This window comes from Octadecabacter algicola (assembly GCF_021532625.1).
Lineage (GTDB): Bacteria > Pseudomonadota > Alphaproteobacteria > Rhodobacterales > Rhodobacteraceae > Octadecabacter > Octadecabacter algicola.
On sequence record NZ_JAKGAR010000001.1, the window covers coordinates 513,423 to 571,093 of the forward strand.

General features: G+C 53.9%; 54 protein-coding genes and 2 tRNA genes (2 of these 56 cut by a window edge). 27 read left to right on the plus strand and 29 right to left on the minus strand.

Going from position 1 to position 57,671, the window contains the following annotated elements; translation table 11 throughout:
* Positions 1–75, minus strand: partial view of a pyridoxal phosphate-dependent aminotransferase gene (locus tag L0666_RS02465; RefSeq protein WP_235257991.1) — the start only. 1,098 nt of this gene lie to the left of the window's left edge; the window shows 75 of its 1,173 coding nt (coding positions 1–75); its start codon is at positions 73–75; its stop codon lies off the left edge, out of view.
* 42 nt (positions 76–117) lie between these two features.
* Positions 118–549, minus strand: a complete 432-nt coding sequence (gene soxR / locus L0666_RS02470; RefSeq protein WP_235257993.1) for a redox-sensitive transcriptional activator SoxR — start codon at positions 547–549, stop codon at positions 118–120.
* A gap of 75 nt (positions 550–624) precedes the next feature.
* On the opposite strand from soxR, the gene L0666_RS02475 reads away from it, so the two are divergent.
* Both L0666_RS02475 and L0666_RS02480 read left to right on the plus strand, forming a co-directional pair.
* Entirely contained in the window at positions 625–768 is a 144-nt protein-coding gene (locus tag L0666_RS02475; protein ID WP_235257995.1) for a hypothetical protein, read from the plus strand.
* Position 769: 1 nt separating this feature from the next.
* Positions 770–1,153, plus strand: a complete 384-nt coding sequence (locus tag L0666_RS02480) for a VOC family protein (RefSeq protein WP_235257997.1) — start codon at positions 770–772, stop codon at positions 1,151–1,153.
* Here L0666_RS02480 and L0666_RS02485 read toward each other — a convergent pair.
* A complete protein-coding gene (locus L0666_RS02485) occupies positions 1,150–1,815 on the minus strand; it encodes an alpha/beta fold hydrolase (protein ID WP_235257999.1) in 666 nt (221 codons plus the stop codon). The genes L0666_RS02480 and L0666_RS02485 overlap by 4 nt on opposite strands.
* On the minus strand, positions 1,812–2,159 hold the full coding sequence (locus L0666_RS02490; protein ID WP_235258007.1) for an MmcQ/YjbR family DNA-binding protein: 348 nt from the start codon (positions 2,157–2,159) through the stop codon (positions 1,812–1,814). Before L0666_RS02490 ends, L0666_RS02485 begins: the two co-directional genes overlap by 4 nt.
* Before the next feature lie 243 nt (positions 2,160–2,402).
* Here L0666_RS02490 and cysS point away from each other — a divergent pair, with 243 nt between their 5' ends.
* Genes cysS through L0666_RS02505 form a run of 3 tightly spaced genes read left to right on the plus strand, consistent with a single transcriptional unit; the run spans position 2,403 to position 6,216 of the window.
* On the plus strand, positions 2,403–3,857 hold the full coding sequence (gene cysS / locus L0666_RS02495) for a cysteine--tRNA ligase (RefSeq protein WP_235258009.1): 1,455 nt from the start codon (positions 2,403–2,405) through the stop codon (positions 3,855–3,857).
* The gene (cimA, locus tag L0666_RS02500; protein ID WP_235258018.1) at positions 3,854–5,470 is read left to right on the plus strand and encodes a citramalate synthase; all 1,617 of its coding nucleotides are present in this window, start codon (positions 3,854–3,856) and stop codon (positions 5,468–5,470) included. The genes cysS and cimA overlap by 4 nt, the downstream gene beginning before the upstream one ends.
* Entirely contained in the window at positions 5,467–6,216 is a 750-nt protein-coding gene (locus L0666_RS02505) for a squalene/phytoene synthase family protein (RefSeq protein ID WP_235258020.1), read from the plus strand. The genes cimA and L0666_RS02505 overlap by 4 nt, the downstream gene beginning before the upstream one ends.
* Here the strand turns inward: L0666_RS02505 and L0666_RS02510 are convergent.
* The 3 genes from L0666_RS02510 to cobA are packed head-to-tail and all read right to left on the minus strand — an operon-like array spanning position 6,213 to position 9,642.
* Positions 6,213–7,469, minus strand: coding sequence for an MFS transporter (locus L0666_RS02510; RefSeq protein ID WP_235258022.1), 1,257 nt, complete (start codon positions 7,467–7,469; stop codon positions 6,213–6,215). The genes L0666_RS02505 and L0666_RS02510 overlap by 4 nt on opposite strands.
* Positions 7,470–7,521: 52 nt before the next feature.
* Positions 7,522–8,784, minus strand: a complete 1,263-nt coding sequence (locus L0666_RS02515) for a cobyrinate a,c-diamide synthase (RefSeq protein WP_235258024.1) — start codon at positions 8,782–8,784, stop codon at positions 7,522–7,524.
* A complete protein-coding gene (gene cobA, locus L0666_RS02520) occupies positions 8,785–9,642 on the minus strand; it encodes a uroporphyrinogen-III C-methyltransferase (protein ID WP_235258026.1) in 858 nt (285 codons plus the stop codon). It lies immediately after the preceding gene.
* Positions 9,643–9,751: 109 nt separating this feature from the next.
* Here cobA and L0666_RS02525 point away from each other — a divergent pair, with 109 nt between their 5' ends.
* The 6 genes from L0666_RS02525 to L0666_RS02550 all read left to right on the plus strand — a co-directional run bounded on the left by L0666_RS02525 (position 9,752) and on the right by L0666_RS02550 (position 15,753).
* A complete protein-coding gene (locus L0666_RS02525) occupies positions 9,752–10,813 on the plus strand; it encodes a cobalt-precorrin-5B (C(1))-methyltransferase (RefSeq protein WP_235258028.1) in 1,062 nt (353 codons plus the stop codon).
* A complete protein-coding gene (locus L0666_RS02530; RefSeq protein WP_235258030.1) occupies positions 10,810–11,550 on the plus strand; it encodes a cobalt-precorrin-6A reductase in 741 nt (246 codons plus the stop codon). The genes L0666_RS02525 and L0666_RS02530 overlap by 4 nt, the downstream gene beginning before the upstream one ends.
* On the plus strand, positions 11,547–12,176 hold the full coding sequence (locus tag L0666_RS02535; RefSeq protein WP_235258032.1) for a DNA-3-methyladenine glycosylase family protein: 630 nt from the start codon (positions 11,547–11,549) through the stop codon (positions 12,174–12,176). Before L0666_RS02530 ends, L0666_RS02535 begins: the two co-directional genes overlap by 4 nt.
* Positions 12,173–12,841: an alpha/beta hydrolase gene (locus tag L0666_RS02540; RefSeq protein WP_235258041.1), complete on the plus strand. Its 669-nt coding sequence runs from the start codon at positions 12,173–12,175 to the stop codon at positions 12,839–12,841. The genes L0666_RS02535 and L0666_RS02540 overlap by 4 nt, the downstream gene beginning before the upstream one ends.
* A 316-nt stretch (positions 12,842–13,157) precedes the next feature.
* Positions 13,158–13,748: an HNH endonuclease gene (locus L0666_RS02545; protein ID WP_235258043.1), complete on the plus strand. Its 591-nt coding sequence runs from the start codon at positions 13,158–13,160 to the stop codon at positions 13,746–13,748.
* A 490-nt stretch (positions 13,749–14,238) separates the two neighbouring features.
* The gene (locus L0666_RS02550; protein WP_235258045.1) at positions 14,239–15,753 is read left to right on the plus strand and encodes a DUF4153 domain-containing protein; all 1,515 of its coding nucleotides are present in this window, start codon (positions 14,239–14,241) and stop codon (positions 15,751–15,753) included.
* An 85-nt stretch (positions 15,754–15,838) separates the two neighbouring features.
* On the opposite strand, the gene L0666_RS02555 is transcribed toward L0666_RS02550, so the two are convergent.
* From L0666_RS02555 to L0666_RS17340, 7 genes are all read right to left on the minus strand, one after another.
* Positions 15,839–16,609 carry a hypothetical protein gene (locus L0666_RS02555; RefSeq protein WP_235258053.1) on the minus strand — a complete coding sequence of 257 codons (771 nt, stop codon included), beginning with the start codon at positions 16,607–16,609 and terminating at the stop codon, positions 15,839–15,841.
* A gap of 139 nt (positions 16,610–16,748) precedes the next feature.
* Positions 16,749–17,681, minus strand: a complete 933-nt coding sequence (locus L0666_RS02560) for an RDD family protein (RefSeq protein WP_235258061.1) — start codon at positions 17,679–17,681, stop codon at positions 16,749–16,751.
* Positions 17,678–18,679: a stage II sporulation protein M gene (locus tag L0666_RS02565; protein WP_235258063.1), complete on the minus strand. Its 1,002-nt coding sequence runs from the start codon at positions 18,677–18,679 to the stop codon at positions 17,678–17,680. The genes L0666_RS02560 and L0666_RS02565 overlap by 4 nt, the downstream gene beginning before the upstream one ends.
* Positions 18,679–19,890: a DUF58 domain-containing protein gene (locus L0666_RS02570; RefSeq protein ID WP_235258065.1), complete on the minus strand. Its 1,212-nt coding sequence runs from the start codon at positions 19,888–19,890 to the stop codon at positions 18,679–18,681. The genes L0666_RS02565 and L0666_RS02570 overlap by 1 nt, the downstream gene beginning before the upstream one ends.
* Positions 19,891–19,973: 83 nt before the next feature.
* Entirely contained in the window at positions 19,974–20,930 is a 957-nt protein-coding gene (locus L0666_RS02575) for an AAA family ATPase (protein ID WP_235258067.1), read from the minus strand.
* Entirely contained in the window at positions 20,920–22,230 is a 1,311-nt protein-coding gene (locus L0666_RS02580) for a hypothetical protein (protein WP_235258069.1), read from the minus strand. Before L0666_RS02580 ends, L0666_RS02575 begins: the two co-directional genes overlap by 11 nt.
* On the minus strand, positions 22,227–22,880 hold the full coding sequence (locus tag L0666_RS17340; RefSeq protein ID WP_235258071.1) for a DUF4129 domain-containing protein: 654 nt from the start codon (positions 22,878–22,880) through the stop codon (positions 22,227–22,229). The genes L0666_RS02580 and L0666_RS17340 overlap by 4 nt, the downstream gene beginning before the upstream one ends.
* 564 nt (positions 22,881–23,444) lie before the next feature.
* Here L0666_RS17340 and zwf point away from each other — a divergent pair.
* The 4 genes from zwf (at position 23,445) to L0666_RS02605 (ending at position 29,111) form a co-directional block, all read left to right on the plus strand.
* The gene (zwf, locus tag L0666_RS02590) at positions 23,445–24,899 is read left to right on the plus strand and encodes a glucose-6-phosphate dehydrogenase (RefSeq protein WP_235258073.1); all 1,455 of its coding nucleotides are present in this window, start codon (positions 23,445–23,447) and stop codon (positions 24,897–24,899) included.
* 3 nt (positions 24,900–24,902) lie between these two features.
* On the plus strand, positions 24,903–25,577 hold the full coding sequence (gene pgl, locus L0666_RS02595; protein ID WP_235258082.1) for a 6-phosphogluconolactonase: 675 nt from the start codon (positions 24,903–24,905) through the stop codon (positions 25,575–25,577).
* A 9-nt stretch (positions 25,578–25,586) separates the two neighbouring features.
* Complete coding sequence (gene pgi, locus L0666_RS02600) at positions 25,587–27,203, plus strand: glucose-6-phosphate isomerase (RefSeq protein WP_235258084.1); 1,617 nt, start codon at positions 25,587–25,589, stop codon at positions 27,201–27,203.
* Positions 27,204–27,446: 243 nt separating this feature from the next.
* Positions 27,447–29,111 (plus strand): calcium-binding protein, encoded by a 1,665-nt coding sequence (locus L0666_RS02605; protein ID WP_235258086.1) that lies wholly within the window; start codon positions 27,447–27,449, stop codon positions 29,109–29,111.
* Here L0666_RS02605 and L0666_RS02610 read toward each other — a convergent pair.
* The 7 genes from L0666_RS02610 to L0666_RS02640 form a co-directional block, all read right to left on the minus strand.
* Positions 29,108–29,578 (minus strand): acyl-CoA thioesterase, encoded by a 471-nt coding sequence (locus tag L0666_RS02610; RefSeq protein ID WP_235258094.1) that lies wholly within the window; start codon positions 29,576–29,578, stop codon positions 29,108–29,110. The genes L0666_RS02605 and L0666_RS02610 overlap by 4 nt on opposite strands.
* Positions 29,575–29,925 (minus strand): RidA family protein, encoded by a 351-nt coding sequence (locus tag L0666_RS02615; protein ID WP_235258096.1) that lies wholly within the window; start codon positions 29,923–29,925, stop codon positions 29,575–29,577. The genes L0666_RS02610 and L0666_RS02615 overlap by 4 nt, the downstream gene beginning before the upstream one ends.
* A gap of 27 nt (positions 29,926–29,952) precedes the next feature.
* Positions 29,953–30,026, minus strand: a tRNA-Gly gene (locus L0666_RS02620).
* 68 nt (positions 30,027–30,094) lie between these two features.
* A complete protein-coding gene (locus L0666_RS02625) occupies positions 30,095–30,586 on the minus strand; it encodes a hypothetical protein (protein WP_235258098.1) in 492 nt (163 codons plus the stop codon).
* 22 nt (positions 30,587–30,608) lie between these two features.
* The gene (locus L0666_RS02630) at positions 30,609–32,654 is read right to left on the minus strand and encodes an ASKHA domain-containing protein (RefSeq protein ID WP_235258106.1); all 2,046 of its coding nucleotides are present in this window, start codon (positions 32,652–32,654) and stop codon (positions 30,609–30,611) included.
* A gap of 100 nt (positions 32,655–32,754) precedes the next feature.
* On the minus strand, positions 32,755–33,708 hold the full coding sequence (gene speB / locus L0666_RS02635; RefSeq protein ID WP_235258116.1) for an agmatinase: 954 nt from the start codon (positions 33,706–33,708) through the stop codon (positions 32,755–32,757).
* Between the two features lie 31 nt (positions 33,709–33,739).
* On the minus strand, positions 33,740–34,804 hold the full coding sequence (locus L0666_RS02640; protein ID WP_235258118.1) for a calcium-binding protein: 1,065 nt from the start codon (positions 34,802–34,804) through the stop codon (positions 33,740–33,742).
* Positions 34,805–35,014: 210 nt separating this feature from the next.
* Here L0666_RS02640 and guaB point away from each other — a divergent pair, with 210 nt between their 5' ends.
* The 3 genes from guaB (at position 35,015) to L0666_RS02655 (ending at position 40,109) form a co-directional block, all read left to right on the plus strand.
* Positions 35,015–36,463 carry an IMP dehydrogenase gene (guaB, locus tag L0666_RS02645; RefSeq protein WP_235258129.1) on the plus strand — a complete coding sequence of 483 codons (1,449 nt, stop codon included), beginning with the start codon at positions 35,015–35,017 and terminating at the stop codon, positions 36,461–36,463.
* 12 nt (positions 36,464–36,475) lie between these two features.
* Complete coding sequence (locus L0666_RS02650; protein WP_235258131.1) at positions 36,476–37,636, plus strand: RsmB/NOP family class I SAM-dependent RNA methyltransferase; 1,161 nt, start codon at positions 36,476–36,478, stop codon at positions 37,634–37,636.
* Between the two features lie 241 nt (positions 37,637–37,877).
* On the plus strand, positions 37,878–40,109 hold the full coding sequence (locus tag L0666_RS02655; protein WP_418887975.1) for an ATP-binding protein: 2,232 nt from the start codon (positions 37,878–37,880) through the stop codon (positions 40,107–40,109).
* A 12-nt stretch (positions 40,110–40,121) separates the two neighbouring features.
* On the opposite strand, the gene L0666_RS02660 is transcribed toward L0666_RS02655, so the two are convergent.
* Genes L0666_RS02660 through L0666_RS02670 form a run of 3 tightly spaced genes read right to left on the minus strand, consistent with a single transcriptional unit; the run spans position 40,122 to position 43,480 of the window.
* Positions 40,122–41,102, minus strand: coding sequence for a glucokinase (locus L0666_RS02660; RefSeq protein ID WP_235258133.1), 981 nt, complete (start codon positions 41,100–41,102; stop codon positions 40,122–40,124).
* The gene (locus L0666_RS02665) at positions 41,103–42,425 is read right to left on the minus strand and encodes a GH1 family beta-glucosidase (protein ID WP_235258143.1); all 1,323 of its coding nucleotides are present in this window, start codon (positions 42,423–42,425) and stop codon (positions 41,103–41,105) included.
* A 26-nt stretch (positions 42,426–42,451) separates the two neighbouring features.
* Positions 42,452–43,480, minus strand: a complete 1,029-nt coding sequence (locus L0666_RS02670; protein WP_235258152.1) for a substrate-binding domain-containing protein — start codon at positions 43,478–43,480, stop codon at positions 42,452–42,454.
* Between the two features lie 231 nt (positions 43,481–43,711).
* On the opposite strand from L0666_RS02670, the gene L0666_RS02675 reads away from it, so the two are divergent.
* The 7 genes from L0666_RS02675 (at position 43,712) to glpK (ending at position 52,284) form a co-directional block, all read left to right on the plus strand.
* Positions 43,712–45,007 (plus strand): ABC transporter substrate-binding protein, encoded by a 1,296-nt coding sequence (locus tag L0666_RS02675; RefSeq protein ID WP_235258154.1) that lies wholly within the window; start codon positions 43,712–43,714, stop codon positions 45,005–45,007.
* A 92-nt stretch (positions 45,008–45,099) separates the two neighbouring features.
* Positions 45,100–46,107, plus strand: a complete 1,008-nt coding sequence (locus L0666_RS02680; RefSeq protein WP_235258156.1) for a carbohydrate ABC transporter permease — start codon at positions 45,100–45,102, stop codon at positions 46,105–46,107.
* Positions 46,107–47,264, plus strand: a complete 1,158-nt coding sequence (locus L0666_RS02685; RefSeq protein ID WP_235258158.1) for a carbohydrate ABC transporter permease — start codon at positions 46,107–46,109, stop codon at positions 47,262–47,264. Before L0666_RS02680 ends, L0666_RS02685 begins: the two co-directional genes overlap by 1 nt.
* Before the next feature lie 13 nt (positions 47,265–47,277).
* Positions 47,278–48,936: an alpha-amylase family glycosyl hydrolase gene (locus L0666_RS02690; protein ID WP_235258160.1), complete on the plus strand. Its 1,659-nt coding sequence runs from the start codon at positions 47,278–47,280 to the stop codon at positions 48,934–48,936.
* An 18-nt stretch (positions 48,937–48,954) separates the two neighbouring features.
* Positions 48,955–50,046 (plus strand): ABC transporter ATP-binding protein, encoded by a 1,092-nt coding sequence (locus L0666_RS02695; RefSeq protein ID WP_235258162.1) that lies wholly within the window; start codon positions 48,955–48,957, stop codon positions 50,044–50,046.
* A gap of 20 nt (positions 50,047–50,066) precedes the next feature.
* Positions 50,067–50,810, plus strand: a complete 744-nt coding sequence (locus L0666_RS02700) for an RlmE family RNA methyltransferase (RefSeq protein WP_235258164.1) — start codon at positions 50,067–50,069, stop codon at positions 50,808–50,810.
* Between the two features lie 10 nt (positions 50,811–50,820).
* Positions 50,821–52,284 (plus strand): glycerol kinase GlpK, encoded by a 1,464-nt coding sequence (glpK, locus tag L0666_RS02705; RefSeq protein ID WP_235258179.1) that lies wholly within the window; start codon positions 50,821–50,823, stop codon positions 52,282–52,284.
* Positions 52,285–52,463: 179 nt separating this feature from the next.
* On the opposite strand, the gene L0666_RS02710 is transcribed toward glpK, so the two are convergent.
* The 3 genes from L0666_RS02710 to L0666_RS02720 form a co-directional block, all read right to left on the minus strand.
* Positions 52,464–52,814 carry a DUF5368 domain-containing protein gene (locus L0666_RS02710; protein WP_235258181.1) on the minus strand — a complete coding sequence of 117 codons (351 nt, stop codon included), beginning with the start codon at positions 52,812–52,814 and terminating at the stop codon, positions 52,464–52,466.
* Between the two features lie 12 nt (positions 52,815–52,826).
* Positions 52,827–54,140, minus strand: coding sequence for an NAD(P)/FAD-dependent oxidoreductase (locus L0666_RS02715; RefSeq protein ID WP_235258183.1), 1,314 nt, complete (start codon positions 54,138–54,140; stop codon positions 52,827–52,829).
* 182 nt (positions 54,141–54,322) lie between these two features.
* Positions 54,323–54,412: transfer RNA gene (locus L0666_RS02720), tRNA-Ser, on the minus strand.
* 154 nt (positions 54,413–54,566) lie between these two features.
* Here L0666_RS02720 and L0666_RS02725 point away from each other — a divergent pair.
* Complete coding sequence (locus tag L0666_RS02725) at positions 54,567–55,397, plus strand: hypothetical protein (protein WP_235258185.1); 831 nt, start codon at positions 54,567–54,569, stop codon at positions 55,395–55,397.
* 10 nt (positions 55,398–55,407) lie between these two features.
* Here L0666_RS02725 and L0666_RS02730 read toward each other — a convergent pair whose 3' ends face one another.
* Together L0666_RS02730 and L0666_RS02735 are read right to left on the minus strand one after the other, a co-directional pair.
* Entirely contained in the window at positions 55,408–56,331 is a 924-nt protein-coding gene (locus L0666_RS02730; protein WP_235258187.1) for an acyltransferase family protein, read from the minus strand.
* A gap of 123 nt (positions 56,332–56,454) precedes the next feature.
* Positions 56,455–56,805, minus strand: coding sequence for a hypothetical protein (locus tag L0666_RS02735; protein WP_235258189.1), 351 nt, complete (start codon positions 56,803–56,805; stop codon positions 56,455–56,457).
* A gap of 184 nt (positions 56,806–56,989) precedes the next feature.
* Here L0666_RS02735 and rplU point away from each other — a divergent pair, with 184 nt between their 5' ends.
* A protein-coding gene (gene rplU, locus L0666_RS02740) for a 50S ribosomal protein L21 (protein ID WP_235258191.1) crosses the window boundary here: on the plus strand, positions 56,990–57,671 show its 5' portion. The gene runs 71 nt beyond the window's last position; only the first 682 of its 753 coding nucleotides appear in the window; it begins with the start codon at positions 56,990–56,992; its stop codon lies off the right edge, out of view.

Here is a 57,671-nt window from a genome sequence, read left to right on the forward strand (position 1 = left end):
GCGGGCTTTGTAAAAAACTTCCCAACCGTCAGAGCCAGAGGGGGTGAGATGTGTGATGCGATGTGACAATTTCATTGGGTCACGTGACCAGCGAAGCCCCGCAGTGTCAATCGTAGATCACGGCAAAAGTGCACGTGGTCCAGTCCCTTCATTGGCACGGATGTCATCGGGGTTATACAGTGCGCAGCTGTCCAAGCTTAGGCAACCGCAACCGATACATCCGTCAAGGCGATCACGTAGCAGTTCCAGTTGCGCGATGCGGGCGTCGAGGTCGGTGCGCATTTCAGTTGATATTCGGGACCAGTCAGATTTGCTCGGGGCTTTGTGAATCGGGAGATGGATCATCTGATTGGCGATATCCGTTAACGAAATACCGAGTTTCTGCGCGATCATCGCAAATGACAGTCGCCTCAGATCATGTGCGCCATATCGACGGTGACCACCAGCGTTGCGTACTGGATGAACGATACCGTGGGTTTCATAAAATCGAATGGCCGACACTGCGAGGCCGGTTCGCTTAGCAAGGTCGCCGATGGTCAAACCAGACATGAAAATACTCCTTGATCTAAAGTTGACTTTAGAAATTACAAAGTGAGTCGTCGAGTGATCAGAAGGAGTGACATCATGAGAGACACACACCGCATCCGCAAAGACAGCCTACCGCTGTCTATCATCCGTCATTTGGAGCAACAGGGGCTTGGATGGGGACATGACCTTTACCCTGGTTCGTTTTGGGTCAAGACTGACACGAGAAAGAAAGGGCGCTGAGATGGCTTATTTGGAACATGTGAACGTGACCGTGAAGGACGCAAAGCAAACGGCGGCACTGTTCGTTGACCTGTTTGACTGGCATGTCCGTTGGGAAGGCGCGTCTATTCATGACGGCTATTCTGTACACGTCGGCGGCACGGAGTCTTACGTCGCACTTTATAACAATAAGGGCGGTGATCCGACAGAGAGTGACGTCGTGAGCTACGATCAAAAGGCCGGATTGAACCATATTGCTGTGGTGGTGGATGATCTGGATGCCGTCGAAGAGAAGGTGAAGGCACATAACTTCGAGAGCCATAGCCATGCAGATTATGAACCTGGTCGGCGGTTCTATTTTCACGATGACAATGGATTGGAAATTGAGGTCGTGCAGTACGACTAATCCAACAGTTCCGGCAGGACATGGGCCAATGCACTATAGTGGCCCATGTCTGGTAACCTGTGCAGGGTTGCGTTGGGCAGGTGTTGGCACAAGGCATCCGCCATAGAAATGGGCGCCCATGTATCAGCGGTTCCGTGAAAAATGGTTACGGGGGAGGTGACGTCGCTCAAAAGCGGAGACCAATCCTGTATGTAATCGGTAACAGCCTGCACATAGGCTGCGCGTCCGGTGCCTAAGCTGTGTCCCAGGAGCGTTGTGAGTTGTACTTGTGCGTCCTTGGTGGCGAACAGGGCGAGATCAGCAGGAGCTGCATTAGATAGCAGTACGCAGCGCAATAAGCCCGGCGCGTAACGCGCCATAAGGGACTGACCGAAAGAGACCGGACCAAGCCGCGATCTAGCTGCGGCACGAAAGACGGGCGCACCGTCCATTTGTGGGAGAAAATCCCCGAGCGTTAGCGGAGCGGCTGGGGCAATCAAAGCGATGCCGCGTGCGCCGTTGAGTGCTGCGTATTTCAACGCACGATGCGCACCGAGGGAAAAAGCAATCAGCGTCGCGTCCGGTGATGCCTGTTCTTCTGGCAAAAGCACTTGCGGTGAAACGCCTGCGAGAGTGACCTCATCGTGCCAACCCGGGACGCCGTGAAAATAGACTGGTTTCACTGGGGCCATTGGCCCAAGGCGGCTTGGGCTTTCTTGGTCAAAGACGTCCTTACAATCGAATAGGAGGTTTCAATTCGGTGACGCAGTTCGACCTCGTCAGTGTCCAGAGGCAAGAAAACCCACGAGCGATGAAAATAGGGCGCCTTGGGCCAACCAAACATATCTTCTAAGTGCAGGGCGTCCTCAATCGAGGCGCATTTGACGGCAAGCCCGTCGCCTCGCGCACCGATGCTGGCAAACATTTTACCACCAATTTTCCACGCGTCATGGCCGCCGCCCCATGGGTCGGAGACCTCGGCGGAGGGAAGGATCTGACATATCGCGTTTACGGTTTCACGGGTCATGGGGAATGATGGCGCAAGAGAGGGCAAATATGCAAGCGCGACCGTTCGCTACACTGGGCCTGGCAACTGTTTGGAGGTGTGGCGTTGCTTTGTGCGTTAGGGACCGTTAGACAGTCGCTATGAAGAGCATTTGCATCATTTGCATTATTATTACCTGCTGACTTACGTCGCGGGCCGCTCTTTCACGTTTCCATAAACAGTTGAAGTTGCTAAGCCCGCGGGTGAAATCCGTGTGAGGCCAATATGACGATCCGACTGTATAATACCAAAACCCGTAAGAAGGTGGAATTCGAGCCAATCGATCAAGAGAACGTGCGGATGTATGTCTGTGGGCCGACGGTTTATGACCGCGCGCACCTTGGCAATGCGCGGCCCGTTATCGTGTTTGATACGTTGTTTCGTCTGCTGCGGCACACATATGGCGATGACCACGTCACTTATGTGCGCAATTTCACGGACGTTGATGACAAGATCAACGCGACAGCACTTGCCCGCAAGGAAGCCGGCGCGGCAGGCACGCTTGAGGAACTGATTGCAGAGCGGACCGAAGAAACCATCGGTTGGTATCTGAGCGATATGAGCGAAGTGGGTGCTCTTGAGCCAACTCAGATGCCGCGGGCCACGAATTACATCGCGCAGATGATTGCGATGATCGAGGATTTAATCACCAAGGATCACGCCTATGCCGCCGAAGGCCATGCGCTGTTTCGGGTGCGTTCCTATGAAAACTACGGCGCGCTGTCTGGGCGATCTGTTGATGACATGATTGCAGGGGCGCGGGTGGAAGTGGCCCCATTCAAAGAAGATCCGATGGATTTCGTGCTGTGGAAACCGTCAACTGACGATCAGCCGGGCTGGGACAGCCCGTGGGGCCGGGGCCGTCCTGGGTGGCATATTGAGTGTTCCGCAATGGCCAAGGCGTTGTTGGGGGATACATTTGATATCCACGGCGGCGGATTGGATCTGCAATTCCCGCACCACGAAGATGAGATCGCGCAAAGCTGCTGTGCCAATGAGACCGATGAAATGGCGCGCTACTGGATGCACAACGAGATGTTGCAAGTTGAAGGGAAGAAGATGTCCAAGTCCTTGGGCAACTTCTTTACCGTACGCGACTTGCTGGAACAGGGTGTGCCCGGTGAAGTGATCCGCTTGGTGTTCTTGATGACCCATTACCGCAAGCCAATGGATTGGACAGATGCCAAACGCGGAGAGGCCGAAAAGATGCTGGGTGAATGGATGTCTGTCCTTCAAAAGCACGGCTATTCGCAGAAAACCGTCGATATGCTTAAGGCATCGGGTGATTGGGTTGCTGACGCTGAATTTATTGGCGTGTTGAGCAATGATCTTAACACATCCGGTGCGATTTCTAGGATGCATGTGTTGGCCAAAGCCAAGACCGCTGCTGGCTTGGTGCCTTTGGCACATGCCATGGAAACGCTAGGGTTGGTAAACGATTGGTCGATCCTTGATTTGTCGCCATCTCAAAACGATGACATGCCTGAGTGGGCGGCCACAGTGATTGATCGGTTGATTGTTGAACGCGGAGAAGCGCGTGCCGCCAAGGACTGGGGCGAGGCCGACCGTCTACGCGATCTATTGAACGCGGCTGGGGTTCAGGTCACTGATGTTGCGGGAACCGCAAGCTGGCTTCCAGGGGCGGACTTTGATCTTAGCGTGTTGGAGGCGTTGAAATGACGGAGCGTCTGTACCTTTACGACACCACGTTGCGGGACGGTCAACAAACCCAAGGCGTGCAGTTTTCAACGGATGAAAAACGCGCGGTTGCCGCCGTTTTGGATGAACTTGGTGTGGACTACATAGAAGGTGGCTGGCCCGGTGCGAACCCGACGGATAGTGAGTTCTTTGAAAATGCACCCAAAACCCGCGCCACGGTAACAGCCTTTGGGATGACCAAACGGTCTGGTCATTCCGCAGAGAATGACGATGTGCTGGCGGCGGTCATGAATGCGGGAACGCAGGCGGTGTGTCTGGTGGGTAAGACACATGATTTTCACGTTAAAACAGCGCTTGGCATCAGTTTAGACGAAAACCTTGAGAACATCGCAGGGTCGATCAAGCATATCGTCAACGCAGGCCGAGAGGCGCTGTTTGACGCTGAGCACTTCTTTGACGGTTTCAAATCGAACCCAGAGTATACGATCTCGGCCGCGAAAGCCGCCTATGATGCAGGTGCGCGTTGGGTTGTGCTGTGTGACACCAATGGCGGCGCGTTGCCCCATGACGTGAGGGCCGCAACCAAAGCCTTGATCGAGGCGGGCGTGCCCGGGGATCACATCGGTATCCACACCCACAACGACACCGAAAACGCCGTCGCCAACAGTCTTGTTGCTGTGGCTGCAGGTGCGCGCCAAATCCAAGGAACGCTGAACGGCCTTGGCGAGCGCTGCGGAAATGCAAACCTGACAACGTTGATCCCAACGTTGCTGTTGAAAGAACCGTTCGCCAGCCAGTTTGAAACCGGTGTGACCCTTGATGCGCTCAAGGGGTTACGACAGGCGTCACGTATGTTGGATGAAATCCTCAACCGTGTGCCGCAAAAACAAGCGCCTTATGTGGGTAGTTCGGCGTTTGCCCATAAGGCGGGGTTGCATGCAAGCGCGATTGCCAAAGACCCCAGCACATATGAACATGTTGACCCCGCATTGGTCGGCAACAGCCGCATTGTTCCGATGTCAAACCAAGCTGGCCAATCCAACCTGCGGGAACGCCTTAGCGCCATGGGACTAGACGTCAAAAAAGGTGACCCTGCTTTGGCCCGTATTCTGGACCGCGTTAAAGACCGCGAAGCGGCAGGTTATACCTATGACACCGCACAGGCGAGTTTCGAGATTCTGGCCCGTGAGGAACTGGGGCTGATGCCCGATTTCTTTGAGGTGAAACGCTATCGTGTCACCGTTGAACGCCGCCGCAATAAACGGAATGAAATGGTGTCCTTGTCCGAGGCCGTCGTCGTTGTGAAAGTCGATGGCGAAAAGACCATGTCGGTGAGTGAAAGCATAGGGCCGGACGGGTCCGATCAGGGTCCGGTTAACGCGCTGAGCCGTGCGTTGATGAAGGACCTTGGGCGCTACCGTGATAAGGTGTCCGATCTTGTGTTGACCGACTTTAAGGTGCGTATCACCAATGGCGGCACAGAGGCTGTTACACGTGTCATCATCGACAGCGCTGACGGGCAGGGCCGTGCGTGGTCCACTGTTGGCGTCAGCGCCAACATAGTGGACGCCAGCTTTGATGCCTTGGTCGATGCGATCCGTTGGAAACTGTTGCGTGATGGGGCTGATACGTGAGTTTTGATGCCTGCGCAGCCATCGTTGAAAAAGGCGATCCCCAACGGTTCATGGCGACTATGGCCTGCTCAGTTGACGCGCGCCGCGTTTTGTTTCCTCTTTACGCGTTCAACGTACAAGTGGCACGCGCCCCTTGGGTGACCGAGGAACCAATGATTGCCGAGATGCGGCTTCAATGGTGGCGGGATGCCCTAGAAGAAATCGCCGAAGGTCGCGCGGTGCGCAAACACGAGGTGACGACGGCACTGGCGGACATTTTGGACGTTGATGGTGCAAAGGCGCTTGATCGTTTGGTCGCGTCACGCCGTTGGGACGTCTACAAAGACACCTTTGAGGACGCGGGTCATTTTCAAGAATATCTAGAAGCGACGGCTGGCGAATTGATGTGGCAAGCCGCGCGATCTTTGGGCGCGAATGATGCGTCCCGTGAGGGCGTTATGGCATACGGTTCTGCAACGGGGTTGGCGCGTTACTTGGTGGCCGTTCCAGAGCTTGAGAGCAAAGGGCGCAAGCCTTTGGTTGACGGGCGTTCTGAGGCGATTGCGGAACTGGCACGCGCGGCTTTGGCCAAGCTTGATCCAGCTTTGAAACAAACGCTTCCAAAACGGGCACGAGCAGCATTGGTCGAAAGTTGGGAAACAGTGCCACTGTTGCGCCAGATCGAACGTCAGCCAGAACGCGTGGCACAGGGTGCGGTTGGGCTTAGCCCATTTCGCAGTAAGTTCCGTTTGTTGCGATCGACTTAAGCGGACGACCCTCGAGGCCGCATAGCAAGCCAGATCAATGCACCGCCAGCAAGCATCAGGAACGGTGCCATCGCAAGGTTCACGGCGGTCCAGCCTTCCATCGGGTCGCCACCCGAACAGTTCATCAAGCCGCCCGATGCAAGTGATGCCACCATCACTGACCCAAACACCACCATGTCATTCAGGCCCTGAACAACACCACGCTCATGCGGCAGGTGTGAGGAAGTCAGCATCGTTGTCGCGCCGATAAAGCCAAAGTTCCAGCCGACCCCCAAAAGGATCAAGGCGGCGTAAAAGCTGAACAGTGAGGGCTGATCGGCATCCGCAACATTCACACCGAAGAGGGCTGCCGCGCCCGCGGCGAAGAGGATCACAAGGCCTGTGGCCATGATGGATTTGACACCAAAGCGCGCGATCAAATGGCCGGTGAAAAAGCTTGGGATATACATCGCAAGCACGTGAGCTGAAACGATATTGTTTGCGTTATCAAGCTCATAACCACATCCAACCACGGCGAGTGGCGTTGATGTCATCACTAAGTTCATCAGTGAGTAAGAGACCAAGCCGACGATCATCGCGACCAACAGATTGGGGTCGGACAGCAAGTCACCACGCGAGCGTGGCTTTGGGCCTTCGACTTTGGGCTGGCCACGCGTTCCTTTGGGCAGGTCGAGCGGCATAAAAAGAAACATCCCCACGAGGTTCAGCACGACAACGGCAAGATAAATGCCAAGGAACGGAACTGCGAACGCATCTTCTACGACTTTGTTAAGCTGCGGACCCAGAATAGCTGAGACCAAGCCACCCGCCATGACATAGGAAATGGCCTTGGGCTTAAAGCTGTCAGAGGCCGTATCCGTTGCGGCAAAGCGAAAGAACCCTTGAGCCGACATATAGATGCCGGTGAAATAAGAACCGAGCAACAGCACAGGGAAGCTACCAAGGTATAATCCATAAGCCGCGACCGCAGCGCCAAATGCGCCCGCTAGTGCGCCGACATAAAACCCAAAGCGGCGACCACGATGCTGCATAAGCGGCGAGAGCCATGGTGCCGTCGTCATGGAGCCAAAAATAATCAGAGTGATCGGCAGGGTCGCCCAACAGATATTCGAGGCAAGCTGTTTACCGGCCAAGCCACCTATAACAAAGATCATTGGCATCTGTGCACCAAGGATCGCTTGGGCAAGGACAAGGACGGTGACATTTCGCTTTGCGCGGTTGTCGTCGATTTCTGGGGTCGATGTATCAGTCATAAAAACTGGCTACGCCTGCATGGGGGGCATGGCAATGGGTGAAATGACGCGGCTAGGCGCGATCGATGATATGCGCAAAGGAACCTGACACGCGGCCCTCCGTCAGTCCAATGGGGCCAAGGTCGCGGCCTTCGGCGTCGCTCGCTTCAAAGAGAGGGGTGCCTTGGGCGTTGATCGTAGTTGCGTAGTGAAATTCGTGCGCTGTGTAGGTTTCAGGATGCGCAGGTGTAAGTCCTCGCAAAGTTCTGTATCCTAGGTGGAGCTTACGAGTGGCGAAACTGGTGGTGAGGCCAATAAGACCCGCCATTTTGTGAGAGGTGCCATCTGCATCAATCAAAGCTTCGCCAAGCGCCATGTATCCCCCGCATTCTCCATATATATCAGAGTTTTGCGAAGCAAATCTAAGGCTTTGCATGAAGGTTTGATTGGCTGCGAGTTTTGCCGCATGAAGCTCTGGGTAGCCACCTGGTAAGAAGACTTCGTCTGCTTCTGGTACTGGTTCATCCGCGAGAGGTGAAAAAGGAATGATCTCCGCACCGTTGGCCTGCCAATCGGCGATGTGATGCGGGTAAACGAAAGAAAAGGCCGCGTCCTGTGCTAATGCAATGCGGCGAGGCGGGGTGTTCTGCACGCGGGGTGAGCCAGTTTTGGCCGGACACATCAGGGCCATAAGAGCCGCGAGGTCGATATGCTGCGCGACTTGCGTAGCTGCGGATTCGAGGAACTCGATCAGATCGGGCATTTCACCCGCTTGAACCAATCCGAGGTGCCTTGAGGGTCGTGATAAAGTTTCAGATCGAGGAATTGCACCGAGGACGGGCAGACCGAGTGGCGCGAGGGCTGTGCGCAACATGGTTTCGTGACGCGGCGATCCAACGCGGTTTAGGATCACCCCCGCGATCTGGACGGTTGGATCATGGCTGGCGAACCCGCGTACAAGGGCGCCGATAGAATGGGACATCGCTTTGGCATCGATGATTAGGACGACCGGAAGGTCCAGTGTACGGGCAAGGTCGGCGGTTGACCCTTTACCGGCAGGGGGTGCGCCGTCAAACAAGCCCATTGCACCTTCGATGATCAGCGGGCCTGTACCGTTTGCCAATCCACGGATACGGTCAGGCGTCATAGCCCATGCATCAAGGTTCACACAGGGGCGGCCCGAGGCGGCGGCGTGAAATTGCGGGTCGATGTAGTCGGGGCCTGATTTGGCGGAACGGACATTGTGGCCAGCATTGCGAAGCGCGCGTAGCAGGCCAAGTGTGACTGTGGTCTTTCCGGCACCTGAAGATGGCGCGGCAAGGATCAGCCCCGTCATTTAAGCAGATTCAGCGGGGCGTCCGCGTCCCAATGGATCTAAGTTTTTTGGCGGGATTCCAGCTGCTTGTGCTTGCCAGTTTAATACGTCGCGCATTTGAACTGCACGGCCAACACAGATGATCGCTGGGGGTTCAAATCCGCCTTTAGCGATGTCTTCGGTGATTGTCCCTAGCGTGGTTTCAAGCACCTGTTGATCTGGCGTTGTGGCGGTGGTGACCACGGCCACGGGTTCATCCGCCGTGCGGCCAGCGGCCATGAGAGAGGCAGAAATCTGGGCGATGTGTTTCATTCCCATATAGATCACGATGACTTGGCTGCCTTTGGCGATAGCTTCCCAATCAAGGGACTGTGTTGCATTGCCCGATTGATCGTGGCCGGTGACGAACGTCACGGATTGGTTCACATCACGGTGGGTAACGGGGATACCCGCATAGGCCAACCCTCCAATCCCAGCAGAGATACCGGGAATAATACGAACGGGCACGCCATGTTGCACAAGGGTTTGAGCTTCTTCGCCGCCGCGCCCAAAGACGAACGGATCACCACCCTTTAGGCGCAGTACGCGTTTTCCCGCTTTGGCGAGGTCCACGAGCTGTAGGGAAATGTCGCGCTGCAAAGCACTTGGTTTGCCGCCACGCTTACCAGCATAGATATGTTCGGCCTGAGGGGCCCAGTCGAGGATGGCTTCTTGCACAAGTGCGTCATAGATCACGACGTCGGCTTGGCGCAGTGCGTTCAACGCATGCAGGGTCAGCAAACCGGGGTCACCGGGGCCAGCACCACACAGCCAAACCCAGCCTTTTTCAAGCTCGGGCCACTCAAAGCCTTTCGGCTGGGAAGGGAGTCGTAAATCCATGCCCCGTTATGACGCGATCGTGCGGATAGGAAAAGGTGACAAACGACGTCTCTCTTGGGATTGGCGTCATGGGGGGACGCAGGTAAGGTCGCCTTGAGGGTTGAATGAGATGACACGTAAACCAACAGGGGAATTGCGCCGTGGCTGGACCACGGGCGCTTGTGCCACCGCTGCCTGTAAGGCGGCGCTGTTGGGCTTGTGGGGCGATGCCCCAGCGAAGGTGTCCATTACGCTGCCTAAGGGCGAAGTGCCTGAGTTTGAGGTCGTCGGGTTCAGGCGTGGTGATGGATGGGCCGAAGCTGGCATCGTCAAAGATGCGGGTGACGATCCGGATGTGACCCACGGAGTAACTCTCATTGTACGCGTGGCGCGATCAAACGGTGGCGTGGTGTTTAGGGCCGGTGAGGGCGTTGGAACAGTGACAAAAGCGGGCTTGCCCATCGGCGTTGGCGAAGCTGCAATCAATCCGGTTCCACGATCGATGATGGATGAAGTTGTCGCCGAGGTCGCAAGCGAGTTTGGTGAAAGCCCCGACATTGAAATCACAGTGAGCATCCCAAATGGCCAAGAGATCGCACAAAAAACGTGGAACCCGCGCCTTGGGATCAAGGGCGGCTTGTCGGTCCTTGGGACAACCGGAATTGTGCGTCCGTTTTCGTGTGCGGCGTGGATAGCGAGTATCCATCGGGGCGTTGACGTTGCGCGCGCCGATGGGGTGACACATGTGGCGGGCTGCACTGGAAACATGAGCGAAAAGGCCGTTCAGGCGCTGTTCGGACTTCCGGATCACGCGATGTTGGATATGGGAGATTTCGTGGGAGGTATGGTCAAATATATCCGCCGGCATCCCATAGAACGCCTTACGATCGGCGGTGGGATTGGCAAGCTGACAAAGCTGGCGCAGGGTGCAGTTGATTTGCATTCGGGGCGTTCTCAGGTGGATTTCGACCAGCTTGCTGAATTGGTTGGGAACCCTCGGGTGAAGGCCGCGAACACTGCGCTTGAAGCTTATGAAATTACAGGTAAAATCCTGCCCGAACGTGTTGCAGAACTTGCTGCGCGTAAGGCGATGGCGATGTTCGAAGGTGGCACCGCACCATCGCAATTAGATGTCGTCATCGTGGACCGTGCAGGTCAGGTTATTGCTCAAACGGAGATACGAAACCCATGACGTTGTTGCTGCTTGCTGGCACTGGTGAAGCCAAGCGGATCGCGTGGGGGTTGGCAGATACAGGGCGTAGTGTTGTCGCCTCTTTGGCAGGAGTAACCCGCTCGCCTGATCCTTTACCTATTCCGACGCGGATTGGCGGGTTTGGAGGAGAGGCGGCGTTTCAGCAGTACCTCTCGGATGAGGGGATCACTGCTGTCGTGGACGCAACGCATCCATTTGCCGATCAGATTACGAACCGCACGGCGCGGGTTTGTGGTGCGTTGGGCCTTCCATATTGTCAGGTTTTACGCCCGGAGTGGGTCGCTGAAGAAAAAGATGACTGGACAGAAATCTCCGCGCCGCACGAAGTTGCGGATTTGGTGCCGCCGGATGCGGTGGTCTTTCTCGGGACGGGACGGCAAACATTACCGGAGTTTGCCAATCTTGAGGGACGTCGGGTGTTGGCGCGGATGATTGACGCCCCGATGGTTCCGTTTCCATTCGAAGGTGGTGAATTTGTGATCGGGCGACCGCCTTTCGATGTCAAAAGCGAAGTGGCATTGTTTCGGGCGTTGGGGGTAACGCATTTGGTTGTTAAGAACTCTGGTGGAAAAGGCGGGCGCCCCAAGTTAGATGCGGCGCGTCAATTGGAGTTGCCGGTGTTCTTATTAGATCGCCCCAAAGCACCAAATTTGGGCGAAACCGCCACTCGGGTTGAGACTGTTCAGGGCGCGTTGGAATGGGTTGCGGCACTATGACCGAGCGGATCATCAATACAGACGCGGATATAGAAGAAGGTATGGAAGCCCTGTCGACCATGTGCCCAAAGATGAAAGCCGCTTATGCTGAAACTGGACCTTTGCCGTTGCGTCGAAAGCCGGATGGGTTTGATCAGCTTTTGAACGCGATCATTGGCCAGCAGGTCAGTATTGCCAGTGCGGCCGCGATTTGGGGCCGGATGGAAGCCGCCGGTATGACGACGATGGACGCCTGCGCAGCTGCCAGTGAAGATGAGTTGCGCGGCTTGGGCCTTAGCCGACAAAAAGCGCTTTATGCAGGTGAGTTGGCCCGCGCGGGGATCGATTTCTATGGCCTGCGGGACATGCCAAGTGATGCAGTGATCAAAACGCTCACAGCGGTCAAAGGGATCGGGCCTTGGACGGCGGAGGTTTATGCCATGTTCAGCCTTGGTCGTGCGGATGTGTTTGCTCCTGGTGATTTAGCGCTGCAAGAGGCGGCGAAGGTCCTGTATGACTTGCCCGAACGCCCCAAGGAACGTGCGTTTCGAGTGATGGCCGAAGATTGGGCGCCATGGCGGTCGGTTGCGGCTCGGCTTTTGTGGGCCTACTACCGCGTTGCAAAGAATAGAGAAGGTATCAGATGACACGAGTTTTGAATTCACTACATCGCGCGCCAGTTTCAGGTGAAATGCGGTCGGCGGTTGTGTTTTTGCACGGTTATGGCGCCAATGGTGCGGACCTGATGGGGTTGGCTGATCCTTTGGCTGAACACTTGCCTGATACAGCGTTCTTTGCGCCGGATGCTCCAGAAGACTGTGCTGGTAGCCCGATGGGGTTCCAATGGTTCCCGATCCCTTGGATCGATGGATCATCCGAGGAAGAATCCCGCGCTGGAATGGACCGCGCGGTCGAGGATTTGAACGCTTATCTTGATGGCATTATGGTCGACGAAGACCTATTACCTGAACAGGTGATGGTATTTGGGTTCAGCCAAGGGACGATGATGGCTTTGCATGTGCTGCCACGCCGCGAAGACCCCGTTGCCGGTTTAATCGCGTTTTCGGGTCGTATGTTGGAGCCAGAGGCGCTGGTGGATGAGGTCGTGAGCCGTCCGCCGGTCTTATTGGTCCACGGCGACGAAGATGATGTCGTCCCTGTTGAATCTTTGCCGCAGGCCGCTGAGGCGCTGCAAGGCGCTGGTTGGAAAGAAGTTTACGCCCATATCCAGAAGGGCACAGGTCACGGAATTGCGCCAGACGGATTGCAGGTTGCATTGGCCTTTATGCGTGAACGTTTGGGCGTTGCATAAGGCGCTCTTGTTTTCGAGAACCGATCTTCCGGCTTAGACCAAAAGTCTCGGCCGGAAGGTTCTTTGGCCAAATGGCCGGGTTTTTGGCTATACGATAATTGCCTGTCTCCAGATCGTTTGGTCCTTTGTCGCCAACTCACGCTCTTGCGTCATTTTGATGTTACGTATCCCTCGTAGCGTCCTCCCCATTAGGTTTGACTATATCTGGGGCTTGTCAGGGCAATATCCCAATATATAGTCAACTTACGGCAGGAGCGGGCTCCCGCTCTGGTGCTTTGAGATGGCAAACAGGGTGGGTACGGTTTTGCAAAATGGAATGACCAATACGAGCGAATTTCGAACAGACTTTGTACGCCAACCTGCGGGGCTGAAACAGCATCCCGCTTTGGTATTGAACGCTGACTACCGTCCACTGTCATACTACCCGTTGTCCCTGTGGCCGTGGCAAGAAGCCGTAAAGGCTGCGTGGCTTGAACGGGTTGATATTATTGCTGAATATGATGTGGTCGCGCGGTCTCCGTCGATGGATATTCGGCTCCCATCTGTTGTTGTGCTGAAAGATTTCGTTAAGCCTCAGCAGCGCGTTGCCTTTACGCGGTTCAATCTGTTTCTTCGCGATGAATTTTCATGCCAATACTGTGGGACGTCCGGCGATCTGACCTTTGATCATGTGGTGCCACGTGCTGCGGGAGGGCGGACGTCCTGGGAAAATGTTGTTGCCGCTTGTTCGCCGTGCAATTTGCGTAAGGGATCGATGTCGTTGCGACGCTCGGGCATGTCTCTGCGAAAACCTCCTCGTCAGCCTGCATCTGAACAACTCAGAAACATTGGGCGCAAATTCCCGCCCAACCACTTGCATGAATCTTGGATGGATTTCCTGTATTGGGATGCAGAATTGGACGCTTAGGTTGGGAAGACTTTTTTGTCGGCGATTACCGATGCGGCCTAACAACCACTGATCACGGCGACGACCATAACGCTGGCCGTCATATTTCAGGTGACCTTGCTTACCAAGACTTATGCGATAGCTAGTTTTAATATGGACCTAGATCTTCGGAGTGAGGGCTAAAGCTTGGTGTGGCTCAAGCGAGGCTAATTCAGTCTTTCGTTTGGTATTAGTCGCAGTTCGATAGTGCCCCCGACAAGACAGTCGAGCCGTTGTACATCATAGTGTTGGATCGCCGGCTCCAACTTCGTCATGCATCTTTGAAAGTAGGTATTGACGTATACGCCGTGCATGCGTCCTCACGGGCCATTCGAGTCTAAATCAGGAATTGTGGAGCCGAGCACCTTCATTAGCAGGTCGATGTGATGAATGCTCTTCATCTGCACATTTCGTAAACCTAGGCTGCGCACCGATTACTTATGCCGTTCTTCAAACGGTATAGGAGATTGAAATGACCAAAACTTTGTCGGGGCCGAACGTACCACAGACGGCCACGGAAATTGAAGGGCACGAAACCAACCGCGTTAATCCACCAATCGACACACAAAACCCGTGTAGGAGCAATTTTGACGTCAGTGGTATCTTCGGCTTCGTTCTTCTCGTTGCGTTCGCGGATTTCTTGTTCTGGGGATACAAGCCTGGTGCGACATTGGGGCTTTTCGCGATAGCGGTATTTATGGCCGCCGCTGTCCGTCACGGATCTCTTGATGGTTTGGCGAAACCTGCATTGTTAATGGGCTTCTCCACACTTCCGGTTTTGGAGCACGTTCAGGCGTTGTCGGTTAGCATCCTCCTTATTGGGGGAGTATGTTCTTTGGCGTGGCTGAGTGTCGGTCAAAAAGACGCGCCGGAATGGATCGCTGCGGCAGTGCTAAAGCTGATTGCGTTCATCCCGTTGGCCGGACTGAACGCGAGCATTGCATCGGTCCAAAGGTTGCGTGCTATGTGGAACACAAATGCCCATTCTGCAGCCAGTGGCTCAACCATATTTTGGCGGAATTGGTCGCTACCTCTCGGGGGGACTTTGGTCCTTGGATCGCTTTTGTTAAATGCAAATCCTGTTTTGGAACGGTTTGTCCTGCAACTGTTTCAGTTCGATCTGGACCTTGTAAAAACGATCCAGAGAATACTGTTGTGGAGTGGCGTCGGCCTGGTGGTTTGGCCTTTGTTAAACGCGCCAAAACCGAGTGCGCCAAGGTCTATTGCACTACCGATAACTGGCCATCAATTTGGCCTGAATGGGGGATCGGTTCTGCGCGCGCTGATCGTCTTCAATGGGTTTCTCACGATCCAAACCACGCTGGACTTTTCCATTCTTCTTGGGAACGCGTCGCTTCCTGAAGGGATGAGCTATGCGACCTATGCACATCGTGGTGCGTATCCTTTGATGGTAACCGCCATATTGGCCGGAGGGTTCGCAATCGCGGCGCATCCGTTTCTTAAGGAACATGCAGCACTAAGGCCGCTGTTGATCCTGTGGGTTGGTCAGAATGTGATATTAACGTCTACAGCGGCGATGCGGCTCAATCTCTATATTGCGGAATACGGCCTTACTTATCTGAGGACCTATGCCCTGATCTGGATGGCACTTATCGCAATTGGACTGACTACTGTGTTGTGGCACGTTTTCCGTGAACGGGCCGCAACAGTTTTGGTCCTGAGATTGATGGCGTTAGGGATCGGGGCGCTATACTTTTGCGCCTTTGTTAACTTCGCTGGGATCATTGCAACTGACGCACTGAAACGCGCTGGCAACGCCGAGGGTGCTGTTTCAGTGGATTGGGAATACCTGTGCGACCTTGGTCAAACAGCGGCCAATGCGATCGCGAAAGGATTGGCTGCGAATCCATTGATCGTTGCGCCGACCGATTTGCAATCTTGTCTGGGGCAGGGAGGCGGTCCATCCAATTGGCGCGAACTAGATTTTCGATCTGCGCGCATGCAAGGTGACTTGTGGGATGAGTAGATGACAAGTTTAGCCAAACGTTAATGCGGTAACGCGAATGTGGGTTCTTGGGCAGACCGATTGTAGGGCTGCCCAAGAAAGCTACTTAGTCGAAGACGGACGCGATTTGGTCAACGTCGACACCTTCTTTGATTTCACGCAGACGCGCATAAACCAAGGCGACAACAATGCCACCGAACGCATAGGATAACCCGTTGATCATTGCCAAACCGATGCCCGCAAAAATCGGCCCGCCGATGCTGGCCAAAATCGCAACAACAAATCCTGCAACAAAGGTCAATGCGATCGAAACGACCCCAACCAGAATGAACAAGCCAACGATTGGCCAGCGGTACTCTTTCGTCAGTTCGGCACTGCGGCCCATGGACCCAAAACCGCCTCGCTCAATGACTGCAACGGGTGCCATCACGTAAAAAACGGCATAGACCCAAAGCGCACCGATGATCAGCGCAATAGCCCCGGCCATTGATAGAATACCGATCGCAACGCTAAGAACGACGATTGGAACAATCGCTGGCAAAGCCGAGCTAAAATACTCACCGATACTACTGCTTCGCCCGAGTTTAGCATCATAGGCCAATTGAATAAGCAACGCAGTTACCAGACCATAAACCACCATGTTGATCACAATGGATATGATTGTGGGGAGAACAGACGCGGTCGAGCCGGTTAGATCGGTACCGGTTGCTGCGCCAAAGCCTAAGAACAGGAAGTTGACGATGAAGCCAAGGAATGCCCCAATAAACCCGAGGATGAAGACCTTGAAGAAATTCCCAAACATGATGGAAAAACTGGAAGAAATAATATCTCCAACACCGAGTGGCATATTCGGTGGTTGAGTGCTTGTTTCTGTCATCGCGACCATTCCCTTGTTATTAATATTGCGCGTTCCGTTGGCGTTTTGTTCGCGCCAAGGTTGAGTGTCACTCGACATCAAGGCGAGTTTGGTTTCAAGGCAGTTTCGTCCGAAATATTCGTGTGTGTCTTAACGTCCACTATTCCGGTTCATCCGTGTTTGAAAAATGCTTGTCACTCCGCCGATCCCCAAACAGCTGTCGTTGTTCAAGGTAGGCGCGTTGCGCGTTATAAAAGGCCCGCAAGAATGCCTGATGTTCGGCTTTCGGAATTGCGTCGGCATAGCCGATTTTCTTACGAATACGCTGTACGATCGCAGACAGGGTTTCCTTGTTTCTGCGATGATTTTGCGGCGTTGCTCCTTGTTTTTGGGCGCGCAGAAAGCTCTCGAGGGTTTGGAGTTCAAAGCGCCCATAATGGTCGAGCTGGTGGGACAGGAAAGTGAATTCAGGACGCCCTGCAACCGCTGGTTTTGAACCTTCACGTGCGAGATCTGACAACAAGATTGGTTCTGGTAAATGCACCACATGGGTCCCAGCTAGCATATCCCCCAACCGCATCCTGTATGGATTGGTAAGCGGAATAGTAAATGCCATAACGACCCACAGAAAACTAATCGCCGACGCGATACTCGTATCCTGCTGAAGTGTCAGAACCAAGGTGCCCGGCAAGAAGACTTCGGCTTCTTTCATGATGTTTCGCATCACAAGTGAATGGGTGGTCAGCGGCCCGCCGGTGTGTGAGATGACCTTGATTTTCATCAAGCGTTTGCCAATCGTTTGGCCGTTCCAAGCGATTTCACACAAGATGTAATACGGAATACGGATGATAAAAAATAAGAGAGCTCCTAGAGGCACAAGCGTTGACGGCGCCGTCAAACCGCTAATCCCTAGAAAGACCAAAATCGCAATTGCGAAGCCCAAAGTAATCAAAATATCTGTGATCTGTGCGGTCAGCCGCACGCCAACGCCAGCAATTTCCAAAGACAAAGGCACGCCCTCGGGCGGCATGATGAGTGCTGCGGCCGCGTGACGTTCGGCGCGACGTTTGCGGCGGTTTTCTAGCCTGCTCATATTTTGGTCCGTCCGCCAAGGGTGAACCATGCCAACCACAAAAGCCCGATGCCCCAACCGATAATATAACGAGACGTTCTATCCTGAACCAATTGGCGCGCGAACCCTTCCAGCAGAGCGGCCACGACAAGCATAACCGCAGCCACGATGGCCAGCTTAACGGCATCCTTACCGGCCAAGCGCAGAGCCTCTTTTCGGCTGTTTTGACCGGGGAATAGGACGGCTGTTCCGAGCTGTATTCCGCCGCCACAGGCGATGCAGATCGCAGACAATTCCGTCACACCGTGGATTGATAACCATCCGCCCAAATCCCAGCCCAAGCCGCGTTCCACATGAAGCGCGTAGAACACGCCCATGATCAATCCGTTGTAGAACGTCAAAAGCACAGCCGGCAGGCACGCGAAGACACCAAGACCGAAGACAAAAATAGCAATGCGCGTATTGTGAGAAAACAGGAAGGTCGCAAACCCGCCCAAACCCGAGATGCCTGGATCAATGTTGTATATGACACCCCGAAGATATTCAGTTGAGGCCTCAGGTCCTCGCCCGTCACTTAGTTCCGACGGCATGAAGACGTGAAACCAATCTGCGCTCTCAAAATAGAGCAGATACCCAACCAAGGCGCCCAAACCCATGCACAGAAAACCAAGAGCGATGTAGCCAGCAGAACGACGCATTGCCTGTGGGGCGCTTCGCGCAAAGAATCTTTGGAAGACCCCACCCAATCGTTCTTGCGGGGCGTAAACACACAGATAGGCGCGCGCGGCCAATGCTTCGAGATAGGCCAACAGTGCTTTATCGAGCGAAATTTCACGGGCGATAGCTAAAGATGTGGTTGCTTGGCGGTACAGTGCAGCAAGGTCGCGCGCTTCGGAAAACTCGAGAGATTGTGCCCCGCGTCTCTCGGCCTTGTTGACCAACATCTCAAGCCGTACCCAGTCGGCCTCGCGTTCGTGACGAAACCGTGCAGAGCGGATGAGGGTTGCTGAACTGGTCATCAAATAAGCTCCCGGTCTTTGATGTCGAGATAGGTTGCAACCAAACGCGCCGTCACCTGAGATGGTTTGGCATCGATCACGGTCACGCCAAGTCGATTGAGGCGTTCAAGTACAAGGCGCCGTTCAGAGATCGATTGGTTGGCCGCGACCAATGTCGCAACTTGCGACAAATCATCTGAGGCATTGTCCAGCACACCTTCAACCTCGGGATCGCGGATCGCGATGAAAATGATCAGGTGCCGCTTCGCAAGAATAGCGATGTTTTCGACCATGAGTTCGGCAGAAGTTGTATCAACGAAGTCTGTAAAAATGACGATCAGGCTGCGTTTGGGGGTGCGTGCGTTTAGTTCGGTAAGGGCCAGCGTATGGTTACTCTCGCGGCTGACGTAATCCAATTCAGCCGCCCAACTGCGCAGTCGTACAAACGCGGCGCGCCCGGGTTCAGGTTTAGCAAATGAACGTGGACGGACATCATATGCGAAATGGCCAACCAAATCACCACCCAGCGCAGCCGACCAAGCAAGGGCAAGCGCGGCTGTCACAGCATGGTCAATCTTTGGCAGGCCGCCGATTTCTTCGCGCATCAGAAAGCCGTTGTCGATGGCGAGGATCACGTGGTGATTGCGTTCGGCCCGCAATTCTTTGGCCACAAGCGATCGCTTTCGCGCCGAGCGTTTCCAGTCGATTGATTTGACGTCCATTCCGGGCACGAAATCACGTAGCTGATGGAATTCGGACCCATCCCCAATCGCGCGGTTTTCCTTAGATCCGAACAATGTGCTCAGCACTGTTGTCGTCAGCGCACCCGATTGCACCGCTCGGATATTTGGAACGACGCGAACTTCTGCGCCGAGCTTGAGTTTGGGGACAAATTCGAACATCCCCAATCGCGAAGTCCAAAACAACCAGATGTGACCCAAAGGCCAGATGCCACGGCGCGTTGCCCGCACTGGAACGACAACCTGCGCCTGTCCGGTGGAAATCGGGGCAAATGCAGCTTCGCTCGGGCCATCGAGCCCTTCTGGCCAATCAAACCGCGCTAATTGTCCCGCACGATTGGCATCGTCAGTGATCGTAAGGTCGAATGTGTCGCCAATGAACACTTCTACGGGAATGTGATGGTGCAAAGGAGGGGCCTGACGCGTCGAGATAATCAAATCTACGGCAGCGGCGGCCACAAGAATGACCCAAGGCAACAGGGCCACGTCCATCCATACAGGGCTCAGAGCGGACCCAAGTACTGTGAGGACAAGAAGCCCTAAGGCGATCGCCAAGAATTTGCGGGATGGGCGTATCAGCGGGGAGCCTCAATTTGATTGAGGATATTTTCAAGCACTTTGTCTGAGGACTGCCCTTCGATTTCGGCGGCAGGGCCGAGAACGACGCGGTGGCGCAGGGCAGGGCCGAACAATTTTTTCACATCATCAGGAATTGCAAAGTCACGCCCACTAAGAGCCGCAGTTGCGCGCGTGGCCAGAGCCACCGCATCCGCAGCGCGGGTCGAAGCCCCAAATGCAATATCAGACGTTTCGCGCGTAGCCCGGACCAACCGCAGGATATAGGCTAAGATGTTATCATCCAGAATAATGCCATCAATCACGGCTCGTGCCTCTGCCAAAGCGTCCGCATCCAAAACTGGTACGACATCGTCGGTGACATTTGCTGCATATACCGGTTTGGCCGCGTGTTGCTTTAGAATGGACATCTCGATGTCTTCAGGCGGAAAATCCAAGATTACCTTAAACAAGAACCTGTCCAATTGCGCTTCGGGTAAGGGATACGTGCCTTGTTGTTCGATCGGGTTTTGAGTGGCGAGAACAATGAAATTCTCACCCAAACTGTGATCGACGCCGTCAATAGACACGGTCTGTTCGTTCATCGCCTGCAACAAGGCGGCCTGTGTCTTTGGTGGGGCGCGGTTAATTTCATCTGCCAACAAAACCTCGCTGAACACAGGGCCTTTTGTCAGAATGAAGTCATTGGTCTGGAAATTGAAAATCGACGTGCCCAGAACATCGCCCGGCATCAGGTCCGGAGTGAACTGAACACGACCAAAATCTAGCGACAACGACGCAGCAAAACTGCGCGCCAAAAGTGTTTTAGCAGTGCCGGGCGGCCCTTCCAAAAGCACATGCCCCCGAGCAAACAAGGCGATGATCAACATATCGACCACTTCATCTTGTCCCAAGACCGTTTTGCCGATTTCGGCGCGCAATTTGTCAGCCTGTGCGCGCAATGTTTCAAGTGTCATGGGTGATGTGCTCCAATATGGTGTCAAGGCTTGCGGCGGCCGCCATCGCCTGCGCCGCGGATGCGTTTTGTGGTAAACTGCTGATTGTATTGAGGGCCTCGGTCAAGGCCATTGCATATCTGGGATGGCGTCGTTGGGCGTAGGCCAGAAACGCCTCGGGTTTCGAAATCTGGTTTCCGTGGGCAGCGCCCACCAGCTCGGATGCTGTAGCGGCCAGTCGGGCTTTGCTGTATTCAACAACCAACGCCCCATCGCGCCCCGCTAGCCGCATTAACCGCGCTCGGGCGCCAATGGCTTTCATTTTGCTTGCGCCCAACCTGTCTTTGGTAGGGAGCAGCGGGCCAAAGCGGAGTGCGGCTCGCCACAAGATCAAGACCACTGCAATCAGCAAACCTGCCCACATCAGAGTAAATGGCGGCGAGAAAAACCGTTTTAGATCCGCCCATGTTCTTTCGCGCTGCAGGCCTTCGGAGTCACGCGTTAGCCAATCGTCGCGACTATAATCGATAATGACTTGCTGGGTGCCGACCGTCTGGGCAACAAAATCGCGGATAATAAACGCATTATCCCCCTGTAAGAGGCCGTGATTATTGATCAAGTCGGGATCCGATAGAACAAAGACTTTGGTGCCGTTCATTAATGCACACGACCCAAGGATCATCGCGGAGTGCGTACCAACAATCGGAGCACACCCCTGCGCCGCAAAGGTCTGGGCGGAGTAGATAACGGCTGTTCGAGCGGATTGAGATCCCGTTTCAAACGTGAATTCCGAAAAAGCCTTTGGTGCATAGTCGAGGTGGGCGCCGCCCTCGAACGGGAGGTCATTGAGAGTGTCTTCAACGCGTGTACGGTTAATCAACAAGATTGGATGGGCAAGTCCAGTCAAACGCATCCCGCTTCGCCATTTTGGCAAGATTATCAACGTTGGTACTTCGTTGATCTTTGCCAAGATGGGACCAAGGCGCAAATCGTATTCGTCTTGTTGGGCGATCAGCTCCTCTTCGGAGCGTGGCAATGTCCGTAGATTTGCAAGGTCTGTGTCATAAAAGGGCAGCATTAGCAGTCCGATATCGTCTGCGTTTAACGGCCATCCACCCGTAAAGCTACGTACGGTTTGGTCATCCGATGACAACCAAATCTGAAGCCCATCCAAACCTGTCGGGGAACTGCGTAACCGTTGTTGCTGTTGTGAAGAAACATAAAGCAACGCACCCACGATCATAGCGGCCAATACGCCAAGGATGATCTTATCGGCACCAAATCGTTGCTGCTCACGTTGTGTGTGGTCAAGCTGGCTCATGTCGCATGGCCAGTCCAAAGCGGCCGCAAGCGCGCCACGTGTTCATTGAATTCGTCTTCAGACACGTCCCGACCGCCAAACTGAACCCTCTCGCTCGCGTGAACCAACGCCTGCAGAGCATCCCGGTTCGAAAGGTTTTTCGGAACACGACTGAGTGTGTCCCTGTCCGTCCAGCTGTCTTGGAGCAGAACCCCTTCGGCTGACATTAGCCGCGCCAAAAGACTTTTACATAGGGCTACAAGCGCTAGCCGGCGATCTGCCATGCGCAAAATTGCGTCGATTTGCAGTGGCGCGCGTCCCTTCGCTGGCGTGCCACTTGGTGTCGTGCTTCCCTGTTTGTTGCCCTCTTCTGGATTGCGTGCAAACGACGCGGGCAACCGGCCTCCAAAAACAATAAAAAGATAAACGACACCGAACAAAACCAGCATTGCGGTCAACAGGGCGAATACTCTGCCCCATTGAAAAGTCGTTGCAATGCCTTGGTTATTCACCTCGACCCTTGAATCTTGTTCCACAGTTTGGCGCGTTTCTATCGGCGGGGGAGGCTGAGTTGGATCAAAGAAGACGACGTCGTTCGTGATACGCCGAAACCGTATTTCTTTCGCGTAAGCTTCACCTGAACTTTGCAGTTCTTGTGGATCGAGTTCCACATGCTGTGCAAATGCAGTTTGAGCTTGTCCAAAGACCAGTAAAACACAAAAAATATAAGGTCTTAATAACATATCGTTATGTTAGACAGTGGGTCGAAATCTTGCAACTGGAAGGTGCACGAGTATTCTGAATTAATCTTAGGTTCTTTAACAATAACATTGCCTTGGGGTGAGCGGTGTTACCCCGCCATTTGTGAAAGCGACTAGGATACGTTCTGTTCGCTTTCAGACCGGCCGGGTCAATATAGATCGACAATAAATACCAACGGTGAAAACCGGAAAATGGCAGGGTTGGTAGTCAAGTCCTTTGGTTTATCAGAATATATTCTTTCGAATATTTTGATGTTAATACAGTGGTTCAACGAACTTGGGACGGGTCGCGTATGATTGAGTAAGTTATGCGTCCTGAAGCGGTTCGGTCGACGACATTGCGACAGGCATAGAAGCCTAGCGGAAAATACAAATTTTTCGAGCGTGTTTGCGTGCTAGACTTGCTAAAACTTTGCCGATATTGAAGCGGCGTTAGCGCTAACTGCGCATTGGTTCATAGAAGGGTCCCAAAAAATGGTCTCACGCGTGATTCCGGTCGAAGAATTCGACCTTGTAATTTTTGGCGGTACCGGTGACTTGGCCCGTCGTAAGATTTTACCTGGCCTGTACCGTCGTTTTCTTTCAGGACAAATGCCAGAAGGGTCGCGCATTATTGGTGCGGCGCGGGCGGATATTGACAGTGACGGGTATCGTCAGATGATCCGTGACGCGATCGCGGAATTCGGCGGCGAAGAGAAGTCTGATGCAGATGGCATCGAGAAATTCGTCGCTCAGCTCCACTACATTCCTGTTGATGCTAAGGGTGAGCAGGGCTGGAAAGAGTTACATGACTTGATCCGATTTGAATTGGTCAATGCGTTCTATTTCTCTGTCGCACCAAGCCTGTTTGGCGATCTTGCTGAACGGCTCCACTTGCACAAGATTGCTGATAGCAGCAGCCGCGTGGTTGTTGAAAAACCGTTTGGGCGGGATCTGGAAACAGCGAAGGCGCTTAATTCTACGCTGGCCAAACATTTCGACGAAAAACAGATTTACCGGATCGACCATTATCTGGGCAAAGAAACTGTGCAGAACCTGATGGCCGTGCGGTTTGGCAATATGTTGTTCGAACCCTTGTGGAATAACCACTACGTGGATCACATCCAGATCACCGTCGCCGAAACCGTTGGCGTTGGCGGGCGCGGGGCCTATTACGACACATCGGGCGCGATGCGTGATATGGTACAGAACCACCTGATGCAGCTGTTGTGTTTAATCGCAATGGAAGCCCCCGCCGAGTTTGGCGCGGATGCGGTTCGTGATGAAAAACTGAAGGTTATCCGCGCGTTGCAGGACATCGACCCGCACCACATCGTACGCGGCCAATATGATGCAGATGGTGATGAACCAAGCTACCGTGAAGATGCAGAGAACCTTAAATCCCACACGGAGAGCTTCGTTGCGCTGCGGTGTGAAATCGCCAACTGGCGTTGGGCAGGTGTGCCGTTCTATCTGCGCACCGGCAAAAAACTGAAGGCCCGCACCTCAGAGATTGCAGTGGTGTTCAAAGATATCGGTCATTCGATCTTTCCAGGTGATGAAAAACGTCATCGCAATATTCTGTCCATTCAGCTGCAGCCGAATGAAGGCATTCAGTTGCAAGTGACGATCAAGGAACCCGGCCCAGGTGGGATGCGTTTGATTGATGTTCCATTGGACATGACATTCGCTGAAGCCCTAGGACCAGACGCAGAAGATTCAACTGACGCTTATGAACGCCTGATTATGGATGTCATTCGTGGCAACCAGACGCTGTTTATGCGTGGTGATGAAGTTGAGGCTGCGTGGGAATGGACAGACCCGATCATCAATGGCTGGAAAGCCCGCAATGACGTGCCAAAACACTACGATGCCGGGTCAGCCGGACCGGAAGACGCAATGATGTTGATGCATCGAGAAGGTCGCCGCTGGCGCGAGATTAAGGGGTAAGACATGGAACTCATTGAATATCCCGACGCGGAAATGATGATGATGGACCTCGGCAATAGACTTGCCGGTGAGCTTGAAGGATGCCTCCTGAACCATGACCGCGCGTCTTTTGCGGTCCCCGGTGGCACAACGCCGGGGCCGGTGTTTGATGTGCTTTGTGGCGCCAAACATATCGATTGGGCTCGGGTCGACGTGATGTTGACCGATGAGCGACGTGTACCAGAGGACCACGAACGCTCTAACACGCGTCTTATCAAGAACCGCCTGTTGGTAGAGGCCGCGGCGGCAGCGAATTACGTTAATTACATCCCTGCGGATGATGCCACTAAGGCTGATTTGGCCGAGATGTCAGGCAAAATCGCCACGCATCTTCCCGTGTCTGTGATGTTGCTCGGTATGGGCGCGGACATGCACACGGCAAGCATTTTCCCGAACTCGGCTGATATTGATACGGCCCTTGGGACTGATTTGAATTTGGCGTTTGTGCAACCACCCGATGGGCTTGAACCAAGGGTTACGTTGTCTGGCAAAGTGTTGCGGGACGCGATGTCCTGCCATGTTGTCATTATCGGTGCGGAAAAACGTGCCGCTTTAGAGCAAGCTCGAAAATTGAAACCCGTTGATGCGCCGATTGCCAGTGTTTTAGCGAATGCGACCGTCCACTGGGCTGAAAGCTAGGAGAACACCATGACACCTGAAATGACAGCGGCTTGGGCTGCGCTACATGAGCACCATTCAGGTGTTGCGGATCGCCGGTTTGAAACTTTGTTTGATGTGGCGCGCGCGGATACATTCAGCGCGAGCACCGAAGATTTCGTTTTGGATTATGCTAAAACCAACTTAGACGCCGAGGGGGTGGATTTGTTGTTGGAGTTGGCAAAAGTTTCCAACCTAACTGAGCGCCGTGATGCGATGTTCAGTGGCCAACCGATCAATGAAACCGAAGGGCGCGCAGTATTGCACACGGCATTGCGCAACATTGATGGGGATCCGGTATTGGTTGACGGTCAAGACGTCATGCCAGAGGTACGCACGACGCTGGCGGCAATGGAGAAATTCTCCAACGCTGTGCGGGACGGGTCATTTCAGGGGCAGGGTGGCAAGATCACGGATGTCGTTAATATCGGCATTGGCGGGTCTGACCTTGGCCCCGCAATGGCTGTTCTCGCGCTGGCGCCGTATCACGAGGGCCCGACCTGCCATTTCGTATCTAACGTGGACCCAGAAGACATCCGTCAGGTACTTGGCAAATGTGATCCAGCTACCACGCTGGTGATTGTCGCCTCTAAGACATTTACGACCATCGAAACGATGACCAATGCGCGCACCGCCAAAGCGTGGATGAGCGAAAGTGTTAGCGATCCGGCAGCGCAGTTTGCGGCCCTTAGTACGTCTGACGAAAAGACCGCGGCTTTTGGTATCGCCGCCGAACGGGTGTTCGGATTTGAAGATTGGGTTGGCGGGCGCTACTCCATGTGGGGACCGATCGGGTTGTCCGTGATGATAGCGATCGGCGTTCAGGGTTTCCGTGCATTCTTGAATGGTGGCGCACAGATGGATCGCCATTTTCAAGCTGCTGAAGGCGCACAGAACGTGCCGCTGATGTTGGCGTTGGTTGGCATTTGGCACAACCAGATTTGTGGATACACCACGCGTGCTGTTCTTCCTTATGATAATAATCTCAGCCGCTTACCGGCCTATCTTCAACAATTAGAGATGGAGAGTAACGGCAAGGGCGTGTCCATGGACGGCGAGGATCTGACGATCAATTCTGGCCCCGTGGTTTGGGGCGAACCCGGAACCAATGGGCAGCACGCGTTTTATCAGCTGATCCACCAAGGCACGCGGGTCATTCCATGTGAATTCTTAGTTGCGGCGACGGGGCACTCCGAAGAGCTACATCATCAGCACCAACTTCTTGTGGCCAATTGCCTCGCGCAATCCGAAGCCCTGATGAAAGGCCGTGACCTTGAAGAGGCTCGCGGCAAAGTTGCCGACAAGTTTGAAGGCGCTGAACTTGAACGCCAAGCGAAACATCGTGTGTTCCCCGGTAATCGTCCGTCTGTGACGCTTGCCTATCCCAAACTGACACCGTTCAAACTGGGCCAGATTATCGCGCTTTATGAACACCGTGTGTTCGTCGAAGGCGTGATCCTCGGCATCAACTCCTACGATCAATGGGGTGTGGAACTTGGCAAAGAGCTTGCCACCGCTTTGCAGCCCATTGTTGAAGGCGCGGATGCGTCCGGCAAAGATGGGTCGACTGCGGCTTTGGTTGGATACCTACGGCGACAAGGTCTCTAACTTCCCTCGGACATTGGTACATTTCTTTGCAACGCATTCGATCTTGCGCTGCGAATGGGTGTGCCTGCGTCGCATATTATGTCACACATCTTAGGACTCTAGATTTGCAGGTCACTCGATTTGGAGTGCTGCACCACTTTCTTGAGTGTAACGGGACTTGCTTTATGGGCCCGTCTGCGTGATCCTTCGCCAAAAAAAGATGAACGCCATATGGTGTCGCATATAAATTGAGGAACCGATAACATGACCACCTACTTCGTAACCACAGATGTCACTACCACCTTCATAGACCTTGAGTTAAGCGATCAGCTCATGATCACGTCGAGCGGATCGATAGTAACGCAGAACGATATCGGCGTTTTTACCGATGAAATGGTGTACGATCTAAGCATTACGGTTTTGGGAGATATCTTTTCTCAGAATAATGCGATCCTTCTTGGCGGGACTGTCGGGGGCTCATATATAACGACGTCTCAAGCGAGTAACACCGTTCTCATTGGCGAGGATGCGACGATCGCGTCCGCCAATGATTTCGATGAAGCCGTAAGCTTTTATGGACTATCAAATACCATTACAAACCATGGGTCCATTTACTCAAATATCGAGGGTATTACGTTTCAAGGAAGCGGTTCCGTGGTCAAAAACACGGGTTTGATTAGCGGTGTTGAAGGTGCTGGAATCTCATTTTCATTACAGACGGACGTTGGCCTGTTCTCGAACGAAGTTACCAATTCAGGGACGATTACTGGAGAGGAAGGCATTGTAGGGTTCGATAATTTTGGATCGGATATCTTTAATGACGGAAGCATCATCGGTCACGATGGGTATGGAATCCGGCTTAATGCGAGTGGCTCGTCCTCAGAAGAGGTTATTATCGAAAACACGGGCCTAATCCGGGGCACCTCTGGTGCGATCTATAGCGCCGGCGATGCGACTATGGTTTCCAACTCTGGGGATATTCTCGGGACTGTCTTCCTCTCTAACCAAAACGATGCCGTGACGAATAGCGGGAGCATTGTAGGTAATGTCCTTTTGAGCACTGGTGACGATACATATGTTCAACTGGCCGGGACCCTAGAAGGCGATATTTATGCTGGGTCCGGAAGCGACAAGATCGTTATTCGTGGCGGCGGATTTGACGGCTTTATCGATGGCGGGAACGATGACGACACTTTTGTCGTGCATGTTGCTGATGTCGAGGTAGACGGTGGTTCTGGCTACGATCAGATTTTCGCTTCGGCTGACGTGGTGGCGCTGGCTGACGTTGAATATATCGGCCTTATGGGCGCGTCAGACGCTTCGGCTACAGGCGATAGCGGCGACAACACAATCGTTGGCAGCTTAGGCGGAAACGTTATCCAAGGTCTTGAAGGCGAAGATTTGATACTCGGGAATGGCGGCAACGATGAAATTTACGCTGGCGCCGATATTGACCGTGTACGCGGTGGTGAAGGTGATGACGTGATCAACGGCGGCGCGGGCAACGACGTCCTACTAAGTGATGGCGGCGATGATGCGCTCTTTGGTGATGCCGGAAACGATATCATGCGTGGTGGCAGTGGCGACGATTATTTGACTGGCGGACAAGGAGCTGACGTCATGGACGGCGGTACCGGTGCTGACGTGTTCGTTTTTGACGATATGAGCGAAGTCGGCATAAACACGACGACAGCGGATCGGATCAAAGGGTTCACAGCGGGCGAGGACAGGATCGATGTGTCTGCCATTGAATTTTCATTCCGAGGCACAAGCGCGTTCACGTCAAGCGGCAATGCTGAGATCCGCTATTTCGTTAACGCCGCCGGACATGCAGTGATTAACCTTGATGACAACGGAGACGGCTCAACGGATGGCTACATCCTTGCGCTGAACACATCAGCACTGACGGCGGATGATTTCCTGCTTTAAGCCTGAACCGCACCATCGCGGGTCATAAGAGCATCTCTAAGCGCGTCCGGAAGGGCGCGCTTGGTGTTGTCAAAATTCAAGAGCACGGCCACGCAGGTGCCTGTGGTGGTGATCTGACCTTCCACAAATGTAGCGTATTCCATTGTAAAACTCGTGTTTCGCAGTGCCACGGTCCGGGTCACGTTGATGTAGCTGGCACCGCGTTTTACTTCAGCTTTGTAATCTAACCCTACTGATTTTACGACAAATTTCGGCTTGTCGCCCGCGAGGTTATAGATGTCATAGTGATCAAGATAATGAACACGTAGGGTTTCATACCAACGCAGGTAGGCCACGTTATTAACGTGGTTTAATGCATCGATTTCGCCAAACCTTACGCGGTCGGCCATACCAAAGGCCCACGGCGCAGGGACACCTGCATCGCGGAGTTCAGTCGGACCGAGCGGCGTAAGGTAAGGTGTCGTCATACGGCAGCTGTCACGATGATTTCGACGCGATATCCTGGGGTTGCGAGCTTGGCTTCACCAGTCCAACGGGCGGGCGCGCAGCCTTCGGCAACCCATGCATCCCATACAGCGTTCATGTCAGCAAATTCCGTGGCCATGTCAGCGCACCAGATTTGGGCGGTGATCAATTTGGTTTTGTCGGTACCTGCCTTGGCAAGCAACACGTCAATCTTTTCGAGGATTGCAGTGGTTTGTTCAGCCACTGTGCCGCCTTCAGCGCCGACCTGGCCGGCAAGATAGGCAATGCCGTTGTGAATAACGGCTTGGCTCATGCGAGGGCCGGAATCGATACGTGTGAGGTTTGTCATGTGTGGTCTCCGTTGGTGCTGAGAAACTGGAGCGGGTAACGGGAATTGAACCCGTAACTAAAGCTTGGGAAGCTGCCGTGATACCTTTTCACCATACCCGCTGCGGGGATTTGGATACGCGGGCCGTGGTGCCGCGTCAATCTGGAACGCGGCACCACGGCGAAAATTTTCAGCGTCTTTGCAAGATCACGTCGAGCGCTGTCAGCGTCGATGAGCGGGTGAATATAACTTGCGCACCAATGTTGTTGGATCCGTTGGTAAAGATGACGACGTTACCGTCGCTTCCGGCGTCACGATAACCCGCGTCGGCCAGAACGGAGCGAAGAGCGGCTGTCGCGTCAGTTCCGTTGGGCGCAAGGTTCCAAGTCATTCGGCAGCGCCCATTGGCGTCGTTTACTGTAAGGAACAGGTTGGCCGCATCATAGGTGTCGCGGCCCAACGTGGATCGTGGCCCCGTAAATCCGGCCTGTGCAAGGATGTTTGTGTCGAGCGAACCGCCTTGGGCGTATGGTATACAGGCCCGCACGCCGGGTTTGATCTGTTGTTGCACAACACGAGCCGCGCTTTCCCCATCGACCGCTGGGGCCGTCGCGGACGGTGGAAGATTACAGCCAGCTAAGGCAAAGAGGCAGGCAGCCAAAAGGGGCGTTGTCTTAAACATAATTAAATCTTCTCTGTTTTGGTTACGTGGCGCGTCGACGTCGTCTACGACCGCCATCTTCGCCGCTACCTTGCGTGTTGAACAGGGCATCTGGCAAAGGCGCGATAGAGCGCAGAATGGTGAACGGATCCGTTGCATGCGGGATCGCGTTGGCGTTGACAAAGTGTTCTTGGAACTTCGGTTCAATAGCGGTTTCGACCTTGGTAATTTCGCGGACAGTTTTTTCGATTGAGGCGCGGGCTTCAACCGAGCAAAGCGCCATGCGGGCACCCGTGCCAGCGGCGTTTCCTGCGGACGTGACTTTGTCGAGCGCTACATCTGGGATCATACCCAGCACCATCGCGTGCTTAGGTGAGATATGCGCGCCAAATGCCCCTGCGAGCACAACACGTTCAACCGTGTCGGTTCCCATTTCGTCCATCAAAAGCCGCGCGCCAGCATAAAGCGCGGATTTTGCAAGTTGGATCGCACGGATATCGGTCTGAGTGACAGTAATGAGAGGGCCACCATCGGCTGTGCCGTCATAAATCACGTAGGAATGGGTGCGCCCTTCGGTGATGCAGCGCGGGGTGCCTGTTTGTTCGGGAGATCCGATCAATCCCTTGGCGTCCAGCAGTCCCGCCATGCGCATTTCGGCAACGGCTTCGATGATGCCGGACCCACAGATACCGGTGACGCCGGTTGTCGCGATAGCGGCGTCAAACCCGTCCTCGTCAGACCATGTGTCAGAGCCGATGACCTGAAAACGAGGGTCTTTTGTCGCTGGATCAATCTCGATGCGTTCGATGGCACCGGGGGCGGCGCGTTGACCACTTGAGATTTGCGCGCCCTCAAAGGCGGGGCCGGTGGGTGAGGAGCAGGCCAACGTTTGAGTTGTATTGCCCAGCAGGATTTCGGCGTTGGTCCCAACGTCCACAACAAGGGTGAGTTCCTCTTGCTCACCGGGGGCCTCGGATAAGGCGACTGCGGCGGCATCTGCGCCAACGTGGCCCGCGATACACGGTAGGATAAACACGCGCGCGGCGGGGTTCATACAAGTGAGGTCAAGATCGGCCACGTGAAGGGACAGCGACTTGCTGGTAGCCAGTGCGAAAGGTGCTTGGCCGAGCTCAACAGGATCAATGCCAAGCAGCAGATGGTGCATCACAGGGTTGCACACAAACACGGCTTCCATGATCTGGCTGGGCTGAATTTCAGCTTCCGCAGACAATGTGTCGGTCAATGCGTTGAGCGCTGTGCGGACAGCGGTGGTCATTTCCACATCACCACCGGGGTTCATCATGGAATAGCTAACCCGTGACATCAGGTCTTCGCCAAAACGGATTTGCGGATTCATGATGCCGCTGGACGCCACCACAGTGCCATTGCGCAAATCGGTCAAGTGGGCAGCAATGGTGGTTGAGCCGAGGTCGATCGCAAGCCCGTAAAGGCGGGTTTCGTCATAGCCGGGATAGATGTCTAGGATACGGTGTTCACTGTCTTGGTGGCCCTTGTGCAATACAACCGTCACTGCCCATTTGCCTTTGCGCAGGGTGGGTTGCAGTTTGCGAAGAACGGACATGCCTGCGGTGACATTTTCGATGTCCCATTGGTCCTTTAGTGCAGTCGCGAGGCGTTCAAGATCACCCGTGGGTGTGTGCATGTCGGGCTCATCAACCTCGACGTAGTAGGGGCGCACTGCGGGATCCATGATCATTTCGCGCGCGCTGGCGGCTTTGCGGACCACTTGGCGGTGTACTTGAGATTCTGGTGGTACATCGATGACGATATCGCCTTGCACGGTCGCTTGGCAGCCAAGGCGACGGCCATCAATCAATCCGCGTTTGTCTTTGTAGCGTTGTTCAACCGAATTCCATTCAGACAACGCGTCATCTGATGACGTCAGCCCGTGTTTTGGAAATTCGCCAAAGCTGGGTTGGATTTGGCATTTTGAACAAATCCCTCGCCCGCCGCAGACTGAATCCAGATCAACGCCCAGTTGGCGGGCGGCTGTTAGGATTGGTGTGCCTGTCGGGAAGTGTCCGCGTTTGCCCGATGGAGTAAAGACGACGAGGGGATCGGTGCTCATGAAAGGTAGTCCTGCCTTGTTTTGAGTATCTTATCTAGCGTGCGGTTAAGATACAGCCACTTCGCGCCGTCTTATTGTTCAGGAACGTCATGAGCTTGGTTCAGGCACCGCGTTCGTGAAAGATAAAGCCAAGCAAGTTCAGGAGCAGTTGTGCCGCTAGAATGCTGGTTGATCCTGTCGGGTCGTAGTCGGGCGCTACTTCAACAAGGTCGATACCAACGATGGTGTGGGTCTTGGCGACGTGCTGGAGCATTTCCAGAACTTCATAATAAAGAAACCCACCGTGGGACGGCGTTCCGGTGCCTGGTGCGATTGACGGGCAGAACGCGTCAATGTCGATCGTGATGTAAACCTTAGCGCCGTCTGGAATTCGGGCGATGGTTTGCACGGGGCCAAGGGCGCGTTGTTGGCGCACTGACAGGATGTCCGATCCCATTTTGCGCGCGTCTTCGTAGCCTTCTTTCGCTGTGGAACTGACATTGCGGATGCCGACTTGGGTCAGCCCTGTTACGTAAGACTTGTCAGCGGCACGGCGCATGGGGTTGCCGTGCCCGTTTCGCACGCCATGGCGTTCATCAACGAAATCGAGGTGGGCATCGATTTGAAGGATGTGGATGTCGCCTTGATCATCAAACGCATTGATACAAGGAATGTTAATCGAATGATCGCCACCAATGGTGACGGGGAGGGCGCCAGCGGCGAGGGCGGCACGTACACCTGTTTCGATGTTTGCATGGCTTTTGGTCGTGTCGGTGTGCACGATATCCGCATCACCCATATCAACGATGCGGACATCACCGCCCAGATAGGTCGCATCGTCTTCGTGATCGTAAGCACCCGCGTGACCGAACGAAAACAAGGTCGAGGCTTCGCGTACGGCACGTGGCCCGAACCGCGCGCCTGATCGATACTGGGTTCCAAAGTCAAAGGGTGCGCCCAAAACGGCGACGTCGGCTTCTATCGTGGACCAGTCAGCCACGTAGGGTCGTTTGCCAAAGGTTGCGATCCCAACAAAGGGGAGGTCGAGTCGTCCGCTGTCATATCCATGTGTCATAGTATGAGATTGGATGCTTTGCAGGGCAGGATCAAGCGATGCTGTCAGCCCATTGATAGATTCCCACAGTGTCGGCCCCGTCGATGAAATCGTCGACTGCAAAATCATCCAGTTCAACGTTGCGAATTACCAACCGCCAATCGCCATCCCGCACAACGACGTTGTTTCCAACTTGTGAGGCGTGGTCCGTGAAAAGTTCAAATGCATCTTCGGCAGTGTGGGTGGAATTACCTGTTGGGCTGAGCCACAGAAAATCGCTCCCCATCTCAAAATCGCCAATGACCTGTCGGGCTTCACTTGCTTGTTCAATGCCGCCAAAAATGAAGACGAACGCATCAGCGTCCGCACCGCCAAACAGGCGTGCCTCACCGCCAGTGCTGCGAATGACGTCGGTACCCGCGTCTCCGCGCAATAAGTCGTTATCGCCGTCAGTTCCCAGAACGTCATTTCCCGTGCCGCCAATCAGAACATCAAGGCCCGCGCCGCCGAACATGACATCGTTTCCATCCGCGCCAACCAAACGGTCATCGCCATCGTTTCCATTTAGGGTATCGTCACCAAGGCCGCCGTTCATAAGGTCCGCCTGTGAACCACCATAAGCGCGATCGTCACCAACTCCCAAGCGAAGTGTCATCGGGCCTGCATCGGCTTGAATGGTGACATAATCATTACCCGCACTGAAGAAGGCGTCTCTGCCGTTGCCACCCAACGTGACATGGTCTGAATATCGCGTGGTCACGAGGCTTTCAGTCCCGATTTCATCATGCAAGACAAGCCCTACTTGCCTTTCGACGTCGAGCTGCTGTGCCGCGAGGCCATAGACCAAAATGACTTGTGTATAGAGTTCTTCCATCGTTTGGGGCGTTGCAAAGACGTCGTCAATATCGACAGGGTTTAGGGTTGCTTGATATAGGAATCTGTCTTCCTGGCCCAAGTCCTCGAGAATTGGGCTGTAATCAATCCAAAGCTCGATACCATCTACTTCGCCTGAAACGAGATCGGTATTAGGGTCAGAAATCAGATTGGTCCCAAAGAGTTTGAAGATGACGGCGACGTTTATGTCGATGACATTCGTATACTCAATCTCGGTTTCCATTACGGCTCCAAATACTTGTTACGACACAAATGTATGTTGGGTTTTGCCCAAGGTAAACGGGCTGCAATGGGGAATGACTTATCTTTCTTGTCAGTTCTGAGGCGGAAAGTTCGCCGTTTGGGCTGTCATTCGTGCAAAATGCACCTTTCCCTATGGGCGTATCCGTGCGAAAGGACCATGCCTAACGACGCCATGCTCAGGAGAGATGTAATGGAGATTCGCGAGGCCCTCACGTTTGATGATGTATTGCTGGTTCCGGGGGCGTCGAGCGTCCTTCCGAGTACCGCAGATACCCGAACGCGCGTTACGCGCAGCATTGATTTGAATATCCCTTTGCTGAGCTCCGCAATGGATACGGTCACCGAAAGCCGGATGGCCATTGCCATGGCCCAAGCTGGCGGCATGGGCGTCATCCACAAGAACCTGAACGTCGAAGACCAAGCCCGCGAAGTTCGCCGTGTGAAACGGTTTGAAAGTGGGATCGTTTACAACCCTGTCACATTGCGCCCCGATCAAACCTTGGCAGAGGCCAAAGCCTTAGTCGCGCGCTATAACTTTACCGGCTTTCCGGTGGTTGATGCCCAAGGTCGTGTAGTAGGCATCGTAACCAATCGTGATATGCGGTTTGCGACGTCGGAGGATCAGCCGATTTCGACAATGATGACGAGCGATGACTTGGCTATTCTGCGTGAGCCGGCAGATCGCGATGAAGCGATTTCATTGATGAAATCCAAGCGCATCGAGAAACTTTTGATTACGGATGACAAGGGCGGATTGACGGGCCTATTGACCTTGAAGGATACCGAACAAGCCGTGTTGAACCCGACAGCCTGTAAAGACGGTTTGGGCCGGTTGCGCGTTGCGGCGGCGACTTCTGTTGGCGATAGCGGTTTTGAACGCACCGAGGCGTTGATTGACGCAGGTGTGGATATCGTCGTGATTGATACGGCGCACGGCCACTCTGAGGGTGTGATCGCCGCTGTTGAACGGGCCAAAAAGATTTCCAACGAGGTTCAGATCATTGCGGGTAACGTCGCAACAAGTGAAGCCACCAAAGCGCTCATTGGTGCAGGCGCCGACGCCGTCAAAGTTGGCATCGGGCCCGGATCTATTTGCACCACCCGTATGGTCGCGGGTGTGGGCGTGCCACAGCTCACCGCGATCGCTGATTGTGCAGCAGCGGCGGGCAATGTGCCTGTGATCGCAGACGGCGGGATCAAGTTCTCGGGCGACTTTGCCAAGGCAATCGCGGCGGGTGCGTCCTGTGCGATGGTTGGGTCTATGATTGCTGGAACGGATGAATCCCCAGGCGAAGTCATCTTGTATCAAGGCCGGAGCTTTAAATCCTACCGTGGTATGGGATCGCTCGGTGCGATGGCGCAGGGCTCTGCGGATCGGTACTTCCAGAAAGATGCCGCCAGCGACAAACTCGTTCCCGAAGGTATCGAGGGGCAGGTGGCCTATAAGGGGTCTGCGTCTGCGGTTGTGCACCAGATGGTTGGCGGTTTGCGGGCGGCGATGGGCTACACTGGCTGCGCGACAGTCGAAGAGATGCGCAAGAACTGTCAATTTGTGAAAATCACAGGCGCGGGGCTTAAAGAAAGCCATGTGCATGATGTGCAGATCACACGCGAGTCTCCGAATTATCGCGCCCAATAGGACGCTGGGAATATGACACCTGCAGCACGCGTCGCGGCGGCGATTGAAATCCTTGATGATATCCTCGCCGGTCTGGGGCCTGAAAAGGCCCTGACTGGGTGGGGGCGGTCGCATCGGTTTGCCGGTTCAAAAGATCGCGCCGCAATCCGTGATCATGTGTTCGGTGCTTTGCGTTGCCGCGCGTCTTATGCGTGGTTAGGCGGCGCTGAAACAGGACGAGGAATTATGCTTGGCGCGATGCGCTCGGCAGGCCTTGTGGATGAGGTGTTTACCGCCGTGGGTCACGCGCCTGCGGTTGTTGATACAGATGAAGTGGTTGGCGATCTAGTTAACGCGCCACGGTCCGTCAGGTTGGATATGCCTGAATGGCTCCTGCCACTGTTTGATGAGGCCTTGAAGGCTGAAGCAGACCCTGTTCTGGAACGGTTACAAGCTCGGGCTGGGGTGTTTCTGCGCGTGAATGTCGCTATGGGCGATGCCAAAGAGGCTATCGCGTCTTTGGCGGATGATGGGATCGTTTGCGAGTGCGTAAATGACATTAATACAGCATTGCAAGTCGTTGAAAATGAACGACGTGTCGCACTCAGCACAGCCTACGAGAACGGGTTAATCGAACTGCAGGACACCTCTTCTCAAGTCGCGATTTCTGAACTTGAAATTACCAAAGGACTTAGGGTTCTGGATTACTGCGCCGGTGGCGGAGGCAAGGCTTTGGCGATGGCAGCGCTTGGCGCTGAAGTGAGCGCCTATGACATCGATCAGGCGCGGATGCAGGACATTACCCCTCGCGCAAAGCGGGCTGGCGTGATGATCGAAGTGCTTTCTTCGGAGGATTTGAAGAACGCTGCGCCTTTTGATTTAGTGCTGTGCGATGCGCCTTGTTCGGGCAGCGGAACCTGGCGGCGGACACCCGCCGCGAAATGGGACCTAACCGCTGAGAGGCTCGCTGAACTTAACGATATGCAAGATGATGTCTTGCAATCTGCGGCGCCTTTGGTGGCACAAGGCGGCACGTTAGCCTATGCGACCTGTTCCGTTTTTGAATGTGAGAATTCTGAACGTGTTGATGCGTTTCTAGCAGGTCGCCCTGACTATAAATTGTTGTCGTCGCGCTTAATAACGCCGCATGCACAGGGCGATGGATTCTTTTTGACGCGCATGCGCCGCAACTAGAACGCCGAACGACCCGTGCCAGCAACCCTGAGTTGCATTTCTTTCGAACTCCCGTAGGTTCCTTGCAGACTTAATGAGGGATTAAGGTTTGTGCCGTTCATTGGGACAACCGATTCGAAGGAATAGCACCACATGGAAATGGGCCTGCGTGACAGATCATATTGACCCAGACGCAATGATGCGGCCGGCGCAAATGGCGTCAAAGCCAGCGCAGTCCATTTCAATATGGGTACTAGCCGGTATGGGTGCGGTTGCGATTTGCGGCACAATCATGGTGGCCGATGTTCAAATCCGGCTTGGTCTATTGGCTTTCGGAAGCGCATTGGTGTTTTTTTCATTGGTCTTACTGATCAATGATCAACTTAAGGCACGCCAGCAGAACGCAGCCCGCCAAAGTGTGATAGCGTTGGTTGAACAAGACCCATCTCCAAGTTTTTTGGCCGATAGTGAAGGTAGAATTATCAGGCGTAATGATCGTGCAGCAGAACGGTTTAGGGATATCAACGTTGAAACGCTTGGCCGCGTCTTTTCCGAGATGTTTGCCAACCCCAGCGCCGTCATGTTTCGAATTCAGAACAAAGCGCTGGCCCTCGGGAGTGCGCGTGAAGACATCGTGACCCGCAAAGGACATGTTCGACTTTCTGTGAATGCTGTCGATGACACGGCGTTCCTTTGGCGCCTAGAAGACCTTTCAGACCGAATGGGCGTCGGTCGTTCAGCTGACGCGTTGAGCCTTCCAATGCTGACGGCAGGGCCAAGCGGTACCGTTCTATATATGAATGAAGCTTTTCGGAGACTTCTTGGTGGGCGGGTCAAGAACCTTGAGAGTGTGTTTTCCGAACTACCGATCGTATCGGGACAGGTTCATCATGTGCTCTGCGAGTCCGGTGAAAAGGCGTGCCTTGTGGCCGAGGTTCCCAGCCACGGTGGTAGAAGCGAAATCTATCTTTTGCCCTCTGATACCGTCAGCGATGGTTTAGCCGTTCAAACAGAATGGGCCGCAATCGAAGAACTGCCTGTTCCGTTGCTAAAGATTGCGTTGGATGGCGAGGTTCTTTCGTCAAACCGCGAAGCACGGATATTGTTGGACCACAAGATTGGTGCGGGAACGCGGATCAGCGATCTAATCGAGGGTTTGGGCCGTCCATTGAATGACTGGATCACCGAAACGTACCACGGAAAAATCCCGTCTGCTCCTCAGTATCTTCAATCGGTTAATGACGACCGTGAGACGTTCTTGCAGGTGTCTCTCAATCCAGCGGGCCAGACAAACGAGCCACATGTAATTGCCGTTCTTAAGGATGTGACCGAATATAAGAACTTGGAGCAACAGTTCGTTCAGAGCCAAAAAATGCAGGCAATCGGACAGCTAGCAGGCGGCGTGGCGCATGATTTCAACAATCTTCTGACTGCGATTTCGGGCCATTGTGATTTACTACTATTGCGCCACGATCGGGGGGATAGTGACTATTCCGATCTCGTTCAAATCCATCAGAATGCCAATCGTGCTGGTGCGTTGGTCGGGCAACTGCTTGCTTATTCACGAAAACAAAACCTCCAACTCGAAGTTTTGGATTTGCGAAACACGTTGGCTGATAGCACTCATTTGCTGAACCGTCTTGTGGGGGAACGGATTACGTTAACCTTGGATCACGACCCCGGACTTGACCCGATCCGTGCCGATAAACGTCAACTAGAACAAGTTCTTATGAACCTCGTCGTGAACGCGCGTGATGCGATGCCGGAAGGCGGAAGTATCCGCATTGAAACTGAAAACACAGTATTGACCGAAGGGCTAACACGCGATCGCGTCACGGTTCCACCAGGGAAATATGTAGTCTTGCGAGTTCATGACACAGGGACCGGGATATCCGAGGACAAGCGCGCCAAGATCTTCGAACCCTTCTGGACGACCAAAAAGATCGGTGAGGGGACGGGCCTTGGGTTATCGACCGCTTATGGGATCATCAAACAGACCAGTGGTTATATTTTTGTCGATTCTACTGTTGGCGTTGGAACCAGCTTTAGCATCCTGATCCCAAGTCATGACGGTCCGATACCGATCGTTGAAACCACGCCAGTTGTTGAACATGTGATGACGTCAAAGAGCGATGGTGTTGTCTTATTGGTAGAAGACGAAGCGCCAGTGCGGGCCTTTGCGTCTCGGGCATTGCGCCTGCGTGGGTTCACAGTGCTTGAAGCGGAGAGCGCCGAGGCGGCTTTATCCATGTTGGAGGATAGCGATCTTGTAGTTGATTTGTTTCTCACAGACGTCATCATGCCGGGCAAAGACGGCCCCACGTGGGTAAAAGAAGCACTACAAGACCGCCCGAATGCCAAGGTCGTTTTTGTTTCTGGTTACGCCGAGGAAGCCTTTGGGGAAGCGCAGAAAAGCATCCCGAATTCGGTTTTCCTGCCCAAACCGTTCTCCCTAAAGGAGCTGACAAAAACCGTTCACGGCCAGCTTCACTAGAACGCTTGGGTCTTAGGCCGACACAAGCGTCTGGATGTGAGATGCGCAACCAGACAACGCGGCATAATCGTCTTCGACCACATGGACCGAAAAGTTTGCCATAAAGCCGGCAAAACGTCCTTTGTCGCGGAATGCATCGGCAAACCCAAATTCTGCCAGATAAGGCGCCATAGCGCGTGCAACGCCACCAACCAGATAGACGCCGCCGAACGGCAACTGGATCAGGGAGAGGTTACCACAGACGGTGCCCAGAACGCGGATAAAAAGCGCTACCGCTTCGCGTGCACGAGGATCATTTCCCGCCGCACAAGCCGCCATAATATCTTGCGCGCGAACGTCACGCGGATCACCTGCCTCTTGACCCAAAAAGCTATAGACACGTTCAAGACCACGCCCTGACACCACATCCTCTACAGCGGGAAATCCATGAGCAGTGGAAACGTAATGACACAGCCGAAGTTCTTGTTCGGTGCGGATTGGCAAATTGGCATGGCCTGCCTCTGAGGGCGGCACAAACCGGCCCATTGCTGTGTCAAATACCGGTGTCGCATTAAATCCCGTGCCAACCCCAACCACCAGCCGCGCAGCATGGAAGTTGATGGTGTCATCGGTGCGTTCAATGACAGGACGCAATGCGCTGCTGTCCAGATCGGCGAGGGCGTGCCCCTGTGCCTGTAGATCGTTAAGAATTGCGACAGTTTCCGCCTGTGTCGCCCGTGCTAGCGTGTCGCGGTCTATTGCCCAGTTGAGATTGGTCAAGGTGGCAACGCCGTTGTGAACTGGGCCCGCTACGGCAACACAGGCCGCAATGGGATCCACGTCTCCGGCATCTGATAGGTATTGCCGCAGCACCGTTTCCAACCCACCGAAATCAGCGTTTGAATATCGACGCACGGTGTCTTGCAGAACACGGGGACCGTCCGCCAAAGCGCATCGTGTGTTGGTTCCACCGATATCGGCGACAAGAGATAGGGTGTTTGCAGGATAACTCATTTACTGCTCCAGCGCAGATTTGAGGGCATGATAGGAGGCTTTGGGTGTGCGTTCCAAGGTAACAAAGTCTACATGCACGAGGCCAAAGCGCTTCTCGTAGCCCAAGGCCCATTCATAGTTATCCAGAAGCGACCACACGAAAAAACCGTTAACAGGTACACCATCGGCAATTGCGCGACGCACTGCATTAAAGTGCTGGTTCAGGAAAGAGATACGTTCAGGGTCATTGACCGTGCCGTGCTTGATCATATCAGGATTGGCCATGCCGTTTTCCGTAATGAACAGTGGCAGATCGCCTGTGTATTCTTCTTTGGTGCGTTTCAGGAACTTATATAAACCGTCGGGGTAAATCTCCCAACCCATTTGGGTTTTGGGCAGTGGGCCATTCGGGATCACGTCATGGGACGGCCATGGGTCATCGTTGGCGCGCACGATCCGCCGCGTGTAGTAATTAATACCACACCAATCGAGTGGGGCCTGAATGGTCCCGAAATCGTCTTGCCAGCCCTCTGGCATGTGGGGCTCGAAGGCCTCCATGATTTTTTCCGGATATTTGCCTTGGAAAACACCTCCAAGAAAGAAGCGGTTGTAATACCCATCCGAGAGCACATTCGCGGCTATGTCGGCCTCTGACTCCGTTTCCGGTTCGGACCATTCGAGGTTAAACACGCCACCTAGATTGGACATGCCGAGTCCCCGCATCATTTGGATCGCGGTGCCGTGGGCCAGAAGGATGTGGTGCATCGCGCGTGCGGTGGCTCGAATGTCGCGCAGGCCTGGTGCGTGCGCTCCAAGGAAATGCGACAACCAGCCGACACACCAAGGTTCGTTGATTGGTGCGACCGAATGCATCCGATCGCCGATCCGTTCCATGATGCATTCGGTGAAATCACCGAACCATTTTGCGATATCCGGGTTTTGCCATCCGCCTTTATCGGCCAAAGCGGACGGGAGTTCCCAGTGGTACAGGGTTGCGCAGGGTTTGATCCCACGTTCCAACATACCGTCCGTCAACCGATCATAGAAATCCAAGCCTTCGGGATTGGGCGTGACACCGTCCGGCATGACGCGAGCCCAGCTTGTTGAAAACCTGTAGGCGTCAAAGCCTGCATTGGAAATGAAATCAAGATCTTCTTCGTAGCGGTGATAATGATCGCATGCGATGCCACCGTGTTCAGCCCTTACGACGTTTCCTGGTGTGGCGGCAAACGTGTCCCAATGGGTTTGACCCGCGCCGCCAAAACTATGTCCTTCGATTTGGTAGGCGGATGTCGCCGTGCCAAAGAGGAAGGTTTCGGGGAAATCCGAGCGTTTGAAATTCATGTTCGATCTTTCGATTGGATAAGGCGTTAGGTCGAGGGGGCAGGGCCCGTGGACTGACCAACGGTGAGTTCGGCTTCTAGGAGAATGTGGTCGGGTGGGCGTGATGGATCGCTAATCTTTGCCAAAAGCAAATTAGACAATTGGCGACCAGCATCGCGCACAGAAGATCGGGTGGCCGTAAAGATTGGCACATCTATGCCGTTGGCCAGATAAGACAGGCTGTCGTCATAAGTTACGACGGAAACGTCACGACCCATTTTTAGACCGCGGTCTTCGATAGCGCGACGGGTCCCAAGAGCAGTGATAATGGACGAGACGAGAATGGCCGTTGGTGGGGCTTCGCTGTCGAGCATTTCACCGGCAGCAGTGTAGCCGTTGCTTTCGGTCATTTCATCGGAGCGCATGATTAATGGGTCGATGTTTAGACCACGCGCCTTTAGGCCGTCCTCGTAACCGATTTTGCGGCGATGCGCGAAATCCATGTCTTCGAGGCCATTGATCAGACCAATTCGGCGGTGCCCGAGGTCAATCAGAAACTCTGTGGCCCGTGTAAAGGCGCGTCGGTTATTCACGTCCAGCCAGCTGTAGTCGGTTTCAACGCCTGATGCGCGACCGTGGACAACAAATGGCAGGCCAATTTCTTGAAGGAGCGGTATGCGCTCATCGTTTATCCTTGGACCATGCAGGATAACGCCATCGACGGTACCTCGTGTTTTGAAGGCGCGGTAAACTTTTTCCTCGTCACCTCCCTCAACAATCGAGAGGACCATATCGAAATTGTTGGCTGCGTAGACCTCACCAGCGCCGGCGATGAAGTCGCCAAAAATAGGGTTCACAACCTCATGGCGGCGGGCTGTAGGAATGACGTGCCCAATGGCATGAGCGCGCCCCGTTGCTAATCCCTTAGCGCGTGTGTTGGGGCTGTAATTATGCCGTTTTGCTAACAACTGTACTTTTTCTCGGGTTGCTTCGCTCACCTCTGGGTAGCCGTTCAGCGCACGGCTGACGGTTGTTTGGGACAATCCCAATTTTTCAGAGAGTTCTTTGAGGTTCATGCTTCTTTCAAACCGCTTTGGTTGCCGAGGTGTTCCTAGTCTTGAAGGTATATTTCACCAAAATCAACCATTTTTGGCTTATTCTTATTGTGCAGTTGCAGCATTTTGATTGGATTGACTCTACTAAGTCTTTAGCGCACTCTCTGCATATCCAAAGCGCTTTGGGAGCGAAGCGCAGGGTGTGAACCTTTATAATCAACGAGCGGGCGTGCTCGCTTAGGGAGAATCAAAATGACACGATCTTTATATGCTGGTGCAGCAATTGCGGCGCTGACAGCAGGTATGGTGCAAGCCGAAAGCCACGCAGCCGATATTTCCGGCGAGACAATTACAATTGCGGGACCATTCCTGAGCCCAGAAGCCGACAACCTAGAAGCCGTGCTGGACATTTTCGAAGAAGCAACAGGCGCGACGGTCACATACGTCGGGTCCGACAGCTTTGAGAGCCAAGTCGTGATCGATATCGAAGGCGGATCCGCTCCCAATATCGCGGTCTTCCCACAGCCAGGTTTGGCGTCCGACCTTGCAGCGCAGGGGCATTTGGCTCCGCTGCGTGATGGCACAGCCGATTGGATCGTTGAAAACTATGCAGCGGGTCAGTCTTGGGTTGATCTGGGCACTTATGCAGACGCGAGCGGTGCTGATAATCTTTACGGTTTCTTCTTCCGCGTGAACGTAAAATCCTTGGTTTGGTATTCTCCTGAGAACTTTGAAGATGCCGGCTACGAAATCCCTGAAACCATGGAAGAGCTGATTGCGCTGTCCGACCAAATCGTTGCCGATGGCGGCACACCTTGGTGTATCGGTCTGGGTTCTGGTGCGGCGACAGGTTGGCCTGCAACGGACTGGGTCGAAGACATGATGCTGCGCACGCAGGAACCAGCTGTCTATGATGACTGGGTCAGCAATGCGATGCCGTTCAACGATCCTAAAGTGATCGAAGCGATAGAAGCCTTCGGCATGTTCGCACGTAACGACGACTACGTTGCTGGTGGCGCTGGTGCGGTTGCAACGACTGACTTCCGCGACAGCCCAAAGGGTTTGTTTGACAGCCCGCCACAGTGCTACATGCACCGTCAAGCGTCCTTCATTCCGGCGTTCTTCCCAGAAGGGACCGAAGTTGGCGAAGACGCAGATTTCTTCTACTTCCCAGCGTTTGCTGAACAAGACCTTGGAAAGCCGGTATTGGGGTCCGGTACATTGTTCGCGATCACGGATGAATCCGAAGGTGCGCACCAGTTGATCGAATTCCTTCGTTCAACTGAAGCACATGAGATGTGGATGTCTAAGGGTGGTTTCCTTACGCCACACCTGTCCGCGGATCTGTCCGTCTTTGGGTCTGACTCCGAGCGTGGTCTGAACGAAGTTCTGCTTAACGCGACGACGTTCCGCTTTGACGGTTCTGACCTTATGCCAGGTGGCGTAGGCGCAGGTACGTTCTGGACTGGTATGGTTGATTATGTTGGCGGCGCGTCTGCCGCAGACGTAGCGACCTCCATTCAGGAAAGCTGGGACGCTTTGCAGTAAGCATTGGATTTCTTGAAAACGGGTGGCGCAAGAGATTGCGCCACCCTTTATTGACGGCAGACTATCTTTAAGGCTCGGGGGAGGAGAACGACATGCATCCAGCGCTCTTAGGCGTAATCACGATTGTGATCGGTGTATCAGGGTGTGTTGGCTATTTTTACGGTGCCAACCTGTTGCTCGACAAAGTGATATTTCCTGCCAAGGGCCCGAATATGGGCCAAAATATCAACCGCCGAGAGATGATCCGCCCTTGGATTTTCCTGTTTCCAGCGATGTTGGGGCTTGGTCTGTATTTGGCTTATCCGGTATTTGCGACATTACGGCTTAGTTTTCTGGAACGTGGGGCAGGTGATGTCTACACCTTCGTTGGGTTTAAAAACTACGTTCAGATGTTTGCCGAAGATAAGTTTATGGAAGCTTTGCGCAACAATATCCTCTGGCTAGTGGTTGTGCCTGCTGCGTCAACGGCGTTCGGCCTGTTGACCGCCCAATTGACCGACCGTCTGCGCTGGGGGAACTTTGCCAAGTCGGTTGTCTTTATGCCGATGGCGATTTCATTCGTTGGCGCGGCTGTTATTTTTAAACTAATCTATGAAGCCCGTCCCGAAGATGTAGCGCAGATCGGTGTGTTGAATCATCTTTATCTGACGTTCGGCGGCGATGCGCCCCAGCAATGGTTAACGATCCCGTTTTGGAACAACTTCTTCCTGATGGCGGTTTTGATCTGGATCCAAACGGGGTTTGCCATGGTGATCCTGTCCGCGGCACTACGCGGTATTCCAGAAGAAACCATCGAAGCCGCTGTCATTGACGGTGCGAACCCATTCCAGATTTTCTTTAAGATTAAGGTGCCTCAAATCATGAGCACAATCGTAGTTGTTTGGACCACAATTACCATCGCCACGCTTAAGGTGTTCGACATTGTGTTCGCTATGACGAACGGACAATGGGAGACTCAGGTATTGGCCAACTACATGTACACAAAGATGTTCGTGGCCCGTGATTGGGGAATGGGGTCTGCGTCGGCGATGATCATCATGTTGCTGGTGATGCCGATCCTGGTTTGGAACGTTTACAATGCCCGTAAGGAGATGCGCTGATGGACTCTTTAGCTGGCAAAAAGCCCGCAGTCGTTTGGGCGCTAAATATTTCGGTATTGGCACTGGTGCTGTTGTGGTTGTTCCCAACGATGGGGCTGTTTGTATCCTCGTTCCGAACGAGCGAACAAATCACGTCATCGGGCTGGTGGGCCTCACTGTTTCCGGCAGAACAAACCTTGCAACTGCGCGCGCTTGATCCTGATGATTTCCGGATCGAGACCTCAGCTGGCGTGTTCGTTGTTGAAGGCAACATCAATGAACCGGATGCCGACCTTCTCGAAATTACGACTTGGGGCACATCTTCGCGCGCGCCGTCTGCCTTTGCGGCCGGAGAGACGTCAGACTTAGGTGATGGCGAAACAATGACGTTGAGCGAAGATGGTAGCTACATTTGGCAGGGGAATGACGACCAAATATCTGGTCGTGGGCAACGCTTGTTTGTTGTGGCGACGGTCCCGCCTGAATTCACCACGGATAACTATAAGAATATCCTCTTTAGCCCGACCAATTCTGAAAACATGGCCAAGGCGTTTTTTAACACACTCACGGTTGTTATCCCGTCGACCATCATCCCGATCCTCATTGCGGCTTTTGCCGCCTATGCGTTGGCTTGGATGGATTTCCCTGGTCGAGCGCTTTTGGTCGCTGCCGTTGTTGGCCTGTTGGTGGTGCCACTGCAGTTGGCGTTGATTCCGTTGCTTCAGCTTCACAATGCGATTGGTATCGGGAAAGGGTATCTGGGGGTTTGGATGGCGCACACCGGCTTTGGACTGCCCTTGGCGATTTACCTGCTGAGAAATTATATGGTCGGATTGCCGCGCGACATCATTGAAAACGCCCGTGTCGATGGCGCGACAGAGTTCCAGATTTTTACTAAGATCATTCTGCCACTTAGTTTTCCAGCTCTCGCGTCATTTGCCATTTTCCAATTCTTGTGGACGTGGAATGACTTGTTGGTTGCTCTTGTTTTCCTGATCGACAGTTCAGGCAATACAACTGTGATGACAAAACAAATCGTAGAATTGCTGGGCACCCGAGGCGGCGACTGGGAGGTTTTGGCCACCAGTGCGTTTATCTCCATTGCGGTGCCGCTAGCTGTTTTCTTTATGATGCAAAGATACCTCGTGCGCGGCCTGCTGGCTGGCTCGGTTAAATAGAAAGACAACGAAGATGACGAAGATGGCGCAGGTTACGGCCGGACATTTGGACAAAGACGCCGATTGGTGGCGCGGAGCGGTGATCTATCAGATCTATCCGCGCAGCTATCAAGACAGCAATGGGGATGGCATTGGCGACCTTGCAGGGATCGTGCAGCGCTTGCCCTATATCGCCAGCCTCGGTGTTGATGCGATCTGGATTTCACCATTCTTTACGTCACCGATGAAGGATTTCGGCTATGACGTGTCCGACTACTGTGATGTCGACCCGATGTTTGGCAAGTTGTCCGATTTCGACGCCGTGGTCGCCAAAGCACATGACCTTGATGTCAAAGTGATGATCGATCTGGTGTTGTCGCACACATCAGATCAGCACCCATGGTTCCAAGAAAGTAAGGCTGACCGCACAAACGATAAGGCCAACTGGTATGTCTGGGCTGATCCCAAAGAAGACGGGACACCCCCCAACAACTGGCTATCAATCTTCGGCGGGTCTGGATGGCAGTGGCATGCTGGGCGTGAACAGTATTACTACCACTGTTTCCTGACCTCACAGCCTGATCTCAATTTTTGGGAACCCGCCGTGCAAGATGCACTACTCGATGTGGCACAGTTCTGGTTGAAGCGCGGAGTAGACGGGTTCCGTCTAGATACGATCAACTTTTATACCCACGACAAAGAACTGCGCGACAATCCCGCATTGCCTAAGGACAAACGTAACTCCACGATTGCGCCCAGTGTGAACCCATATAATCACCAAGAGCACCTTTACTCAAAAAACCGCCCTGAAAACCTCGACTTCTTGCGCAAGCTTCGTGCGGTTATGGTTCCTTATAACGCCGCTGCCGTCGGTGAAGTCGGAGATGCGCAGCGCGGCCTAGAGATTATGGGCGAATACACAGCGGGCGATGACCTGATGCAAATGTGTTATGCGTTCGAGTTTCTTTCAGGGGAGCAACCATCTGCGCAGACTGTCGCGGATGTTATGGCACGCGTTGACAATGAGGCAGCAGATGGCTGGGCCTGTTGGGCCTATTCAAACCATGACGTTGTTCGCCACAGCACCCGTTGGGCATTGTCACCAGACGCGCAGCGCTTGTTCACAACGATGATGATGTGCTTACGGGGGTCCGCCTGTATTTATCAGGGTGAGGAATTGGGGCTGGGTGAGGCAGACGTCGCATACTCAGATCTACAAGATCCTTATGGCATCGAATTCTGGCCCGAGTTCAAAGGCCGTGATGGGTGCCGCACGCCCATGGTTTGGGAACCCAGCAACCAGAACGGCGGGTTCAGTACGGCACAGCGCCCTTGGTTGCCTGTCAGCCAAGATCACATCGCCAATAGCGTGGCTGCGCAAGAGGATGATCCAAATGCGATCATCCACCATTACCGCCGCGCTATCGCATTGCGCCACGCACACCCAGCGTTGACCAAAGGCGATCATGATGGCGTGAAAGCGATAGGTGACATTGTCTATTTCACTCGTAGTCTCAATGGGGAGAAGGTGTTCTGCGCCTTTAACGTTGGGGATGCTCCGGCCGATTTGGCACTGCCTAAAGGCGCGTGGGAATCGATTGCACATGACCTCAGCGGTGCGGATGCGCCTGTGGGCGATACACTAACTCTGGCGCCGTGGCAGGTCTTTATTGCCGCGTCCCCGTCGACATAATGGACAGGAGACCCCTAAATGGCTGATCTGAAGCTGACAAATGTTGCCAAGACCTACGGTGGCACGGTGAATGTCCTCAAAGACATCAACCTTGATATCAAAAAAGGCGAATTGATCGTATTTGTCGGGCCATCTGGTTGCGGTAAATCGACGTTGCTGCGCATGATTGCTGGCCTTGAGAAAATTACCGACGGTGAACTGCAGATCGATGGGCAGGTCGTCAATGACGTGCCACCTGCACAGCGTGGTATCGCCATGGTGTTCCAGTCTTACGCGCTTTACCCACACATGACGGTGCGCGACAACATGAGCTTCGCAATGAAGTTGGCCAAGAAACCAAAGGCCGAAATCGACGCAGCGATCGAAAACGCCGCGCGGATTTTGCAGTTGGATGACTATCTGGACCGCCTTCCAAAAGCGTTGTCAGGCGGGCAGCGGCAACGTGTGGCGATTGGCCGGTCCATCGTGCGTGATCCCAAGGTCTATCTGTTTGACGAACCTCTTTCGAACTTGGACGCAGCCCTACGGGTTGCCACACGGATCGAGATTGCACAGCTCAAAGAATCCATGCCTGACAGTACGATGATTTACGTTACGCACGATCAGGTCGAAGCGATGACCTTGGCTACACGAATTGTTGTGCTTGCCAATAAGGGGATCGCGCAAGTCGGTACGCCGTTGGAGTTGTATGAACGCCCTGAGAACGAATTTGTGGCACAGTTCATTGGGTCACCTGCGATGAACCTATTGGCCGGCGAGATTATCGAGACTGGTGCGCAGACAGTTGTGAAACTGGATGGTGGCGGCACGGTTGCTTCTGCGGTTCCGACCCAAGAAGCCGACAAGGGCCTTATCGTGAATGTTGGTATCCGGCCAGAAGACATGGACGTGACCAATGGCGATGACTTTGCGTTTGAAGGGACGGTCAACATCACCGAAGCCTTGGGCGAAGTGACACTGCTCTATTTCGGTAAGGTTGACGGTGCTGATGCGGTAATTGGCAAGCTGCCCGGTATTCACGCAGATTTGCGCGGTCAAACAGTGCGGATGAAAGCAACCCCCGAGAAGGTTCAGATATTCCATAACGGGCAGTCACTTTACTACCGCTGATTGGCACTGTAATCGAAGGCATGGCTAAAAAACCCACATCACGCAGCGGTAAGAACACATCCGGTCGCGGTCAGCGCGACTTGACTGTCAAAGTGAAATCCGCGCGCGGGCGCAAGATGTCATCGACCTTGTGGCTTCAGCGGCAATTGAATGACCCATATGTTGCCCGTGCAAAGGCCGATGGGTATCGCGGTCGTGCGGCCTATAAGATTCTGGAATTGAACGAAAAGTTCAACTTCCTAACACCCGGTAAGCGGGTCGTTGATTTGGGCGCTGCCCCAGGTGGTTGGTGCCAAGTGGCTGTGCCGAAGATTAACGCATTGGGTGAACGAAAGGGTAAGCCGATTGGCACGATCCTTGGAATTGACCTGCAAGAAATGGAACCGATCCCGGGTTGTGAACTACATGTTCTTGATTTCATGGAAGACGACGCGGACGTAAAAGTTAAAGAGTGGCTTGGAGGGAAAGCCGATATCGTCATGAGCGATATGGCAGCCTCGGCATCTGGTCACAAACAAACCGACCACAACCGCATCATGGCTCTGTGCGAAACAGCGGCTTATTTTGCGTTTGATGTGCTTGATGAGGGCGGTACGTTTGTCGCCAAAGTTCTTGCCGGTGGTGCGGAAGCCGAATTGCAACGCATGCTAAAAGTGAACTTTAAGAAAGTTCAATATGTGAAGCCACCAAGCAGCCGTTCTGACAGTTCTGAAAAATTTGTTGTCGCCACAGGGTTCCGTGGAACCCAAGAGGACGACGACTAGGAGAAATTACATGCCCCATATCCTCGCGATTGACCAAGGGACCACTTCCAGCCGCGCAATTCTGTTTGATGGGGATATGACAATCGCCCATGTGGCGCAGGAAGAGTTTACTCAGATTTATCCGCAATCGGGTTGGGTCGAACATGATCCCGAAGAGATTTGGGACTCTGTTGTATCCGTCTGTTCGGCTGTCGTCACCAAGGCAGATGACATTGCAGCGATAGGCATAACCAACCAGCGTGAAACCACAATTGTCTGGGATCGCGAGACCGGAAAACCGATCCATAACGCAATTGTATGGCAAGACCGCCGGACCGCTGATTTCTGCGAAGACCTAAAGGCAGAAGGGTTCGAAGCTGAGATTACGGCCCGCACAGGCCTTTTGGCGGACCCGTACTTTAGCGCAACGAAGGTGAGGTATATCCTGCAAGCTGTTGAAGGCGCACAAGAAAAGGCGGATGCCGGGCAACTCCTGTTCGGTACTGTCGATAGCTTTCTGATCTGGCGGATGACCAACGGCAAGCGCCACGTCACGGACGCAACAAACGCCGCGCGCACTATGCTGTACAACATCCGTGAAGGCGCGTGGGATGAAGTGATCTGTAAACGGCTGGGTATTCCCATGTCGATGCTGCCAGAGGTTCTTGATTGTGCAGCTGATTTTGGGACCACGGATATGTTCGGACCTGAGCTGCCGATTTTGGGCGTTGCGGGCGATCAGCAGGCGGCAACGATTGGTCAGGCGTGTTTTGAACCGGGGATGTTAAAATCCACTTATGGAACCGGATGTTTTGCATTGCTCAACACGGGCGATGAACTGGTTCAAAGCCAAAACCGGATGCTTGGTACGATTGCGTATCAATTGGACGGCAAAACCACTTACGCCCTTGAGGGGTCGATCTTTATCGCGGGCGCTGTGGTGCAATGGCTGCGCGACGGGTTAGGCATCATCAAAGACGCGAAAGAAACCCAAGCGTTGGCCGAAACTGCCGATCCTTCGGTCGAACTTTATCTTGTACCTGCGTTTACGGGTCTTGGTGCGCCGTACTGGGATGCTGATGCCCGTGGTGCAGTATTCGGGCTGACACGCAACGCTGGGCCAGCAGAATTCGCACGTGCGGCGCTCGAAAGTGTCGGCTTTCAGACTCGCGATCTGCTGGACGCAATGAAGGCGGATTGGAATGGTGCGGCTGAGGGCACTCTCAGGGTCGATGGCGGGATGTCCGCGTCTAACTGGGCCATGCAATTCTTGGCCGATGTGATTGGCGCCAAGGTTGACCGACCGAAGGTTTTGGAGACGACCGCACTAGGTGCGGCGTGGCTTGCAGGAATGCGGGCAGGGGTCTACCCAAGCCAAGCCGAATTCGCAGCGACTTGGGCTTTAGATCGCCAGTTCACTCCACAGTTGAATGATGCGGACAAAAACCGTCGTTATGCAGGGTGGAAAGACGCGATACGTCGCACCAAGTCGTAAGGCTCAAACGTCCAGCGTCCAAAATTGGGATGCGCTCGCCACTGTGTACCATGTGAAGTTGATTGTTTCGCCATTTGATACAATTGGCCGCTCTCGGGGCGATTGTGCAAAATTCTTTGATGGCCGAAATTCAGCTGTGTTTCGGTCATCATGAAATCATTCATACCATTCGTGGTCTGTTATTCGTCTCGTCCACGCAAAAGGGACTGCCCTGTGTAGACAAGGATTGCCATCCCGACAGCACCGCCAACGGCAACCATCAGTAACACGATCAAATCAATCGGGCCGCCCATGTCGCGCAATTGCGAATGGGTCATGACCAACAAAAACCAAACCGCCAGAACTGCGCCGACGGGCATAGACAGTTGCGCCCAAAGGAACTTGTGCCAACTGACCGCGCGGTCACGGATCAGCACAAAAAGGTACGCCAGCGTCACAACGCCAGCGAGGGCGACCATGGCCCAGAACAACCCACGCCCGAAGATTTCTTCGAAGACAGCAAGCAGGGTAGAGAGTGTCATATCTTTCATTGCATCGCTCCTTTATGCGCGGCCACGTAGCATGGCGTTGTAAGTTGCTTTTAAGGCGACTTCTTTCATTAACCACGAGATCCAAAGCTCTTCCAACGGCGCAATGATGCCCGGAAAGGACGGTGTGAGATCGTTGTTGTAGTCAAATTCAACCAACATGGCGCGACCGATCCGAGTGATCATCGGGCAGGATGTGTAGCCGTTATAGGTCTCGGTTGGGTCCGTGCCTTCGATCGCACTGACAATGCCGTCTTCAACCACGGGGACCTGCCATTTGACGGATGCGGCTGTCTTGCCTTTGGGAACGCCCGCAACATCACCAAGCGCCCAGATCGTGTCGTAGCGCAGGTGCTGAAGGGTATACATGTCGCATTCAACCCAGCCTTGGTCTGTCCATTTGTCAGCCCATGACAGGCCTGACTCGCGGATCACGTCTGGCGCACGTTGGGGCGGTATAACGTGGATGTAGTCGTAGTCCATATCCACCGTTGAGCCATCTTGATCTACGAACGTCGCTTTCTGCTGGCCTGGTTCAATAGCTTTGAGCGTGTGTTGCATCGCCGTATTGATGCCCCGATCACCGAACAACATCCGTACCTTTTCGGCAACGATCGGAACACCAAACAACGAGCCTTGTGGGGCCGCATAGGTGATATCCATGTTGCCACGGTTGTCTGCACGGCGGGCAAGATCATCGATCAAGAAGGTGTGTTTAAGCGGTGCACCCGCGCATTTCATCTCCGTTTCAGGACGGGTGAAAAGACCCACACCGCCGTCCTCAGTGAATTTCCCAGCGGCGTCCCATGTTTTTGCGGCATACTGCGGGCCTGCGTAAAGCGCGCCGATCCCGTTGGTACCAACCATATCGAGGTCAAACCCATCAATGGCATCGTGATCAAGGACCAAGCCCGGTGCGACCACAAGGTAGTCGTAGGACAGAGTTTCGCCGCCCTCAGTCGAAACAGTCTTGGCCTCTGGATCAATTGCAGCGGCTTTTTCTGGGATCAAGGTCACGCCAGAGGGCAACCAATCCGTTGTCAGTGTCGTTACATAATCGGCGGGTTTCAGGCCTGCCGCCACGAGCGTCAAACCCGGCTGATAGAGATGCTGGGGGCGAGGATCTATGAGTGTAATCTGGGCGCCATCCAAGCGATCCACAAGACGGTTTGCCAATGCAGTGCCGCCGGCTCCAGCGCCGATGATAACGATCTTTGCGTTTGTTGCGATGGGAGCCGCGTCACTGGGTGTGACGGACGCGATGGCGGCACCTCCGGCGGCAACGCCCAGAAATGCGCGGCGACTTAGGTCATATTTATTCTTGGTCATGGTGGCCTCTCTTATTCGAGGCCGATGGTTAACTTAAATCCATAAAGATACATTTGATATATATCAAATAACGATCAGATTGTCCGAGGGTGCAAGTTTCTGAGCATGAGAGCCGACAAACGCTTTCACAATCGACACAGGTCAATCGTCACAACAGACATTAATGGGGACATCGGTGTAAATGGCGGAGAGACAGGGATTCGAACCCTGGGAACCCGTAAAGGCTCAACGGTTTTCGAGACCGCCACGTTCGACCACTCCGCCACCTCTCCGCGTCAGATGATCGTTTTTGATCGCGGCGGTGTTAGTCCCATGTGGACAGCCGTGCAAGAGGTATTCCTGACAATCCCGTGCGTTGGTTCACATGCCCCTTGGAAAGGGGCGCGGGCGACCTTATTGCTATAGAATCCCAAGAAAGGTTCTTTGATGTTCAATCGCTTCGCCACGCTCGCAACCGTCCTGACACTCGCACTGCCAATTATGCCCGCGATGGCGCAGGACAGTGACACGGATGTTTTGTTTGAACTGCTGATGCTGCCCGAAATTATCGACATTATGCGCGAAGAAGGGATGAGCTACGGGGGAACAATCGGCGCCGATCTGTTCGCAGGTGAGCCGTCCAGCGATTGGGATAACACCGTCGCGAACATATACAATCAGGACGTCATGTTGGGCATGGTCCGCGAAGATTTCGAGATATCGCTCTCGGATTTTGACCTTGGCCCGATCATTGATTTCTTTGGGTCTGATCAAGGGCAGATGATCGTCGGCCTCGAAGTCAGCGCACGTCGTGCTTTGCTGGATGACGCGGTTGAGCAGGCCAGCGAAGACGCGGCCGCCATTGCATCAGCAGACGACAATCCACGGTTTGCCTTGGTTGGCGAATTCATTGAAACCAACAACCTGATTGAAACCAATGTCGCCGCTGCGCTTAATTCAAACCTCGCGTTTTATAACGGGTTGCTGGATGGCCGCGCCTTTGACGGGGCCTTAACCGAAGAACAGATCCTATCAGATGTCTGGAGCCAAGAGGCCGACATCCGCGACAGCACAACGAAATGGCTCTATTCGTTCTTGTTCATGGCCTACGCGCCGCTGGATGACGCAGACTTGCAGGCTTATATTGCGTTTTCGGAAACCGAGGCGGGTGCTCAGGTGAACCGAGCGATGTTTGATAGCTTTGATCGCCTGTTTACTGGGATCAGCCGTTCCTTGGGGCGGGCCGCCGCGAATGAGATGACCAGCCAGGAGCTTTAAGTTGCGCAGTCTACTTATTGTTTGTGATGATTGGTGATGCAGCTCGCGCAATCGCAAACGTCAGAATAAATGCCAGAACGGCTGTCGCGACGATGAAAGCAATATCAGAGTTCGGTAGAACATTAGCTTTCCAAACGAGCATCACAGGAAAACCGTGCAAGACGTAGATCGGCATCGTGTTTTGCCCCAGTAACGTCAGGCCGTTTGAACGGCGCGGAAGCACCGCAAGAAACGCAATCGATGTGATTAGACCCATCGCGATCGTGCCTGCCCGATACAATATCTTCGGAGAGCTATTTGGTATTTCGCTGTAAGAATTGACGGCCCAGAGCCAACGAATGTCCACATGGTCCGATAGGCCGATCGCACCACACATGAAAGCGACGAACAGAATGCAAAGCGCCGGCCGGTGTTTTATCACCACTTGAAAAATCTGGTCTTTGTAGAGGTGGCCGAGCAAGAAGGCTGGAAAGAATACAACAGTTCTTGAAAGGCTCAATGCGGTACCGACGCTATCGATATACCCTATGACCAAAGCAACAACGATACTTAACGGGATTGGGTAGGGTACTCGGACGGCAAAAGGTAGGATCAGTTTCCACGTGATAAGGCTCAAGAGAAACCAGATTAGCCATGCAGGTGTCAGAACGTCCGTTACACGGTCAGGTGAAACAACGCTAAGGGCATAAAAGTACGCGAGTTGAAATGCGATTAAGGGAAGAACGAATTTCTGAACGATCACTATTAGGTCATGAGCATTCAGCCTCGCTGACGAAAACATACCAGCCAACATGACAAATGCAGGCATGTGAAAGGTATAGATCGCAAAATAGATCCGGCTGTCGGGACCTTTCGCTTCGAGGAGGTGCCCCCAAACGACCAAAAGAATGAGAGCCCCGCGCGCGATGTCGGAGAGGTCATGTCTTTGTGTCAATAAGTTCACCTTGTTCGGTCGTGTGAAAGGCTGGATGATTGATCAACACTGCGCTGGGGCGCGGTTGCAGTCAATTCCTACCATATGGTCAATCATTGTGTTGCTAGACTTGTAGATGGTCCATTAATTCGACACGACCATGATCGCGACAACCAGCGCGCCGAGGTTATTCGTATACAGCGCCAAGTCCGATTGCATTTGAAGCGTATGTGGTGCGCGGGCGGCGGGCGGCACATTGGCGATGTCGAAAGCTTCCGTTAGGGTTACGCCGCCGCCTGCGCGAATATCTGTGATCAGGGCAGGGTGGTTGGTTTTGACGAAAACTTCAACTTGGCCACGCCGCTGTCCATAGGTTGCATTGGACACAGCATTTCCCACCGCGTGGATTGGTAACAACAGCGGATTGCCGATGTGATTGGCCTCCGTGCTGCAAGCAGACAGAAGAGTTAAGAAAACAAAGGGGTATTTGCGCATGTCTTACCTGTCATTTTGGTTGACTTGATACCCAGCCTTCGCGATAAGCCGCCATCCGAGCAAGGTATTTGTTCGGGTTAAGCAAAATCTCGCCCTATGATGGGCGCGCTGTTTACGGGCCGCATATGCGCTGAACGCCTTTGAAATAAGGGGCCCCAGAGACGCGATTGAAAAGGAAAACGATATGTTTGCGGTTCTCAAAACCGGTGGCAAACAGTACCGAGTCGAATCTGGCGATGTACTGCGAGTCGAAAAAGTTGCTGCTGAAGCTGGCGACACAGTTCAATTCAACGAAATTCTGATGGTTGGAAACACAGTGGGTGCACCACTTGTTGAAGACGCAGGCGTGCAAGCCGAAGTGATCGACCAGATCAAAGGCGACAAGACAATTAACTTCGTTAAGCGTCGTCGTAAGCACTCCTCCAAGCGTACCAAAGGCCACCGTCAGCAACTGACACTGGTTCGCATCACTGACATCCTTGAAAAAGGTGCAGGCAAATCTGGTGTTAAAGCTGCTCTGAATGGTTCCGGCTTTATGTCCGCATCCATGATCGAACGCGCTGCAAACCCTGGCATGCCATCTTCTGACAAAGCCGCCGCTGCTGCTGAACGTGCGTCCGCACCGAAGAAAGCTGCAAAAGCTGCTGCGCCAAAGAAAGCTGCGGCTCCTAAGAAGGAAGCGAAGCCAGCTGCCGAAAAGAAAGCCGCACCAAAGAAAGCCGCGAAAGCTGCTGATGGCGCAGACGACCTGACACGCATCAGCGGTGTTGGTCCGGTTATCGTTGGCAAACTGCACGACCTCGGCGTGACAACATTCGCCCAAATCGCAGCATGGACCCCAGAGGACATCGCTGCTATGGACGAGA

Coding starts and splice junctions, on each gene's coding strand:
- soxR (WP_235257993.1), bottom strand. CDS start 549: ATGTCTGGTTTGACCATCGGCGACCTTGCTAAGCGAACCGGCCTCGCA.
- L0666_RS02475 (WP_235257995.1), top strand. CDS start 625: ATGAGAGACACACACCGCATCCGCAAAGACAGCCTACCGCTGTCTATC.
- L0666_RS02480 (WP_235257997.1), top strand. CDS start 770: ATGGCTTATTTGGAACATGTGAACGTGACCGTGAAGGACGCAAAGCAA.
- L0666_RS02490 (WP_235258007.1), bottom strand. CDS start 2,159: ATGACCCGTGAAACCGTAAACGCGATATGTCAGATCCTTCCCTCCGCC.
- cysS (WP_235258009.1), top strand. CDS start 2,403: ATGACGATCCGACTGTATAATACCAAAACCCGTAAGAAGGTGGAATTC.
- cimA (WP_235258018.1), top strand. CDS start 3,854: ATGACGGAGCGTCTGTACCTTTACGACACCACGTTGCGGGACGGTCAA.
- L0666_RS02510 (WP_235258022.1), bottom strand. CDS start 7,469: ATGACTGATACATCGACCCCAGAAATCGACGACAACCGCGCAAAGCGA.
- L0666_RS02515 (WP_235258024.1), bottom strand. CDS start 8,784: ATGACGGGGCTGATCCTTGCCGCGCCATCTTCAGGTGCCGGAAAGACC.
- cobA (WP_235258026.1), bottom strand. CDS start 9,642: ATGGATTTACGACTCCCTTCCCAGCCGAAAGGCTTTGAGTGGCCCGAG.
- L0666_RS02525 (WP_235258028.1), top strand. CDS start 9,752: ATGACACGTAAACCAACAGGGGAATTGCGCCGTGGCTGGACCACGGGC.
- L0666_RS02530 (WP_235258030.1), top strand. CDS start 10,810: ATGACGTTGTTGCTGCTTGCTGGCACTGGTGAAGCCAAGCGGATCGCG.
- L0666_RS02535 (WP_235258032.1), top strand. CDS start 11,547: ATGACCGAGCGGATCATCAATACAGACGCGGATATAGAAGAAGGTATG.
- L0666_RS02540 (WP_235258041.1), top strand. CDS start 12,173: ATGACACGAGTTTTGAATTCACTACATCGCGCGCCAGTTTCAGGTGAA.
- L0666_RS02545 (WP_235258043.1), top strand. CDS start 13,158: ATGACCAATACGAGCGAATTTCGAACAGACTTTGTACGCCAACCTGCG.
- L0666_RS02550 (WP_235258045.1), top strand. CDS start 14,239: ATGACCAAAACTTTGTCGGGGCCGAACGTACCACAGACGGCCACGGAA.
- L0666_RS02555 (WP_235258053.1), bottom strand. CDS start 16,609: ATGACAGAAACAAGCACTCAACCACCGAATATGCCACTCGGTGTTGGA.
- L0666_RS02560 (WP_235258061.1), bottom strand. CDS start 17,681: ATGAGCAGGCTAGAAAACCGCCGCAAACGTCGCGCCGAACGTCACGCG.
- L0666_RS02565 (WP_235258063.1), bottom strand. CDS start 18,679: ATGACCAGTTCAGCAACCCTCATCCGCTCTGCACGGTTTCGTCACGAA.
- L0666_RS02570 (WP_235258065.1), bottom strand. CDS start 19,890: ATGGACGTGGCCCTGTTGCCTTGGGTCATTCTTGTGGCCGCCGCTGCC.
- L0666_RS02575 (WP_235258067.1), bottom strand. CDS start 20,930: ATGACACTTGAAACATTGCGCGCACAGGCTGACAAATTGCGCGCCGAA.
- L0666_RS02580 (WP_235258069.1), bottom strand. CDS start 22,230: ATGAGCCAGCTTGACCACACACAACGTGAGCAGCAACGATTTGGTGCC.
- zwf (WP_235258073.1), top strand. CDS start 23,445: ATGGTCTCACGCGTGATTCCGGTCGAAGAATTCGACCTTGTAATTTTT.
- pgl (WP_235258082.1), top strand. CDS start 24,903: ATGGAACTCATTGAATATCCCGACGCGGAAATGATGATGATGGACCTC.
- pgi (WP_235258084.1), top strand. CDS start 25,587: ATGACACCTGAAATGACAGCGGCTTGGGCTGCGCTACATGAGCACCAT.
- L0666_RS02605 (WP_235258086.1), top strand. CDS start 27,447: ATGACCACCTACTTCGTAACCACAGATGTCACTACCACCTTCATAGAC.
- L0666_RS02610 (WP_235258094.1), bottom strand. CDS start 29,578: ATGACGACACCTTACCTTACGCCGCTCGGTCCGACTGAACTCCGCGAT.
- L0666_RS02615 (WP_235258096.1), bottom strand. CDS start 29,925: ATGACAAACCTCACACGTATCGATTCCGGCCCTCGCATGAGCCAAGCC.
- L0666_RS02625 (WP_235258098.1), bottom strand. CDS start 30,586: ATGTTTAAGACAACGCCCCTTTTGGCTGCCTGCCTCTTTGCCTTAGCT.
- L0666_RS02630 (WP_235258106.1), bottom strand. CDS start 32,654: ATGAGCACCGATCCCCTCGTCGTCTTTACTCCATCGGGCAAACGCGGA.
- speB (WP_235258116.1), bottom strand. CDS start 33,708: ATGACACATGGATATGACAGCGGACGACTCGACCTCCCCTTTGTTGGG.
- L0666_RS02640 (WP_235258118.1), bottom strand. CDS start 34,804: ATGGAAACCGAGATTGAGTATACGAATGTCATCGACATAAACGTCGCC.
- guaB (WP_235258129.1), top strand. CDS start 35,015: ATGGAGATTCGCGAGGCCCTCACGTTTGATGATGTATTGCTGGTTCCG.
- L0666_RS02650 (WP_235258131.1), top strand. CDS start 36,476: ATGACACCTGCAGCACGCGTCGCGGCGGCGATTGAAATCCTTGATGAT.
- L0666_RS02655 (WP_418887975.1), top strand. CDS start 37,878: ATGGGTGCGGTTGCGATTTGCGGCACAATCATGGTGGCCGATGTTCAA.
- L0666_RS02660 (WP_235258133.1), bottom strand. CDS start 41,102: ATGAGTTATCCTGCAAACACCCTATCTCTTGTCGCCGATATCGGTGGA.
- L0666_RS02665 (WP_235258143.1), bottom strand. CDS start 42,425: ATGAATTTCAAACGCTCGGATTTCCCCGAAACCTTCCTCTTTGGCACG.
- L0666_RS02670 (WP_235258152.1), bottom strand. CDS start 43,480: ATGAACCTCAAAGAACTCTCTGAAAAATTGGGATTGTCCCAAACAACC.
- L0666_RS02675 (WP_235258154.1), top strand. CDS start 43,712: ATGACACGATCTTTATATGCTGGTGCAGCAATTGCGGCGCTGACAGCA.
- L0666_RS02680 (WP_235258156.1), top strand. CDS start 45,100: ATGCATCCAGCGCTCTTAGGCGTAATCACGATTGTGATCGGTGTATCA.
- L0666_RS02685 (WP_235258158.1), top strand. CDS start 46,107: ATGGACTCTTTAGCTGGCAAAAAGCCCGCAGTCGTTTGGGCGCTAAAT.
- L0666_RS02690 (WP_235258160.1), top strand. CDS start 47,278: ATGACGAAGATGGCGCAGGTTACGGCCGGACATTTGGACAAAGACGCC.
- L0666_RS02695 (WP_235258162.1), top strand. CDS start 48,955: ATGGCTGATCTGAAGCTGACAAATGTTGCCAAGACCTACGGTGGCACG.
- L0666_RS02700 (WP_235258164.1), top strand. CDS start 50,067: ATGGCTAAAAAACCCACATCACGCAGCGGTAAGAACACATCCGGTCGC.
- glpK (WP_235258179.1), top strand. CDS start 50,821: ATGCCCCATATCCTCGCGATTGACCAAGGGACCACTTCCAGCCGCGCA.
- L0666_RS02710 (WP_235258181.1), bottom strand. CDS start 52,814: ATGAAAGATATGACACTCTCTACCCTGCTTGCTGTCTTCGAAGAAATC.
- L0666_RS02715 (WP_235258183.1), bottom strand. CDS start 54,140: ATGACCAAGAATAAATATGACCTAAGTCGCCGCGCATTTCTGGGCGTT.
- L0666_RS02725 (WP_235258185.1), top strand. CDS start 54,567: ATGTTCAATCGCTTCGCCACGCTCGCAACCGTCCTGACACTCGCACTG.
- L0666_RS02735 (WP_235258189.1), bottom strand. CDS start 56,805: ATGCGCAAATACCCCTTTGTTTTCTTAACTCTTCTGTCTGCTTGCAGC.